This window comes from Pseudomonas sp. p21 (assembly GCF_001642705.1).
Lineage (GTDB): Bacteria > Pseudomonadota > Gammaproteobacteria > Pseudomonadales > Pseudomonadaceae > Aquipseudomonas.
Genome location: NZ_LWBV01000009.1, coordinates 1 through 55,990, shown reverse-complemented (window position 1 = coordinate 55,990; position 55,990 = coordinate 1). Strand labels below are relative to the sequence as shown.

Sequence of the window (55,990 nt, the reverse complement as noted above, 5' to 3'; positions counted from 1 at the left end):
ACACCCGAATGCCCTTCAGCATCTGGCGAACCTGGGGCGACTTGGTTGGGTCGGGAAACCCTTGGCTTGAATGCCAACTGGCAAGCGCGGCCAAACGCTGGCGCAAGGTGCTGATTGCCAGCTTCTCACCGTATTCCGCCAGGTAGCGGACGATACCTTCTGCAGTGGTCGGCAGGTATCCACCCCACGTGACTTCGAAGTGCTCGATCGCCGCGCGGTAGCTCTTACGTGTGTTTTCTCGCGTTCCTGCCGTCAGGTACCGCTGCGCCTTCTCCATCTCCCGTTCCTGCCATTCATACAGATCAGTGGGTGATTCTCACCGATTTTGCCCCCTAAGAACATATAATCCTCCATTATTTACTCTTAATATCTCACTATTTTAAGGAGACAAATCTTTGTAAAATGGCACGTAATTACATGACACGTAACACAGTACGAAATCGTAGGAGCGATCATGGCAAGAGGCGGCATCAACCTGGCGGTGGTGAAAAAGGCGCTGGAAGCATTGCTCGCTCGCGGCCAGAATCCGTCCATCGATGCGGTTCGAATAGAGCTTGGAAATACGGGTTCTAAGACGACCATTCAGCGCTATTTGAAGGAAATCGACGGATATGACTCTCGCCCCACGGCGTCACCCGCCCGCTTGAGTGATGAGTTGACGACCATTCTGGAATCGCTACTGGCACGCCTGATCGCTGAAGGTAATGAGGCACTTGCACACGAGCGGACATTGTTCGGGCAGGAGCGTCAGAAGCTGGAGGAGGGTGCTCGGGCACTTGAAGGAAAGCTCGAGCAGGCAGATCAAACAATTGCTAGGCTTGAGCTGGCGCTCAAAAGTCAGGTTGAGGAGCTCCAGACCTCGCAGTCTTCTTTGCAGGCGGAGGTGACGCGCAACGCTCGAATCAGCCAGAGCTGTACGGATCTCGAAGTACGCGTTCAGGAAAAGGATGAGCAGATCCGCTCCCTGGAGGAGAAACACAGACACGCACGGGACGCGCTTGAGCATTACCGCGCCGCTACCAAAGAGCAGCGAGAGCAGGATGAGCGCCGGCACGACGCACAGCTTCACCAGCAGCAACAGGAGGTAACCGCGCTGCAGCAGACCCTCATGATGAAGCAGGATGAAATTGCTCGACTGATTAGAGATAACGAGCGACTGATCGGCGACAATCGACAATCTTCTCGCGAGGTTGCGCAGCAGCGAGACTCCATCGAGCGATTGAGAGCGGATGTAGGCCTGGCCAACGCAGCCACCGCACGCGCAGAAGGTGCGAGGGAGTTGCTCCAGGAACAAATGGTTACGCTCAACTCAGCGTCTGATGCGCTGCGCACCACGATTGCGACCCTTGAGACCCGTGAAAAGCAGTCTTCAACAACACTGGAACAAGCCCTGGCTGAGGTCGAGGCCCTACGCGCGCGCAACTCAGAGATGGAATCGCCTCAGAAGGAGTGACGCAGACAGCTAACTCTTCTGGAGGGAGGTTCGGTTGCCCAGCCGGCAAGGCCAGATCCTGATCTGGAGCAATCTCCCGGATCCAGGCTCTGGGCGCTGATTCAAAGTTATGTGATAGTGCGAAATGGTGGCTCAAAGCCACTCCATCAGGACTGCATTATTAAGGAGTTTACATGGCGATATACGTTTCACCAGGATATCGGGTCGGGCGCGACGGTGGCTCGTTCCAGGAGGTGACAATGAACACCACGAACCACACTGTCACAGCGCGGCACGGACGTTACTGCACCATTCGTGACAACGAACAAGCTCCAGCGACCAGTCGAGCTGGTCGTCACTGGCTGCAGATCTACCGCACGCCGGACAACACTGAGTGATGCTATGGCGGCTGCGCCCCCCCCAAAAAGGCGCAGTCGTTCTCACTTTATGATTTCGTCTACAAGATGCTTAGTGGAAATGAATTCCACACCTCCCATGTACGGTTTAAGCACATCCGGCACCCGAATCGAACCGTCGGCTAGCTGATAATTCTCCAGCACTGCAGCTAAGGTACGATCCACAGACAGACTGGAGCCACTAATGGTGTGCACAAGCTCTGGTTTGCAGTTTTCGGGTTGCGCCAGCACGTCTTTGCCGGCCATGCTGTTGCCAGGGCACATAAAGCGAGACCTTTGGTTCGTCATGCCTTGGGCCGCTCGACTGAAGGCGTTTGATAGGGATGAAGCAATGAAGCGCACACTGCTCGGCATGGCCGAAGCTGGAGAGCCGCTCCTCAAACAAGCGCTTGCTGCTATCCGAGCCTTCAACGAAGCGGAGGCAGAGGGGCGTCCAGAGGAGGAGCTCAGTCGGCTTCGGCTTGAGGCCGACCACCTTTATGAAACCGTGATCAACTACCAGTTGTACAAGGCTGGCAACCTGGGAGAGTCGACCCACTGATCCCGCATCGCTGGAGATCGGGACGCTCCGTCCTCAGCACGCGGGGATTTGCAGCCAGTTAGATTACTCAGAGATAACAAATCCCGACGGAGTACAAATGTACTCTTGCGTATCGCCAGTGTGCATATCGCCGACTAGATGCGTTGAGTCGTCCAAGGAGACTGCGTGTTCAAGAACGTGAGCTATACAGCCCGTGACCTGTTCGATCGGGTCTGGTCGACACCGGTTTTACAGCTGGCGCGAGAGATCGGCGTCTCGGATGTCGCGCTGAGCAAGGCCTGCAGGAAGGCAGGCATCTCGTTACCCCGTCGCGGACATTGGGCAATGCCAATCAGTAAGCGTCCGCCGGCGCCGACTCCGCTGCCAAGCCGCCGCCTCCACCAGAGCCCAAATCCAAGCGTCGACCAACGCGAGAGCCGGTACTCTGGCTGGGGACACGTGAGGAGTACGTGTATAGCTCCACAGGCGAGTTTACCTTGATCGCCCAAGAGAAGCCGGATGCAGGGTCGCAAACAAGCTGGACGGACAGTAAAACCGGTCAGCTTGAAGACAAGCTCCATCTGTTCAGTACTGGTATCACGAAACTGATAGGCCGCATGAGGGCGTATCGGGCTGCCATGGTAGAAAGGCATCGGCGGTGGGAAGAAGAAGATAGGATTCGATGCCAGGCGATCATGGCCGCGGAGCACCAGCGAGCGTTGCAGATGCGCCTGGCTATCAGGTATCCTTGGGGAGCTTCGACTGACGGCTCAAAACTCTCTATGTAAGCGCGTACGCAAGCCATTGTGGGTTCGCACAAGCTGAAGTCTTGATCGATGAAGCTCTCGTAAGTTTCAAAGATCGGTTTTGGCAGGTTAGGCATTTGATGGCTTACCGATCGATTTAAGGCGGATCACAAACTTCCAGTATTGGGAGTAACTGGAAGTTGCGGGGTCAAATTTCGCATCCTTTCTCTCCTATTGTGTTTTTGACATGAATGAAGTTCGGATGGTAGCGACTGATTTTCATAAGCGCAACTGCAATCCGACAAACAATCGATCACGCCTCGCCATTGACAGGAATGTTAAAGTGAACTATCGCGCGCACCTGCGCGCAGTAACTAAGATCAAATAATACACATATATTGACAAGCTTTTCGGCATGGCCAAAGGCTCGACGAGAGCCTGTGAATGTCTCGGGATAAAACGATTTTCCACGAGCGAGCCTAATGTCTCGTAAATATTTAACATTTGTTCGAACCGTTTGTTTTCAAGGGCTTAGGCAACCCCATGGAAAGGCTGCACCAGGAATGACTCATCAAATAGCGTCGAAGCCTTTTAGGCTGCAACCGAAACGAGCGAAGCTGTTTTTCCGCCAAGACATACCTGTAACCAGGGTCTAAACCAGCAGTTGTGCGGGCTGCGTCAGTCCGGAACTAGGTTGGCGGCAGTGAAACAATGCCAATAAAAAGAAGGGCAAATCCGGGATTGTATCTCGAATTCCTTACATCTAAGGTTGCTCAGGAATGTCTCATAGATACGTTACAGAGCGCCCATTACCCCGAATTTGCTGGACGAAACGCGTAGAGACCGTGCTCCATGAGATGCAGCTAGTCTCATCATTGATTTACCTCAAGAACGCAATTCCCGGAAGCAGGGCTAATCCACTGCAGGCCTTGAATTTAGCGGGCTGCGTGTCATGAATCGACTCATTCTGGGTCTCATGATTAATTTACATCTCAGGGGCGCTATAGCGGCACTACACGCCTTGGAAGCCGCGCAGAGCAAGGGATTCGGCCAAAGCAGCGCACGTGTCTCATCAATTAGCGATTGGCGCATCTGGTTTTCGGGGGCTGGTGACAGGAGGACAGGCACTTACAGATACGTTATTTAACATAATACTCATTATGCGCATCCTTGGATTTTCCCCAAGGGGCGGTGTACTCTAGATTTCAGCACTGAAAATCATAACTCCAACCCTCGCCGCCTTCGGCGGCTCCATCCAATCCCATCAAGGAACCATCATGGAAGACGACCTGCGGGCCGTAATGGACGACGACGCGCCTGTGCGGCGCTATGCCTCGCATCAGCGCAACGGCAACTGGCTGGCCAAGCAAATTCCGCTCGCGACTCCGTTTATCGTGACGATGAGGCGGCTGTCACGATAAGCTGGGGTCGCGGCCCTTGATCATTCAAGACCGCGTCGGAGCAATTTGGCGAACAGCAAAGAACGGACCTGTGGAGTCATTGGCGACGGGGTCCGCGCTACGCTAAACCCCGCTGCCAAAGACTCCTCCTGACTGCCGGTGAACTGACAGCAAAATTATTGATGCACGTAGAACGTGAGCTGCCTTGATCTTGCTTGCGTCCAGGTCATAGCCAATTGCCGCATTTATTCGAGCAATTGCCATCATATCGTGACCAGTAAGCAGGTGCTTTGCAGCCTCGCAATAGCGGTACGCGCTCTCAACCATCCACGGTGTCGGATGCGGTTGAATCGAGAATTCTCCAAGAGCAGCGGCACAGGAATTGAGCTTTCCCTGGTTCAGCAGATGAGCTACCCTGCCCTTATAATATTCATTTTATGAATAACTACACTAAATATTCATTTTGTTTAGTTATATAAATTGCTCTTCCTATCTTCCTTTTAACAACTCTCAATGCCACCGCAGAATCGGCCACCCCGTCGCGTCAGCATGCGCCCGCAGCACGGGATCAGGATTGACTGTATGCGGTTTGGCGACCAGCGAAAGCAACGGCAGGTCATTGCGCGAATCCGAGTAGAAGTAGGCACCGTCCAACCCCTCGCCCTGCTCTTGCAGCCAGCTGTGAAGCCGCGTCACCTTGCCGTCCCGGTAGGTCAATATCCCACTGGTATTGCCGGTATAGGCGCCCTGCTGGTGTTCAAGGTCAATCGCCAGTACTTCTTCTACGCCAAGTTGTTTGGCGATGCGGCTCACCAGGAAGTGCGCAGACGCTGAAATGATCAGCAGGCGGTCCCCCTCTTCGCGATGTCGCGCCAGGCAGGCAATGGCATCCTCATGGATGCGCGGGGTGATGACATCTTCCACGAAGGGAGCCACCGCCTCGGCCACCTCCTCTATCGTGCGGCCCACCAGGGGTGAGAGGCTGAAGGTCATGTACGCCTCCATGGCCAACTTGCCTTGCGCATAGAGCGCCATGAGTTCGCGGTCGCGCTCGATGAAGCTCGGCCCATCGACCCAACCGAGCGCGGCCATATGGCTGCTCCACAGGCTGGCACAGTCGCCATCGATAAGGGTGTCGTCCAGATCAAACAGTGCGAGGGCCATTGGCCACCTCCAAGGTACGGAATCAAGGGGCGACGGCCTTTTCAGCCATCGCCGGGTGAAATGACAATGGGATCAGCGAGTGGTTTGCGCGGATGTCGCGACACTGCCAGACGTCGTCTTGAATTCACTGACAGTCGCCTGACTTGCTGGGCGGCTGTTCCAGAACGGCACCAGCAGCAAACTGGCGAGCAACGCAGCGCCGGTGAAGACGAAAAACACAGTGAGGGTGTCGAAGTAGCCAGGCAGCAGCCCACCGAGGATCGCACCCACCGAGCCGCACCCGTTGACGAAGCCTGTGGCGGTGCCCGCGGACTCGCTGGTGCCGAAATCAATGGCGGCGGCGCCGCTGATCATCGAGTCTGGGCCATACAGCGTGACACCCATCATGAACAGCAAGCCGACCACCAGGTAGATGTTGCCGCTTTGCATTGTCGGCACGAACAGTATCAGCCACAGGGTCAGCGCCAGCAGGCTGATCACGCAGGCCGGCATACGCCGAGCGCCGAACAGTCTGTCGGAGACGATGCCGATCAGAATCGGGCCGACCAGGCCCGCGACTTCGAACGCGGACGGCACAATGGCCGAAGCCACTTTGCCGATACTCGGCATGCGCTCGTAGACGATCACCGGCCCCCACATCAGGATTGCATAGCGAGCAGGCTTGAGCAGGAAATACGCTATTCCCAGCACCAGGACCGTACGATTGGCGAGCACCTTGCGCAGCGCCGTCCAGTAGTTCTCCCGTGGAACATCGGTGCGCCCGGCCGACTGCGCCTCGTCTTCGACGGCGGGCAACCCTACATCCTGCGGGCGGTTGCGTTGCAACAGGAAGAACAGCACGGCAACCACGAGCACGACGCCCGCCGAGGAGATGAACGCCATGCGCCAATCATGTGAGATCTGGTACGCCCACCACCCGGCGAACGGCGTTGCGACCAGGCCGCCGAACGCGTAGCAGGTGCTCCAGTAGCCCAGCACGCGGCCGCGTTCACGGGTAGCGAAGAAGCATCCGATGTTCTTGCACAGCCCGGACCAGCCCGTGGATTGCGCCAACCCCTGAATCACCATGCAGCTGGCGAAGATCGGTAACGTCGCGAAGGTGCCCATGGCCAGCGCGGCCAGGGCCGATACCACCAGCCCGCCAAGCACGACGACGCGGGTACCGTAACGGTCAGCGAAGACACCCCATGCGAACTGGCCTACGGCATAGGCGGCCAGATAAAGCGCGTCGAGGTTGGCCATGGCCGCTTTGTCGAGCATAAAGCTGGGGTCTTCGGCGATGCCCAGCTTGGCCACCGAAAAGGCCTTGCGGGTGAAATAGAACGCGGCATAGGCCAGCCACGTGATGATGAATATCTGAACGCGCCAGTGTCGAAGGGATTTCCAGTCATGGCGGGCGTTCTCAGGACTCTTGTACATGTTGTTGTCCTCTGTTGATTACCGCGACGTAGGCCTGGCACCCCTGCTCTGCTCGATCAAGGCGCCTGCCGGTAGGTATCCGGAACTTGCGAACCTGATCTTATATCCTGGTCTAGACCAAGACTTGACCCTGCACGGACGTGTTCAACGTGCAAAGTCAATTTTCAGTTCAGCAGTCTTCGCTACGCCACTGCCGCGGGCTTACGCCAAACCAGCGGCGAAAAGCCCGGGAGAACGCACTGGTCTCGGAGTATCCGAGCAAACCCGCCAGGTCAGACACCGGCCGTTTGGGCTGTCGCAGGTAGTGCACCGCCAGATCCCGGCGGACCCTTTCGACCAACTGGCTGAAGCTCAAGCCTGCCTCGCGCAAGTGGCGCTGCAGCCCAGCCGGACTGAGCTCCAGTGCCTGCGCGATCCTCTCCAGGCAAGGCTCTCCACAGCTCAGGGCAAGGCGCACCTGAGCGTCCGCCTCATCCAGCAGGTTGCGCCGCTGATCGTGCGCGCCCAGGCGCTGGAGCACGTCCTGGACCAGAAACAGCAAATTGGCATCGCGCTCTGGCATCAGCTGATCTTTCAGGTCAGCCTTGGGGACGAGCATCGAGTTGCAACCGCGACCAAAATAGACAGGCGCGCCGAACGCCTGCTGATGCACTTGCCAGTCCTGTGGGCGAGCGTGCTCGAAGCTGACCGCGAACGGCGCCCAGTCCTTGCCCAGCACGTGGCGTATCAGGTTAAGCGCCATGCCCATGGTCAGTTCGGCATCCTGCCGACGCACCAGAATGGCGCTGTGCCGCACCTGGTAATCGAAGCGATAACACTCGCCGCAGTCGACCAGCCGTACCAAGGTATCGTGCTGGTGGTAAGGAAACGCCGCCGCGAAATTGCGCAGGGCGTCCTCCAGCACATTGGATAACAACCCGACATAGCCCAGCAGCCCTAGGGCTTGGGGCTGAAACTGCAGACCGTAGTGCAAACCGAAGTTATCGCAGTGCGACTGGCGGGCCGCCTCTTCCAGCACCTGGCAGTAATTGGTGAGCGGCAGGCTCAGCGTGGGTTGGCGCAGGCTTTCGGGATTGACCCCGGCCCGTCCCAGTATCAGGTCAATATCGCCTCCGACGCCTGTGACGAACCCCTCCAGCCCACTGGCAGCAGCCGACAGGACGCCGAGGTTGCCCGCAACTGGCGGGACGGTGCAGCAGAGCAGTGGAGAATGCATGGTCTAGTCCAGTTGAGGTTCGGTGTCTGAGCAATGCAAACACCATGCCCTGCCTTCCCTCCTCAAAAAGGCGCCTTGCAGCCAGAACGCGGCAACGGAACTGGGGTATAGGGTAACATCGCGTAACAATCAGCCACGCGACTGCAGAGAACGCCAAGACAGTCCCGTATGGATGCATTCGATACGCCGCTGTGCCGCCGGCATTGGAAACTGGCCTTGCTTGAACACCTGCGTGGTACTGGTCTAGACCTGTTGGCGAGCTTTCATGTTTTTAGGGGCGTCATGGAAATACCCGCCTCTGCACCAACCCTCAAACAAGCCCGCCAAAACGCCGGTAGAAGCCCTCGTTCACATCCGGCAAAGGCCCATCAGCCGTTTCCAGCGCGCTATTCAGCCATTCTTCTGCCTTGGCAAACACCAGGCGATAGAGGTTACGGCACAACTGTCGCGCGGCCCTTCCCTCCCAATCCCCCGGCAGTAGCTCGTCTGGCAGTTGCGGATCGCGCAGCAGCAGCCGGCGGTATTCGTGAATCAACAGCGTACGTGCCAGGAAGCAATCCTGGGCATCGAGCTGTTGCTGCTCTTTCAAGCCTTGCCATAGCGGCCTGAACAGCTGGATGAACTCGCTGTACTGCTGCCCCAGTTCGTCGATACGCCAGCTTTCTCGCACCTGGGCGCGCATGGCCTTGGATGCGAGCACCTCCTGGGTGTGGGTTTCGAAGACGATGCTGTCGTCACTGGCCTCCAGGTCGCGCAAGGTGGCGGCCAGGTCGGCGCGGTCTGCCCGTGGGCAGCCCAGCAGGTTCGGCGCCATCGCACCAAACCCCTGCCACTCCAGCTCCTCACGCAAAGCCTTGCGCTTGCCGGCCTCCAGTTGCGAAAGCAACACCAGCGTCCAGGCACCGTCCCAGGCTGGCTGGCTAGGGCTATATACCCGTTTGAAGGCTTTCTCGAACCGCCGGCGGCCCGTACCGGTCAGGCTGTAGTAGCTGCGCCGGCCAACCTTTTCGGCGGTGAGCCAGCCCTCCTTGGTAAGGCGGAAGATCGACGTGCGGATCAGGCGCTCGTTGATGCCGATTGGCTCCAGCAGGTTGATCAGGCTACCCAGCCAGACGGTTCCGCCGTGGGGCTCGATGGCATCGCCGTACAAGGTGATGATCAGCGAACTGGCGCGGATCGGCGTCTGTTCCTGGAAGCGGGTGATCAGATTGTTCAGTGGGGCGAGATTGCTCATGGGCGAACTGTGCGCGGATAAAGCACCGACTATACCTGCGCGGCGGGCCGCCTGGCCATTGCGTGAGGTAGCCAGGCTCATGCCGATGCCTGGCCTTTGGGCCTGACGCCAGTGTCTACCATGCGTGGGCGCTCGGGCTCGACCTCGGCCAATGGCGGGCATTCGACCATGCTGTTCATGCAGCGTTGCGCCAGGTGCTGGTACTCCGCCGTGCCGCGCTGCTTCCAGGCCAGTTCCTGTTCGGTCAGCGGGCGCTTGACCTGGGCTGGCGAACCCATCACCAGGCTTTGCGCTGCACATTCGAAGCCCGCCTTGACGAATGCCGTGGCTGCGACGATGCAGCGTGGTGCCACATGGGCGCCATCCATCACCACTGCGTTCATGCCGATCAAGGCGTCTTCACCCACCCGGCAGCCGTGCAGCACGGCACCATGCCCGACATGCCCGTTGCGTTCGACCACCGTGTCGCCACCCGGGAAGCCATGCATCACGCAGGTGTCCTGCAGGTTGGCGCCCTCCTCCAGCACGATACGGCCGAAATCCCCCCGCAGCGATGCCAGTGGGCCGACGTAGCAACGAGGGCCGACGATGACATCACCGATCAGTACGGCACTGGGGTGCACGTAGGCTGTCGGGTGAACCACCGGCGTCAGGCCGTCCAGTCGATAGCAAGGCATGGCAAAGCTCCTGAAATGATTTGAGATGCACATTGATCTTGTATCACAAAGTAATTGAGCGTCAATTGCCAGGCTTGTGTATCGCTTTTGCTGGCGTGATTGTACTCGCGCAAATTCACCGAAATTCGCTGAAAAGCAGATGAATAAGCGATTCATCTGAAGTAAAAGCCAATCTGTCTAAACCGCAATCAACACAAAAAGGGATACATGAAACAATTTTCAATGTTGCATTGTTGTATCGCGTGATGCATATACTGGTTCCACCTGGACGTGATCCCGCATCACGCCCCTGCAAACAATTCCAAGAAATGCCGGCCCCACGATGTGCCGTGCGTGCAGCAAGAGGAACCCGACATGCCGCGATATCTCGATGTGCAGGCGCCTGAACACGGCGTCCAGCTCATTACCCTGCAACGGCCCGAGGCACTCAACGCCCTGTGCACCGAGTTACTGGCAGAGCTGGCCGCTGCACTGGAAGCGGCCGGGCAAGACGAGCAGACCCGCGCGGTGGTCATCACCGGCAGCCGCAAGGCATTCGCTGCAGGCGCCGATATCCGCGAGATGGCCGAGCGCGACCTGGTCGGCATCCTCAACGACCCCCGTGTGGCCCACTGGCAAAGCATCGCCGCTTTCGCCAAGCCGCTGATCGCCGCCGTCAATGGCTACGCCTTGGGTGGCGGCTGCGAACTGGTGATGTGCGCCGACATCGTCATCGCCGGCAGCGACGCTCGTTTCGGCCAGCCGGAAATCAACCTCGGCATTATCCCCGGCGCCGGTGGCACCCAGCGCCTGCTGCGGGCCGTAGGCAAGCCGCTGGCCATGCAAATGGTGCTGACCGGCGAGGCCATCAGCGCCCGGCATGCCTTGCAGGCCGGCCTGGTCAGCGAAATCACCCAGCCGGAACTCACCGTAGAACGCGCCCTGCACGTCGCCCGCAGCATTGCCGCCAAGGCCCCGCTGGCTGTGCGCCTGGCCAAGGAAGCGCTGCTCAAGGCCGGCGATACCGACCTGGCCAGCGGGCTGCGCTTCGAACGCCATGCCTTCACCTTGCTGGCCGGCACTGCCGACCGCGACGAGGGCATTCGTGCCTTCCAGGAAAAACGCCAGGCCCGCTTCCAAGGCCGCTGATCATCTTTCCCTCGACTGACGGAGCGAGTCTGTCATGACTTTCCAGCACATCCTGTTTTCCATCGAGGACGGCGTCGCCCTCCTTTCGTTGAATCGCCCCGAACAGCTGAACAGCTTCAATACCGCCATGCACCTGGAAGTGCGCGAAGCGCTCAAGCAAGTGCGCCAGAGCAGCGAAGCGCGGGTGTTGTTGCTGACTGCCGAAGGCCGTGGTTTCTGCGCCGGCCAGGACCTGTCCGATCGCAACGTCGCGCCAGGCGCCGAGATGCCGGACCTGGGCGAATCGATCGACACGTTCTACAACCCGCTGGTGCGCACCCTGCGCGACCTGCCGCTGCCGGTGATCTGCGCAGTCAACGGCGTGGCTGCCGGCGCCGGTGCCAACATCCCGTTGGCCTGCGACCTGGTGCTGGCCGCCCGCTCGGCCAGCTTCATCCAGGCCTTCTGCAAGATCGGCCTGGTACCGGACTCCGGCGGTACCTGGCTGCTGCCGCGCCTGGTCGGCATGGCGCGGGCCAAGGCCCTGGCCATGCTGGGCGAGCGCCTGGGCGCCGAACAGGCCCAGCAATGGGGGCTGATCCACCGCGTGGTGGACGATGCCGCACTACGCGACGAGGCCCTCGCCCTCGCCCGCCAGCTCGCCACCCAGCCCACTTACGGCCTGGCCCTGATCAAGCGCAGCCTCAACGCCAGTTTCGACAACGGTTTCGATGAGCAGCTGGAGCTGGAACGCGACCTGCAGCGCCTGGCCGGGCGCAGCGAGGACTACCGCGAAGGCGTGAGTGCCTTCATGAACAAGCGCACACCGGCATTCAAGGGGCGTTGATCATGAGCGCACTCGCAAGCAATGCGCAGGTGGCGGTGATCGGTGCGGGCGCCATGGGGGCAGGCATCGCCCAGGTTGCGGCACAGGCCGGCCACCCGGTAAAGCTCTACGACAACCGCCCGGGCGCTGCAGCCCAGGCGGTGGCCGGTATTGACCGGCAACTTGCCCGCCTGGTGGAAAAAGGCAAGTTGCAGGCCGCCGAGCGGGAAGCGATCAGCGCCCGGCTATGCCCGGTGGACGCTCTGGAAGCCTTGGCCGATGCCCGCCTGGTGATCGAGGCCATCATCGAGAAACTGCAGGTCAAGCAGGCGCTGTTCAGCCAGCTGGAAACCTTGTGCGCCGCCGGCTGCATCCTCGCCAGCAACACCTCGTCGCTGTCCATCACCAGCCTGGCTGCCGGGCTGCAACGCCCGCAGCAGGTGGTTGGCATGCACTTCTTCAACCCGGCACCGCTGATGGCCCTGGTCGAAGTGGTCTCAGGCCTGGCCACCGCCCCGGCCGTTGCCGCGTGCATTCACGCCACCGCCCAGGCCTGGGGCAAGCAGCCGGTGTACACGCGCTCCACGCCGGGTTTCATCGTCAACCGCGTGGCACGGCCGTTCTACGCTGAAAGCCTGCGCCTGCTGCAGGAGGGCGCAGCCGATTGCGCCAGCCTCGATGCGCTGCTGCGTGATGCCGGTGGTTTCCGCATGGGCGCGTTCGAGCTCACCGACCTGATCGGCCACGATGTCAATTACGCCGTCACCTGCTCGGTCTTCGATGCTTTCTATGGTGACTTCCGCTTCCAGCCTTCGCTGGTGCAAAAAGAGCTGGTGGACGCGGGCCGTCTCGGGCGCAAGACCGGCCAAGGTTTCTATAGCTATGCCGAAGGCGCCGAACGCCCGCAACCAGCCGAACTGCATGGCGCCGCCATCGTGGATGCCTGCGTCGTCGAAGGCGACCTGGGGGTGATGCAGCCGCTGGTCCAGCGCCTGCGCCAAAGCGGCGTCGCTGTCACCCAGCGCGCCGGCAGCGGCCTGATCCAGGTGGGCGATGCCACCCTGGCGCTGTCCGATGGCCGCCTGGCCAGCCAGCGCGCCCGGGAAGATGGCCTGCGCAACCTGGTGCTGCTCGACCTGGCCCTGGACTATAGCACCGCCACCCGCCTCGCCATCAGCTGGTCGGCCGACACCAGCGACAACGCCCGCGACCAGGCGGTGGCCTTGCTGCGGCGTGCCGGCCTGAAGGTAACCGCAGTCGCCGACCTGCCCGGCCTGGTGGTGCTGCGTACCGTGGCGATGCTCGCCAACGAGGCCGCCGATGCGGTGCTGCAAGGCGTCGGCAGCGCCGCCGACATCGACTTGGCCATGCGTGCCGGCGTCAATTACCCCTGCGGCCCGCTGGCCTGGGCCGCGAACATCGGCATCGCCCACACCCTGCGCGTGCTCGACAACCTGCAGCGCAGCTACGGCGAGAGCCGCTACCGCCCTTCCCTGCTGTTACGCCGCTGCGAAGCCAAAGGAGGCACCCTGCATGACTGAAGTCGAACTGGCACAAGCCTGTGCCGAGGCCATGTACGCCCGCGACCAGGCCACCCAGGGCCTGGGCATCCGCCTGCTGGAAGCCGGCCCGGGCCAGGCATGCCTGCGCATGCCGGTACGCGCCGACATGATCCAGGGCCATGGCACCTGCCATGGCGGCTTCCTGTTCGCCCTGGCCGACTCGGCGTTTGCCTTTGCCTGCAACAGTTACGACCAGGCCACCGTCGCCCTGGGCTGCAGCATCGACTACCTGTCCCCGGCGCTGCGCGATGACGTGCTTACCGCCCGTGCCAGCGAGGTCAGCCGCAAGGGCCGCACCGGCCTGTACGAGGTCCGCATCGAGAACCAGCGCGGTGAGCTGGTGGCGATGTTCCATGGCAAATCCTACAAAGTGCGCGGCACCGTGCTGGCGCAGGAGACGCAAGATGACTGAACACACCCTGGCCGATGCCTTGATCATCGACGCCGTGCGCACCCCCATCGGCCGTTATGCCGGGGCCTTGAGCGGCGTGCGCGCCGATGACCTGGCCGCCATCCCGCTCAAGGCACTGATCCAGCGTCACCCCGAACTGGACTGGAAAGCCATCGACGACGTCATCCTCGGCTGCGCCAACCAGGCGGGCGAGGACAACCGCAACGTGGCGCACATGGCCAGCTTGCTGGCCGGGCTGCCGATCGAAGTGCCGGGCACCACCATCAACCGCCTGTGCGGCTCCGGCCTGGATGCCATCGGCAATGCGGCCCGCGCCCTGCGCTGCGGCGAGGCCGGGCTGATGCTGGCCGGTGGCGTGGAGTCGATGTCACGCGCGCCGTTCGTCATGGGCAAGTCGGAGCAGGCATTCGGCCGCGCAGCCGAGCTGTTCGACACCACCATCGGCTGGCGTTTCGTCAACCCGCTGATGAAGGCGGCCTTCGGTACCGATTCGATGCCGGAAACGGCCGAGAACGTTGCCGAACAGTTCGGTATTTCCCGCGCCGACCAGGACGCCTTCGCCCTGCGCAGCCAGCACAAGGCCGCTGCCGCCCAGGCCCGCGGGCGCCTGGCACGGGAAATCGTGCCGGTCGAGATCCCGCAGCGCAAAGGCCCGGCCAAAGTGGTCGAGCACGACGAACATCCCCGCGGCGACACCACCCTGGAGCAACTGGCCAGGCTCGGCACCCCGTTCCGCGAGGGCGGCAGCGTCACCGCCGGCAATGCTTCCGGGGTCAACGACGGTGCCTGTGCCCTGCTGCTGGCCAGCAGCGCCGCTGCCCGCCGCCATGGCCTGAAGGCCCGCGGCCGCATCGTCGGCATGGCGGTGGCCGGGGTCGAACCACGGTTGATGGGTATCGGCCCGGTGCCGGCTACCCGCAAGGTGCTGGCGCTTACCGGGCTGTCGCTGGCCGACATGGACGTCATCGAACTCAACGAGGCCTTTGCCGCCCAGGGCCTCGCGGTATTGCGCGAGCTAGGCCTGGCCGACGACGACAAGCGGGTCAACCGCAACGGCGGTGCCATCGCCCTCGGCCACCCGCTGGGCATGAGCGGTGCACGCCTGGTCACCACCGCGTTGCACGAGCTGGAAGAAACCGCCGGACGCTACGCCCTGTGCACCATGTGCATCGGCGTTGGCCAGGGCATCGCGATGGTCATCGAACGCCTCTGAGCGGTTCAGACCATCGGCTTGTTACCGAACCGAACGCAGCCGTATATGCTGCGCTCATGACACTCACCACGCGGCCTGCAACCGGTACCGCGCGGCGTACAAGAACAATTCGAGTGAAGCCATGAACATGTACCATGATGCCGATCGTGCCCTGTTGGACCCGATGGAAACCGCCAGTGTCGACGCCCTGCGCCAGCACCAGCTGGAACGCCTGCGCTGGAGCCTGAAGCACGCCTATGACAACGTGCCGCTGTATCGCCAGCGCTTTGCCGAGTGCGGCGCCCACCCCGACGACCTCAAGTGCCTCGAAGACCTGGCGAAGTTCCCTTTCACCGGCAAGAACGACCTGCGCGACAACTACCCCTACGGCATGTTCGCCGTGCCCCAGCAGGAGGTGGTGCGCCTGCACGCCTCCAGCGGCACCACCGGCAAGCCGACGGTGGTCGGCTACACCCAGAACGACATAGACACCTGGGCCAATGTGGTCGCCCGCTCGATCCGCGCCGCGGGTGGGCGCAAGGGTGACAAGGTGCATGTTTCCTACGGCTACGGCCTGTTCACCGGCGGGCTTGGCGCGCATTACGGTGCCGAGCGCCTGGGCTGCACGGTGATCCCCATGTCCGGTGGCCAGACCGAGAAGCAGGTGCAGCTGATTCGCGACTTCCAGCCCGACATCATCATGGTCACCCCCTCCTACATGCTCAACCTGGCCGACGAGATCGAGCGCCAGGGCATCGACCCGCACGACCTCAAGCTGCGCCTGGGCATATTCGGCGCCGAGCCATGGACCGATGAGCTGCGCCGCTCGATCGAGCAACGGCTGGGTATCGATGCCCTCGACATTTATGGCCTGTCGGAAATCATGGGGCCTGGGGTGGCGATGGAGTGCATCGAAACCAAGGATGGCCCGACCATCTGGGAGGACCATTTCTACCCCGAGATCATCGACCCGGTCAGCGGCGAGGTGCTGCCGGACGGCCAGCTGGGCGAACTGGTGTTCACCTCGCTGAGCAAGGAAGCGCTGCCAATGGTGCGCTACCGCACCCGCGACCTGACCCGGCTGTTGCCCGGCACCGCCCGGCCGATGCGCCGGATCGGCAAGATCACCGGCCGCAGCGATGACATGCTGATCATTCGCGGGGTCAACGTGTTCCCGACCCAGATCGAGGAACAGGTGCTTAAAATAAAACAGCTTTCAGAGCTTTATGAGATTCATCTGTATCGTAATGGTAACCTGGACAGTGTCGAGGTGCATGTGGAGTTGCGTGCGGAGTGCCAGCACCTTGATGAGGGCCAGCGCAAGCTGTTGACCGCGGAGCTGACCAAGCAGATCAAGACCTATATCGGCATCAGCACCCAGGTACGCCTGCAGCCCTGCGGCACGCTCAAGCGCTCCGAGGGCAAGGCTTGCCACGTGTTCGACAAACGGTTGGCCAGCTGATTCATTCGGCTGCCTTTTCGGCCCCGGCATCGTCCGGGGCTTTTTTTTGCCTGTGAGCAGGCCTGCGCGGTCCCTGTGGGAGCGGGCAAGCCCGCGAATAGGCCGGAATGTGATACACAAATCTCATTTGATACACACAAATGTGTTTGACGTTATGTTTTGTATCGCTTACAAATGACTCATGCCTTAGCAGGAGTCGGAACACATGTACGCACAGCTAGTGGAAACCGGAGTAAAGCGCGTCAAGTCGCTGGAAGAGATGTCGCCCGAGGAGCGCAACTTCCAGGAAAAGATCGACGCCGAAATCAAGATCGAAGCCAAGAACTGGATGCCCGAGGCCTACCGCCAGACCCTGATCCGGCAGATCTCCCAGCACGCCCACTCGGAAATCGTCGGCATGCTGCCCGAAGGCAACTGGGTCACCCGCGCCCCTAGCCTCAAGCGCAAGCTGCAGCTGATGGCCAAGATCCAGGACGAAGCCGGCCACGGCCTGTACCTGTACAGCGCCATGGAAACCCTGGGCGCCGACCGTGACGAAGAGATCGCCAAGCTGCACAGCGGCAAGGCCAAGTACTCGAGCATCTTCAACTACCCCACCCTCAGCTGGGCCGACATGGGCGCAGTAGGCTGGCTGGTGGATGGCGCTGCCATCGTCAACCAGGTGGTGCTGCAGCGCACCTCCTACGGCCCGTACTCACGCGCGATGATCCGCATCTGCAAGGAAGAGAGCTTCCACCAGCGCCAGGGCTACGAAATCCTCCTGACCATGATGCGCCACGGCACCCAGGCCCAGCGGGACATGGTCCAGGACGCGATCAACCGCCTGTGGTGGCCGGCGCTGATGATGTTCGGCCCCAGCGACGAGCATTCCCCGAACAGCGCCCAGTCCATGGCCTGGAAGATCAAGCGCCAGACCAACGATGAACTGCGCCAGCGCTTCATCGACCAGACCGTGCCGCAGCTCGAACTGCTCGGCTGCACCGCCCCCGACCCCGAACTGAAGTGGAACGCCGAGCGCGGCCACTACGACTTCGGCGAAATCCAGTGGGACGAGTTCTACGAAGTGATCAAGGGCAATGGCCCGTGCAACCAGGAGCGTGTCGCCACCCGGCGCAAGGCCATCGAGGACGGCGCCTGGGTACGCGAGGCCGCCGTGGCCTACGCGCGCAAGCAACAGAACAAGAACGCCGCCTGAGCGGCGAATGATGCGGAGATCGAAAATGTCTGTCTGGACCCTCTACGAAGTGTTCGTGCGCAGCAAGCACGGCCTTAACCACAAGCATGTCGGCAGCGTGCACGCCGCCGATGCCGCCATGGCCATCGAAAACGCCCGCGAGCTGTACACCCGCCGCAGCGAAGGCGTGAGCCTGTGGGTGGTGCCCTCGGCACTGATCACCGCCTCTTCCCCCGACGAGAAAGACCCGCTGTTCGCCCCGGCGGACGACAAGGTCTACCGCCATGCCAGCTTCTACGCGCTGCCCGACGAAGTCGGACACATGTGAGGTTGACCATGCACAACGAAACCCTTATCCCCTACCTGCTGCTGCTCGGCGACAGTGCCCTGGTGCAGGGCCAGCGCCTTTGCGAATGGTGTGGCCGCGCACCGGCCATCGAAGAAGAGCTGGCCCTGATGAACGTCGGCCTCGACCTGGTCGGCCAGGCGCGCAACTGGCTGGAGTACGCCGCCGAGCTGCTCAATGACGGCCGTGACGCCGACGCCCTGGCCTTCCGCCGTGACGAGCGGGCCTATCGCAACCTGCTGCTGGTCGAGCAGCCCAACGGCGATTTCGCCGTGACCATGACCAAGCAGTTTTTCTATGACGCCTGGCATTTAGCCATGCTTCAGGGCCTGGTCGGCTCGAACGACGAGCGTATTGCCGGTATCGCCGCCAAGGCCCTGAAGGAAGTCACCTACCACCTGCGTCGCTCCAGCGAGTGGGTGCAACGCCTGGGCGGTGGCACCGAAGAAAGCCGCCAACGCATGCTCGCGGCCATCCCGACACTATGGCGCTTCACCGTCGAGTTGGCCGCCGGCAGCGACAATGAAGCGCACCTGGCGCAAGCGGGTGTCGCCGCCGACCCGGCTGCTATCGGCGCTGCCTGGCTCAAGCAGGTTGGCGAGACGTTCTCTTCGGTCGAACTGCCGCTGCCCAAGGCCGCCAGCCACTTTTACCTGGACGGTCGCAAAGGCCTGCACACCGAGCACCTCGGCCTGCTGCTGGCCGAGATGCAGTTCCTGCCGAGAGCGTACCCCGATGCAACCTGGTGAGCTGATTACCGGCAGCCGTGGCGCCCGCGCGCAACAAAGCGACGACCTGGCCCGGGCCTGGGCGGTACTGGCCCAGGTCATGGACCCGGAAGTGCCTGTGGTCAGCGTGGTCGACCTGGGGATCGTCCGTGACCTCGGCTGGCGCGCCGGCCACCTGCACCTGGTGGTCACGCCGACCTACTCAGGCTGCCCGGCCACCGAGGTGATCGAGGGTGATATCCGCCAGGCGCTGGAGCAGGCCGGTTTTCCCGCGCCAGCCCTTGAGCGCCGGCTGACCCCGGCCTGGAGCACTGACTGGATCAGCGAACTGGGCCGCGAGCGCCTGCGCGCCTATGGCATCGCCCCGCCACAGGGCAGCGCCAGCAAGCGCAGCCTGCTCGGCGAGGCGCCCCAGGTGTGCTGCCCGCAGTGCGGCAGCGCCCATACCGAATTGCTCAGCCAGTTCGGCTCCACCGCGTGCAAGGCGCTGTACCGCTGCCGCGAGTGCCTGGAGCCGTTCGACTATTTCAAATGCATTTGAGCCGTGGAGAACGCCATGAGCCAGTTTCACAGCCTGACCGTCAAGCAAGTGCGCAACGAGACCCGCGATGCGGTGTCGATTGCCTTCGACGTGCCCGAGCACCTGCAGGCGCAGTTCCGTTTTACCCAGGGCCAGTACCTGGTCATGCGTACCCGGCTGGACAACGAAGAGGTCCGCCGATCTTACTCCATCTGCAGCGCCGTGCAGGACGGCGAGCTGCGTGTGGCGGTAAAGCGGGTGCCCGGCGGGCGCTTCTCGGCATTTGCCAATGACGTGCTGAAGGCCGGCCAGCAGCTGGAAGTGATGCCGCCGTCGGGCAGCTTCTTCGTGCCGTTGGACCCGGCCCGCCAGGGCAACTATCTGGGCGTAGCTGCCGGCAGCGGCATTACCCCGATCCTGTCGATCATCACCACTACCTTGGCCAGCGAGCCACACAGCCGCTTCACCCTGCTGTACGGCAACCGCTCAAGCTCCGGCGCACTGTTCCGCGACAAGCTGGAAGACCTGAAGAACCGTTACCTCGACCGCCTGAACCTGATTTTCGTGTTCAGCCGCGAGCAGCAGGATGTCGACCTTTACAACGGCCGCATCGACGCCGACAAGTGCGGCCAGTTGTTCTCGCGCTGGATGGACGTTGCCAGCCTGGATGCTGCGTTCATCTGCGGCCCGCAGGCGATGACCGAGACGGTGCGCGACAGCCTGCGGGCCAATGGCCTGGCCAAGGAACGCATCCATTTCGAGCTGTTCGCCGCCGCCGGCAGCGAAGCCCGTCGTGAAGCCCGCGAGGCGGCGCGCCAGGTGGACTCGGCGCTCAGCCACATCACCGTGATCAGCGACGGCCGCGCCCTCACCTTCGACCTGCCACGCAACACCCGGAACGTGCTGGACGCCGGCAATGCCATCGGCGCCGAGCTGCCGTATTCGTGCAAGGCCGGCGTGTGCTCGACCTGCAAGTGCCGGGTCATCGAGGGTGAAGTGGAGATGGACAGCAACCATGCCCTGGAGGACTACGAAGTGGCGGCCGGGTATGTGCTGTCGTGCCAGACCTACCCGGTGAGCGACAAGGTAGTGCTCGATTTCGACCAGCTCTGAAACCGAGCCGACTGCTTCGCGGGCGCGCCCGCTCCTACAGGGATAGCACAAGTCTCAAGCACACCGCAGCACCTGTGGGAGCGGGCATGCCCGCGAAGAGGCCCTAAGCAACACCGCAACACCCGCGTGACCTCAACAAAACAATTACAACACCCAGAGATCGCAACCCATGACACCCGAACGCATCGAAAGCATCGTCAACCACCCCGACTTCCAGCACCTGGTGCAGCGCAAACGCCGCCTCAACGGCAGCCTGACCCTGGCCATGCTGGTGATCTACTACGGCTTCGTCCTGCTGGTGGCGTTTTCCCCCAGCACCCTCGGCCAGTCCCTCAGCGGTGGCGTGACCACCGTCGGCATGCTGGTGGGCGTGCTGATGGTGCTGCTGTCCTTCGCCCTGACCGGCATCTACGTGCACCGTGCCAACAACGTGCTCGACCCGCTCAACGACAAGGTCAAGCAGGAGTGCGCACAATGAACTGGACCGCCATCTCGATGTTCACGGTGTTCGTCTGCTTCACCCTGCTGGTCACCCGCTGGGCTGCCATGCGCACCCGCTCGGCCAGCGACTTCTACACCGCCGGTGGGGGCCTGACCGGCATGCAGAACGGCCTGGCGATCGCCGGCGACATGATCAGCGCCGCGTCGTTCCTGGGCATTTCGGCAATGATGTTCATGAACGGTTACGACGGCCTGCTGTATGCCCTTGGCGTACTGGCCGGCTGGCCGATCATCCTGTTCCTGATCGCCGAACGCCTGCGTAACCTGGGCAAGTACACCTTTGCCGACGTGGTCAGCTACCGCCTGGCGCAAACCCCGGTGCGGCTGACCTCGGCCTTCGGCACCCTGGTGGTGGCGCTGATGTACCTGGTGGCGCAGATGGTCGGTGCCGGCAAGCTGATCGAACTGCTGTTCGGCATCAGCTACCTGTACGCGGTGATGCTGGTCGGTGTTCTGATGGTCGCCTACGTCACCTTCGGCGGCATGCTTGCCACCACCTGGGTGCAGATCATCAAGGCGGTGATGCTGCTGTCGGGTACCAGCTTCATGGCCTTCATGGTGCTCAAGCATTTCGGCTTCAGCACCGAGGCGATGTTCGCCAGCGCCGTGGCCGTACATGCCAAGGGCCAGGCAATCATGGCCCCGGGCGGCTTGCTGTCCAACCCGGTGGACGCCATTTCCCTGGGCCTGGGCATGATGTTCGGTACCGCTGGCCTGCCGCATATCCTGATGCGCTTCTTTACCGTCAGCGATGCCAAGGAAGCACGCAAGAGCGTGTTCTATGCCACCGGGTTCATTGGCTACTTCTACCTGCTGCTGATCGTCATCGGCTTTGGTGCCATCGTCATGGTCGGCACCGAGCCGTCCTACCGTGACGCCACCGGCGCGATCATCGGCGGCGGCAACATGGTCGCCGTGCACCTGGCCCAGGCGGTAGGTGGCAATCTGTTCCTCGGCTTTATCTCCGCCGTGGCCTTCGCCACCATCCTGGCCGTGGTCGCCGGCCTGGCGCTGTCCGGCGCATCGGCCGTTTCCCACGACCTGTATGCCTGCGTGGTGCGCCAGGGCAAGGCCAGCGAACAGGAAGAAATGCGCGTGTCGCGTATCGCCACCCTGTTGATCGGCCTGCTGGCGGTCATCCTCGGCCTGATGTTCGAATCGCAGAACATCGCCTTCCTCTCCGGCCTGGTGCTGGCTGTGGCCGCCTCGGTCAACTTCCCGGTGCTGCTGCTCTCGATGTTCTGGAAAGGCCTGACCACCCGCGGCGCGGTGTGCGGCAGCATGGCTGGCCTGGTCTCGGCGGTGCTGCTGGTGGTTCTGGGTCCGGCGGTGTGGGTCAACGTGCTGCATAACGAAAAGGCGCTGTTCCCCTATAGCAACCCGGCGCTGTTCTCCATGAGCCTGGCCTTCCTCGGCGCCTGGGTGTTCTCCGTCACCGACAGCTCCGAACGCGCCAATCAGGAACGTGGCCGCTACCTGGCCCAGTTCATCCGCTCCATGACCGGAATCGGCGCTGCCGGCGCCAGCAAGCACTGACTATCAGGGAAGAACAACCATGTCGGGTAAAACAACAACAATGAACCGCACACACTTCATTTCGGCCGCCTGGCTGGCCACCCTCGCCCTGCCGATGCCGGTCATGGCGGATTTCATCGGCGACAGCCATGCCCGGCTGGAGCTGCGCAACCACTACCTCAACCGCGACTTCCGCCAGAGCAACGCACCGCAGGCCAAGGCCGAGGAATGGGGTCAGGGCTTTACCGCCAAGCTGGAGTCGGGCTTCACCGAAGGCCCGGTCGGTTTTGGTGTCGACGCCATGGGCCAACTGGGCATCAAGCTCGACTCCAGCCGCGACCGCCGCAATACCGGCCTGCTGCCCTTCGGCCCGAACAGCCATGAACCGGTCGATGACTACAGCGAACTGGGCCTGACCGGCAAGGTGCGGGTGTCCAAGAGCACCCTGCGCCTGGGCACCTTGCAACCGATCCTGCCGGTGGTGGTGTACAACGACACCCGCCTGCTGGCCTCGACCTTCCAGGGCGGGCTGCTCACCAGTCAGGACCTGGCCGGCCTCACCTTCAACGCCGGCCGCCTGACCAAGGCCAACCTGCGTGATTCCTCGGGCCGCGACGACATCGGCTACGGCGCCGCCAGCAGCGACCACCTGGACTTCGGCGGTGGCAGCTACGCCATCACCCCGCAAACCAGCGTCAGCTACTACTACGCCAAGCTCGAGGACATCTACCGCCAGCAGTTCGTCGGCCTGATCGATACCCGTCCGCTGGGCGAAGGCCTGAGCCTGCGCACCGACCTGCGCTACTTCGATAGCCGCAACGACGGCGCCGAACGTGCCGGCAACATCGACAACCGCAACTTCAACGCCATGTTCACCCTCGGCGTACGGGCCCACAAGTTCACCGCCACCTGGCAGCAGATGTCCGGCGACAGTGCCTTCCCGTTCGTGAACGGCGGCGACCCGTTCACCGTCAACCTGGTCACCTACAACACCTTCACCCGCGCCGGGCTGGATTCGTGGCAGGTGCGCTACGACTACGACTTCGTTGCCATGGGCATCCCCGGCCTGAGCTTCATGACCCGCTACACCGATGGCCGCCACGCCGAAACCGCCACCGTCAGCAATGGCCGTGAGCGTGAGCGCGACACCGACATCACCTATGTCATCCAGAGCGGCCCGTTCAAGGACGTCAGCCTGCGCTGGCGCAACGTCACCTTCCGTTCCGGCAATGGCCTGACCAACGCCGTGGACGAAAACCGCCTGATCATCGGCTATACCGTGGCGCTGTGGTAACAGCGCCCCTCTACATTGGAGAACAGCATGTCTGCCGCCCCTACCCTGCAAAGCTTCATCGCCGGCCGCTGGCTTGGCCAGCAAGGCGCCCAGGCCCTGCGCAGCGCCCTGGACGGCCAGGTCCTGGGCTACACCCACGAAGAACGCCCGGATTTCGCCGAGGCCGTGGACTTTGCCCGCGCCCGTGGCCTGGCCGCGCTGATGGCCATGGACTTCCAGCAACGCGCCGCCCGCCTGAAGGCGCTGGCCCTGTACCTGGCCGAGCGCAAGGAACAGCTCTACGCGCTGTCCCATCACAGCGGCGCTACCCGTGCCGACAGCTGGATCGACATCGAAGGCGGCAACGCCACGCTGTTCTCCTATGCGGGCATTGGCAGCCGTGAGTTGCCGTCGGGCAACCTGGTGCACGAAGGCCCGGCCATCCCGCTGGGCAAGCAAGGCCATTTCGCCGGCAGCCACATCCTGGTGCCGCGCGCCGGCGTGGCGGTGCACATCAACGCCTTCAACTTCCCCATCTGGGGCATGCTGGAGAAGTTCGCCCCGACCTTCCTGGCCGGCATGCCGTGCATCGTCAAGCCGGCGACCTCGACCAGCTACCTGACCGAGGCCGTGGTACGCCTGATGAATGCATCCGGCCTGTTGCCCGAAGGCAGCCTGCAACTGGTGATCGGCAGCACCGGCGACCTGCTCGACCGCCTGCAAGGCCAGGATGTGGTGACCTTCACCGGTTCCGCCGACACCGCCGCCAAGTTGCGCGTCACGCCGAACCTGGTACGCAACTCGGTGCCGTTCACCGCCGAAGCCGATTCGCTGAACTGCGCCATCCTCGGCCCGGACGTGACCCCGGACAGCGAAGAGTTCGACCTGTACATCAAGGAGGTGGTCCGCGAAATGACCACCAAGGCCGGGCAGAAATGCACCGCCATCCGCCGGGCCATCGTACCGGCCAGGCACATCGACGCCGTTGCCACGCGCCTGCGCGAGCGTCTGAGCAAGGTGGTGGTCGGCGACCCGTCACTAGAAGGTGTGCGCATGGGCGCCCTGGCTTCCCACGACCAGCAGCACGATGTGGCCGAGCGGGTGCGCAGCCTGCTGCAGAGCTGCGACCAGCTGTTTGGCGCCAGCGATGGTTTTGCACCGCGTGGCGAGGGTGTGGCCGAGGGTGCGTTCTTTGCTCCGACCCTGCTGCAGGCCCGTGACCCGCATGCCGAAGGCGGTGCCCACGATATCGAAGCGTTCGGCCCGGTCAGCACCCTGATGGCCTATGACGACCTCGATGAAGCCCTGGCGCTGGCCGCGCGTGGCAAAGGCAGCCTGGTGGCGACCCTGGTCACCGCCGACCGCAGCGTAGCGGCCAAGGCCATCCCGGTGGCCGCTGCCTGGCATGGCCGCCTGCTGGTACTCGACAGCGAGGCGGCCAAGGAATCCACGGGGCATGGCTCGCCATTGCCGCAACTCAAGCACGGCGGCCCGGGCCGCGCTGGTGGTGGTGAGGAGCTGGGTGGCCTGCGTGCGGTCAAGCATTACCTGCAACGCGCTGCGGTACAGGGGTCGCCGAGCATGCTCACGGCAGTAACCGGCGAATATGTGCGCGGTGGCGAAGTGATCGAAACCGAAGTACACCCGTTCCGCCGCTATTTCGAGCAACTGCGCATCGGCGAGTCTCTGCTCACCCACCGCCGTACCGTGACCGAAGCCGATCTGGTCAACTTCGGCTGCCTGTCGGGTGACCATTTCTACATGCACTTCGACGAGATCGCCGCCAAGCAATCGCAGTTCGGCAAGCGCATCGCCCACGGCTACTTCGTGTTGTCGGCCGCGGCCGGGCTGTTCGTCTCCCCAGGTGCAGGCCCGGTTCTGGCCAACTACGGCCTGGATACCCTGCGCTTCATCAACCCGGTGGGCATCGGCGACACCATCCAGGCGCGTCTGACCTGCAAGCGCAAGATCGACCAAGGCAAGACCAGCCCGTTGGGCCAGCCCCAGGGCGTGGTGGCGTGGGATGTGGAGGTGACCAACCAGCTGGGTGAGCTGGTCGCCAGCTACGACATCCTCACCCTGGTGCTGAAAATGCCCTGACGCGGCCGTTGGTCAGGGGCGGTCGGCATTCAACCGACCTCACCTGGCCGTTGCCACTCCCACAGGGGCCGCGCAAGGTCGTGCAGTTCGGGGAATCACATTGTCGCCGCTGGCCCCCCCGTCGACTGGTTCGGCTTGCTCCCCGACACACGCCAGCTCACTGCGGTAATCCCGTAGCGCTCTGCCATTGGCCTGCTGACTTTCCTGATCTTCTCCCGGCCGAACTTGGGAATGATGCCGATGCCCGCATCGCAACTTGCCCAATGCCAGGCCTCGGCATTGTCCAGCTGCTCCAGACGGATGATGAAACTGCGCGGCTGGCCATGCAGTTGGTAATCGATGATGTATAGCTGTGGGCTAGGCATCGCAGGGGCCTCCTCTTCTCCATGGATGACACCCTGATTGATCGGGGTATGCGCAGAAAATTCAAAAAATCACTGGTGGCGCCCTTTACCGTGGCTGTTCTGCCCACCCTTGCGGCCGGCGTCCGAAGCCCGCTGGCGGTCATTGGCAAAATTGCCGCCAGAAACCTGCCCACCCTTGTGCCCGGCGCGGGAAGCCCGTTCCCGGTCGTTGGCGAAGTTGCCTGGGTTGGTTTCCTTGTTGCCGCCACGGTGGCTGGTGCGTTCTTGGTCCTGCGCCATGTTGTTCTCCTTGCGATGGTTTGGCGGGACGCATGGATCTGCGCCTTACCTTGGTTCCGAACACTCGAGCGCTGGCTCTGCTCAATGGTTTTGCCATCAGCCGACATGTGGCACGAAACACACGCGGGCAAAATATTGGTGCCACTTCGCGGGCTTGCCCGCTCCTACAGGACTTCACCGCTCTTAGGCATGTGCTGAACCTGTGGGAGCGGGCAAGCCCGCGAAGAGGCCAGCACAGGCAACCGCTAGGCATGCACACTCCAATGGCATGCCTCCAGCTCAATCGGCATCTCGTCAATGGCATGGATCATCCCGTTCTCCAAGGCCTCCCGTGGCCCGAGTATGCGCGGGTAGGCCATCAGATACCGCGGCACATCCAGCACTTCGGCCGCCCCCTCGGTCCGCTCGGCGACGATCTGTGCATACAACCGCAGGTCATAGTCCAGGCTCATCGCATATTCGGCCATGCGTGAATGGTCCACCGAGCCATGCAAAGTCCAGTGGAACGGATGGAACAGGAACTTGCTGTAACTGCATGCCGTGCGCCGTTCCCCGGCCAGGAACAGGATGTTGCCCATGGATTCCACCGTGCCCAGGTTGTGGGTATGCACCTCGACCGGTAATGCCCGCAGAAAGTTGTACAAGGTAAACCCGTAACTGCACTCGCCGCCCATGGTGGCGATGTTCAATTGCAGAACCTCGGCGCCCTGCTGCAACGCCCGCGAACAGGTGTTGATCAGGTTGCCACAGGTGGATGAATTGATCGGCCCGGTGAAGTGGACGATATGTCTGGCCATGCTTGCCTCCAGGGTTGGCAGGTCATTCCTTGGTCTTCTGCGCATCCTCACCCTGCCCGGCCATCTGCCGGTACTGCTTGCGCAAGGCATGCAACTCGGACGGGTCCATGTCTTCAAGGTCCAGCAGCGCCTTGTGCGCCCGTTGCGTGGTGCGCAGCAGTTCGTCGATCTTGATGTGCAGTTCGTCGTTGTCGCGGTTCTGGGTGTTCTGGATCAGGAACACCATGAGGAAGGTGATGATGGTGGTCGAGGTGTTGATCACCAGCTGCCAGGTGTCGTTGAAGCCGAACAACGGCCCGGTTACTGCCCAGCTCAGGATCAGCAGGCAGGCGATGCCAAAGGTCAGCGGGCGGCCGGCCCGGTTGGCCAGCCACTGGGAGAAACGGTCGAATTTCATCCTGGCGCCCTTCCTCGTAGCAGGTATGCGGTGGAAACGTCGCGGGCTGCAAAGTTCAACGCGGTATGGCCTTTTCCGTTGGTCAACCGTGCTGAACCCTGGCCGCTGTTCACCAGTCGCACCTTCAGAGTGACCGAACAAGGACCCGGCTATGAGGAAGGCAGCGTGAGCGATATCCGCATCGGCATCTCCGGTTGGCGCTATGGCCCCTGGCGCAAGGATTTCTACCCGAAGGGCCTGCCCCAGGACGACGAACTGGCGTTCGCTTCGCGGGCAGTAAACAGCATCGAGATCAACGGCTCGTTCTACAGCCTGCAAATGCCCGAACGCTACCAGGGCTGGCATGACGAAACGCCGACCGGCTTCGTATTCGCGGTCAAAGCCCCGCGTTACATCACCCATGTGCGCCGGCTCAAGGACATCGAGGAACCCCTGGCCAACTTCTTCGCTTCCGGGCCGCTGCTGCTCGGCAAGAAGCTAGGGCCATTCCTGTGGCAGTTTCCACCGAACATGAAGTTCGAGGAGGCCCGCTTCGCCCGTTTTCTCGAGCTGCTGCCGCACAGCCGCAAGGCCGCCCGCGAATGCGCGCTAGGGTGTGCGCAACGCCTGAGGGACAACGGTAGCACCGATATCAAGGGCAACGCACGGCTACGCCATGCCGTGGAAATTCGTAATGAAAGTTTTTTGTGCGAAACCTTCATCAAGCTCCTGCGCAAGCACCGGGTAGCGCTGGTGGTGGCCGATAGCGCCGGGAAATGGCCTTATGTCGAGGACCTTACCGCCGACTTCGTGTACATGCGCCTGCATGGCGATGTCGAGCTGTACAGCAGTGGCTATACCGCGCAGGCGTTGCGGCGCTGGAAGCAGCGTATCCAGCACTGGAGCCAGGGCCGCCAGGCCGAGGATGCCCGGTTGGTCGTGCCGGGGCCGCCGCCACGGCGCGCCACCCGAGACGTCTACTGCTATTTCGACAACGACCAGAAGGTTCATGCGCCTTATGACGCCCGGCGCCTGTTGCAGAAGCTGTCGCTGGACCATGAGCTGATGACCGAGCCTGGCGTGGTACCGGAGGTGGCGCTGTGAACAGGACCCTGCCTGCCCCGCACTGCATCATCGACAAAGTCACCGCCGTGCGCCGGCTGAATGTACTGACGCTGAACGTGCACAAGGGCTTCACCTTCTTCAACCGGCGCTTCATCCTGCCTGAACTGCGCGACGCCGTGCGCGACACTGGTGCCGACCTGGTGTTCTTGCAGGAAGTGCACGGCAGCCACCAGCAACATGCCCTGCGCCACCCGGCCTGGCCGGAAACGCCGCAATACGAGTTCCTGGCAGACCGCATGTGGCCGCAGTTCGCCTACGGCCGCAATGCCGTGTACCCCCATGGTGACCACGGCAACGCTTTGCTGTCGAAATTTCCCATCAACCGCTTCGACAACCTGGACGTCTCGGTGCAGGGCAACGAGCAGCGCGGCCTGCTGCACTGCCAACTGGAGGTGCCAGGCCATGACCAGGTGCATGCGGTGTGCGTGCACCTGGGCCTGCGCGAGGCGCACCGGCAACGCCAGGTGAGGTTGCTGCTGGACCTGCTCGACAGCCTGCCGCCCAAGGCGCCGGTGATCGTTGCCGGCGATTTCAATGATTGGCGGCTGAAGGCCGATACGGTGCTGAGCGAACACCTGGTAGAAGCCTTCGGCGAGCATTTCGGCACCCCGGCGCGCAGTTTCCCGGCGCGCTTGCCGCTGTTGCGCCTGGACCGCATCTACCTGCGCAACGCCATGCCCGGCTCCGCCCGGGTGCTGTCGAAGTACCCGTGGTCGCACCTCTCCGACCACGCCCCTTTGGCTGCGGAGATCAACCTGTGAACCGACCCTGGGTAGACGGCAACAGCGTGCAGTTGCTGATCAATGGCGAGCAATACTACCCCCGTGTGTTCGAGGCCATGGCCCACGCCCGGGAGGAAATCCTGCTGGAGACCTTCATCATCTTCGATGACAAGGTCGGCCAGCAGTTGCAGCAGGTACTGATCGATGCCGCCCGGCGCGGCGTGCGTGTCGAAGTGGCCGTGGATGGCTACGGTACGGCCGACCTGCCTGCGCCGTTCATTGCCGCCATGACCGATGCCGGGGTCAGTTTCCACGCCTTCGACCCGCAGCCGCGACTGGTGGGCATGCGCACCAACCTGTTCCGGCGCCTGCACCGCAAGATCGTGGTAGTCGATGGTGAGCGGGCATTCATCGGCGGCATCAACTACAGCGCCGACCACCTGGGCGACTTTGGTGCCATGGCCAAGCAGGATTATGCCGTCGAAGTCACCGGCCCGGTGGTGGCGCAAGTGCATGCCGCCAGCAAGCGCCTGATGTCGCCGGTGCTACAGCCGCCCAGCGCGGTGCGGCCGCTGACCGAGCCTGCCGGTACCAGCAGCGCCGTGCTGATCGAGCGCGACAACGGGCTGCGCAGTACCGATATCGAAGCCCACTACCTGCAGGCGTTTCGCAGTGCCCGGGAGCGCATCGTGGTCGCCAACGCCTATTTCTTCCCGGGCTACCGACTGATGCGCGAACTGCGCAATGCGTCCCGGCGTGGCGTGGAGGTGCAACTGATCCTGCAGGGTCAGCCGGACATGCGCTGGGTGCGGGCGTTGTCGCGGCTGCTGTACAACTACCTGCTGCGCGACGGTGTGGCCATTCTCGAATATTGCCAGCGGCCTTTGCACGGCAAGGTGGCGCTGGTGGACGACCAGTGGGCCACCGTCGGCTCCAGCAACCTGGACCCGTTGAGCCTGTCGTTCAACCTGGAAGCCAACCTGTTCATCCGTGATCGTGCCTTCAACCATCAACTCAACCAGCACCTGCAGGCGCTGGCCCGCGATCAATGCAAGCCGGTCACCCTGGAGCGCATGGTCCGTGGCTACTGGTGGCGGGCGCCGCTGATCTTCGTGTGTTTCCACGTGATCCGCCATTTCCCGCGGATTGCCGGCTGGTTCCCGGCGCACCGCCAGCGCTTGCGCTCGGTGCAGCCGGAGGCCGAGGCACAGGGTGACTATCACGAGGGCAAGACCTGATGGCGCGAAAACACTGGCAAACCTGGGGCAAACGGCTGTTTACCCTGGCATTCCTGATCCTGATCCCTGCGCTGCTGTACCTGCTCGCGCGCAACCTGGACTGGAACGAGGTGCGCCAGTCGTTGCTGGCCTACAAGCCCGGCACCCTGGCCATCGGCCTGGTGCTGGCCGGGTGCAGCTACCTGACATTCGCCGGTTACGACCTGCTGGCGCGGGCCTACACCGGCCATCACCTGCCGGCTCGCCAGGTTTTGCCGGTGGCTTTCGTGTGCTACGCCTTCAACCTCAATTTCACCACCTGGGTGGGTGGCGTTGCCTTGCGCTACCGGCTATACAGCCGCTTGGGTCTGGACACACCGACCATCACCCGCATCCTCACCCTGGGCTTGCTGACCAACTGGATGGGTTACATGCTGCTGGCCGGCATGGTGTTCGCCTTGCGCCTGGTCGAGCTACCCGCCAACTGGGCGGTGGGCGCCACCGGCCTGCAACTGATCGGCCTGGTATTGCTGGCGATTTCCGCAGGCTACCTGCTGGCCTGTGGTTTCGCCAAAAAGCGCACGTGGCGCTGGCGCGACCATGAGGTAACGCTGCCGTCGCTGCGCCTGGCGCTGTGCCAGGTCGTGCTGGGTGCCAGCAACTGGGCGCTGATGGCACTGCTGATCTTCTGGCTGCTGCCTGGCGAAGCCTTCTACCCGTCGATACTTGGCATCCTGCTGATCAGCTGCGTGGCCGGTGTGGTCGCGCATATCCCGGCCGGGCTGGGTGTGCTGGAAACGGTATTCCTGGCCCTGCTGCACGGGCAGCTGGCCCAGGGAGCGCTGGTGGCGGCCCTGCTGGGCTACCGTACGCTGTACTACCTGGTGCCGCTGTTGCTGGCGGTGCTTGTCTACCTGGTCCTGGAGAAACGCGCCAAGGCCATGCGCCGGCGCGACAAGCCCGCCTGAACCTGACAAGGGCCTGTGGCCCCGGAGGTGGCAAATGCGTGTCGCTGTCCTGATATTGATGGGGGCCAGCCTGGTCAGTGGCCAGGCCCTGGCCGAAGCCTGCAACGTGCTGACGCGGTCCTCCAGCGAGGCGGTCAAACCGGTGGAGCGACACAGCTGTTACAGCTACAGCAACCTGCCCGCCGAAGCGATCAACTGGTCTTGCAGCAACGAGAGCAAGGACATGCTCAACAGCGAAAAGCACAAGGTCCCCCGTTGCGCGGATGGCAGCGTAGGCAGTTGCATCGCACCGTTGACCCGGGAGGCATTGGCCAACCCCAAGGCAGCTGGCGGTGACAAGCCGGCGTTGCCCAAGGATGCGCGGGTAATCACCTATTACTACGACACCCCAAGCCTGGGCCAGGCCCGCACCGATTGCGAGCGTAGCAACGGCATCTGGCAGACTCACTGATTCTGCAGGCCTGCGCGCTGCTTTGTGTGGGAGCGGCCTTGCGTCGCGAAAGGGCCGCAGCGCGGCCCCAGGATTTCAGCTTCGCACGGAAAATTGCCGAGGCCGCTTTGCGGCCCTTTCGCGACGCAAGGCCGCTCCCACAGGACCATCACCGCCCCATAAACCTATGCAGAAGCTATGGGACGGCGATGTTTCAGGGTGAAATCGGGTCACTTGCCGGGAAAGTCTCGTCCAGCGCATTGTCCACCGCGCTTTCCCCAGTTTTTTCGCCACAGTGGCAATCCGGCATGCGGCACGGCTCGCCATGGCGATGCCCGCTGGCACAGGCCTCGCAGCAATACACCTTGCCTTCGAGCTGCAAGGCGTTGGCATCCACGGTGCAGGAACAATGCGCACAGGCACAACGCAGTTCGTTCATGGCTTGCTCTCCTCGTCATCGATTACATCATCCGTCCACAGTTCGCCATCCAGCGGTGCGGAGCGGGCCAGTTCGGCTTCGTCCAGGCCTATGCCGCCGCCGATTGTGTGTTCTCCGTCAAGTGGCTTCATTCGGTCGACTGCACCTGATCGTTGAAGATTCAGAGTTTTTTTGAACTACCGCCCGGGCCGCTGGCTCCCACCATAGAGACTCAGAACTGCCGGAGCCGTCATGGCCAAGCCCCTAGAGGAATACGCACGCAAGCGCGACTTCACCGCCACGCCCGAGCCCAGCGGCAAGCGCAGCCGTGGCAAGCGGGCCCATGCGCTGCAGTTCTGCATCCAGAAGCATGACGCCAGCCACCTGCACTACGACTTCCGCCTGGAGCTCGATGGCACGCTGAAAAGCTGGGCAATCCCCAAAGGGCCCTCGCTGGACCCTAAGGTGCGCCGCCTGGCCGTACACGTAGAGGACCACCCGCTGGATTACGCCGATTTCGAAGGCCATATCCCCGAAGGCCATTACGGCGCGGGCGACGTGATCGTCTGGGACCGGGGCATCTGGGAGCCCGAAGGCGATGCGCACGAAGCCTATGCCAAGGGCAAGTTGCGCTTCCGCCTGCAAGGCGAAAAGCTTGGCGGCATGTGGAATTTGTTTCGCACCCACCTGGCCGGCAAGAAGGAACAGTGGATGCTGGTCAAGTCGCAAGACAGCCAGGCGCGTAGCGAAGCCGACTACAGCATCGTCGACGCCCAGCCCGACAGCGTCCTCAGCGACCGCACGCTGGTGCCGCGCAAGCCAGCAGCAAAAAAAGCCGCTGCACCACGTCGCAAACCGGCCAGCAAAGGCCGGAAGGTGCCGTTGCCGACGCAACTGCAGCCACAATTGGCGACCTTGGTCGACTCCCCGCCCGGCGGCGACTGGCGCTACGAAGTCAAGTTCGACGGTTATCGCATCCTTGCCCGCATCGACGGCGATGACGTCCGCCTGTTCACCCGCAATGGCCACGACTGGAGCAGCAAGCTGCCCAGGCAGGTTGCCGCCTTGCGTGCGCTGGGCATCGACGCGGCCTGGCTCGATGGCGAGGTGGTGGTGGCCGGCGAGAACGGCGCGGCGGACTTCCAGGCGCTGCAGAACGCCTTCGACACCGAACATGACGAGCACATCACCTATTACCTGTTCGACCTGCCCTTCCTCGGCGGCAAGGACCTGCGCCAGGTACCGCTGCAGGACCGGCGCCGCACCTTGCAGCACTTGCTGGAGCACAATGAATCGGACGTACTCCGGTACTCCGCCGACTTTGACCAGCCCGTCGAATCCCTGCTCGACAGCGCCTGCCAGCTGCAACTCGAAGGCCTGATCGGCAAGCGCGTCGACAGCCCCTACAGTGGCCGTCGCAGCCCCGACTGGATCAAGCTCAAGTGCAAGCAGCGCCAGGAGTTCGTGATCGTCGGCTACACCGACCCGAAAGGCAGCCGCAGCGGTTTCGGCGCACTGCTGCTGGCCTTGCACGACAACGACAGCGGCGAGTTGCGCTATGCCGGCAAGGTCGGTACCGGCTTCAGTGCCACCACCCTCGCAAGCATCCATGCCCGGCTGGAACCGTTGGAAATCGACACGCCGGCTCTGCCCAAGCCGCCCGCGGGAGCCGAAGCCCGCGGCGTGCACTGGCTGAAACCGCAGCTGCTGGCCGAAGTCGCCTATGCCCAGATGACCCGTGACGGCATCGTGCGCCATTCGGTGTTCCACGGCCTGCGTGATGACAAACCGGCTACCGCCATCGAACTGGAGCGCAGCATGCCCGCCAAGACCCTGCCCAAGCGCAGCTCACCCAAGGCCCCCGAGGCCTTGGGTGAGCTGCGCCTGACCCACCCCGAGCGGGTGATCGACGCCACCAGCGGCGTTACCAAGCGCGAGGTCGCCGAGTACTACGCCGCCGTCAGCCAGTGGATACTCCCCCAGCTCAAGCACCGCCCGGTGGCGCTGGTGCGCGCGCCAGAGGGCCTGGCCGGCGAGCTGTTCTTCCAGAAGAACGCCGGCCAACTGCATATACCCCACGTGCTCAGCTACGACAAGGCCGAGGCCGGCCAGGCAGCGATGGTCATCAACCGCGCCGACACCCTGCTGGGAGCGGTACAAATGAACATGCTCGAGCTGCACACCTGGAACGCCACCGACAAGGATTTCGACAAGCCCGACCGCTTCGTCCTCGACCTCGATCCGGACCCGGCACTGCCGTGGAAGGCCATGCTCGAAGCCACCCAACTGGCCCTGACGCTGTTGGATGAACTGGGCTTGAAGGTGTTCCTCAAGACCAGTGGCGGCAAAGGCATGCACCTGGTCGTGCCCCTGACCCGGCGGGCCAGTTGGGACGAGGTCAAGGCGTTCAGCCACGCCATCGTCGACTACCTGGCCAGGCTCTTCCCCGACAGGCTGAGTGCCGTTTCCGGGCCCAAGAACCGCGTCGGGCGCATCTTCATCGACTACCTGCGCAACGGCAAGGGCGCGACCACCGCCTGCGCCTACACCCTGCGCGCCCGTGAAGGCCTGCCGGTATCCGTGCCGATCTGGCGCGAGGAACTGCCGCAACTCAAGGGCGCCAACCAGTGGAATATCGACAATGTGCTTGAGCGTCTGGACGATGTGGACGACCCCTGGGCCGATTATGGCAAGACAAGGCAATCGATCACCGTGGGCATGCGCAAGCAGCTGGGGCTGGCCTGATGAGGGCTTGCCTGAAACGCTGCGCCCGCAGTGCCTGAACAAGGAGCCAAGCCCATGGTTCTGGCATGGCGGCGCTTGCATTGCGGCCTGCTGGTACGGCGCCGCCGAAGCCCTGGCCGATTATCTGGCGGGCCTGCGCACCCTGTGGGAGCGGGTTCACCCGCGAAACATCCAGCGCGGTGCATGGCACCGGCTTCGCCGGTGTTCGCGGGTAAACCCGCTCCCACAAGGTCCCTGCCAGCGCAACAAGTCCTGTGCAGCGCCCTGCGTTGCTGGCTTGCGTCAAGCGCCAGGGTTCACGACGCTTTGCGTGTCTTCTTCGCCGGCTTTTTGCCACCCAGGCTGCGCTTGAGCAGTTCGGTGAGGTCGAGGATATCTGCGCCTTTGCCCACTTCCGTCGCCTCGCCCTTCTCCACCGTCTCGATCTTGCCCTTGCTGGCCTTCTCCTCCACCAGGTCCAGGATGGTCTGGCGGAACACATCCTGGTAATCCGCCGGTTTCCACGGCCCGCTCATGTCTTCTACCAGTCGCTTGGCCATGTCCAGTTCGCGCTTGTCTACCTTGGCCTCGGCCACACTGCTGTCCAGCTCCAGCGTTTCCAGCCCGCGCACTTCCTCCGGCCAGCGCAGGGTAATCATCACCAGTGCGTCATCCAGCGGTCGCAGCAGCGCCAGGTGCTGGCGAGTGTGCAGCACCACCGTGGCCAGCGCCACCTTGCCGGTTTTGGCCAGGGTTTCGCGCAGCAAGGCATACACCTTGCCGCCACGACGGTCCGGGGTAAGGTAGTACGGCGTATCAAAGTACTGCAGCGGGATCTCGCCGGCCTCGACGAAGGAAAAGATATCGATCGTCTGGGTCGCCTCGGGCCGGGCCTTGCGGATTTCCTCCTCGCTGATCACCACGTAGCGGCCCTTCTCGAACTCAACGCCCTTGACGATGTTGTCCTTGTCGATCTCCTTGCCGGTGACCTTGTTCACCCGCTTGTAGCCCACCGGTTCCATGCTGCGCTTGTCGAGCCAGTCGAAATCGACCCGCTCGGTGCGCACTGCGGTATTGAGGGCCACGGGGATGTGCACGAGGCCGAAACTGATGGCGCCTTTCCAGATTGCCCGAGCCATTAGCGGTGCTCCCAAGGTTGCCTGCCAATACCTGAATCGACTGCACCGGGCGGCGAAGGTTTAGCTGCCCTGCCCTATGGCAGCGGGTTGCCACCCGTCACACCGAATACCTCGCCGGTGATATAGCTGGACTCCTGGCTGGCCAGCAACACATACACCGGCGCACATTCGGCGGGCTGCCCTGGGCGCTTCATGGGCGTGTGCGCACCAAAGTCGGGGATTTTCTCCGGTGGTTGGCCACCACTGGGTTGCAGCACTGTCCAGATAGGCCCCGGGGCCACGGCGTTGACCCGGATACCGCGCTCGATCACCTGTTTGGCCAAGGCCTTGGTGAAGGCGACGATCGCCGCCTTGGTGGTGGCATAGTCGAGCAAGGTGGCCGAAGGCTGGTAAGACTGGATCGAAGCGGTGTTGATGATGGTCGCCCCCGCCGGCATCAGCGGCACGGCCGCCTGGCACAACCAGAACAGCGCGTAGACATTGGTCTTCAGAGATCAGCTTGATGACTTTGCGCGCGTCGGGTTGTTCGATGGGCAGATAGTTGAGGGCTATGTCGGCACCCTCGCGGGCAAAGGCGATGGCCACGGCCCGGCCGATACCCGAGTCCGCGCCGGTGATCAGCGCCTTGCGCCCTGCCAGGCGGCCAAAGCCCTTGTAGGTGGTTTCGCCGTGGTCTGGCTCGGGCTGCATGTTAGCGTCCAGCCCCGGTGCTGGCTGGTGTTGGGCCGGGAACGGCGGGTGCGGGTACTGGGTCAGCGGGTTCTGCATGCTGAATTGGTCGTGGGGTTTACTGGGCATGGGGCCACTCCTCTGGTGAAACCGGTGTTGGCCCATTCGCGGGCTTGCCCGCTCCCACAGGTCTTGAAACCGGTGGTAATCCTGTGGGAGCGGGCAAGCCCGCGAAGGCCGCTCTACCGTTTTCGAGGTAAACCGCCATCGATGGTTTTTTCCGACTGGCCCATACTCCGACCAGCGGTCGACACGTCACTCAAAGTGGTTTTCGCACGATCCCTCAGAGCCAGTCACACTGGTCCCTACCCCGACCCGCAATCAGACCTGACTGAACAGCACCCGCCTGAATGCCTCGGCCGCCAGGTGTACCTGCACCGCCCAGTCCTGCGCCGCGTCACTCCCGGCATCATCGGAAATGTACTTCAGGCACACGAACGGGATGCCTTCGCTGCGCGCGATCAGCGCCAGCACGTAGGCTTCCATGTCGACCACGTCATAAGGTGCATCGCCATGGTTGATCTCGAAACTGTCCCCACTGCCGCAGGTTTCCAGGGCCAGGCCGGGGATCTGTGCCCCATGCTCCAACACCTCCGGGATATCCGACAAAGGCGTCTGGTAGCGGGCGAAGCCCAGCGGGGTCACGTCCATGTCGCGCTGCACGAAGCGGGTGCAGCACACAACCTCGCCCTTGCCGTGGCGCTGGCTGCCGGCCGAGCCGAGATTGACGATCAGCCTGGGCCGGCGTGCAGCAATGGCCTTGGTCAGGGCGATGGCGGCGTTGACCTTGCCGATGCCGGTGAACACGGTGTTGACGTCAGCGAATACCTCGCCGGCCTCGGCTTCGAGGGCGAAGACAAACAACGTGTCGTCCAGGGAAATGTCGGGGAATTGCTTGATCAGCATCATGGCGCAGGTGGTTCCGAGTGGCTGCGAAAGGCGCGGCCATTTTCGGCCAACCCCGGCTAATTGCAAGCCCCGGCGGCCACCACGGCCCGTAACGCCTGCGCCCTGCCCAGCCCAGCAGCGCGGGCCTGGGCCAGGCACTGCAGTTGCTGGTCGGCATGGGTGCCGTCGCGCAGCAGGTGGTGTGCATGGTGGAAGGCGCGTTCGGCGTCTGCGGTGTCGACCGGCAACTGCTCCTGCAACTGGGCCAGCCAGCCTTCGGCCGTAACCGGCTGTTGCTCGTGCAGGCCAATGAACTCACCCTGGCGCCCATGGCGCATGGCACGCCAGTAGTTTTCCTGGGTGATCCAGCGCTGCTCGCGGTTGCAGGCCGCGGGGTCATGCCGGTACACGATGCTGTGCTCGATCAGGTGGCGAAACAGTGCAGCGATGCACAGCGCGTCCTCCAGCCGCGGGCAGCCATCGCAGATACGCAGCTCGACCGTCGGGAAGCGTCGCGAAGGCCGGATCGCCCACCAGAAGTCGCCGTCCGCGGCCAGCGAACCGGTGCGTCGCAGCAAGGCACGGTAGCGCTCGTAGGCGGCCCAGTCCGGCAAAGGCTCGGGCAGCCCCATGTGTGGCCACTCCCCGCAAATCACTCGCCGGTAGCTCATGTAGCCGGTGCACTGGCCTGCCCACAGCGGGGATGACGTACTCAGTACCAGCAACAAGGGAAGCCAGCCCAGTACGCGGTTGATCAGTTGCATGCGGTCGCAGCCTGGCGGAACGCCCACGTGTACGTGCAGGCCGTTGAGCAGGCTGCGCCGCGCCACATGCCGGTAGTCCGCGAACAGTTGCCGGTAGTGCGCCGGGGTGGCGGGTTGCTGCCGCAGCCAGGCGGCATTTGGGTGGCTTGCCGCGCCGTACAGGCCCATGCCCTCTTCGGCCAGCGCGGTGCCCAGCCGCTGGCGGCTGTGCTGGAAGAACTCGCGTGCCTCGAACAAGTTGGCGAACACCGGCGAGGCCACTTCGATCTGGCTGCGGAACATTTCCTGGGCAAAATGCTGGCCCAGCGCCTCGCGACAACGCCCGACCACGGCTGGCGAAGGTGTGGCTGGCACCCGCCCCGAGTCCAGATTCACCAGCAGGTATTCTTCCTCGATGCCGAACGTGCAGGGTCGTGCCATGCTGCCTCAGCTGTTGCGGGTGACTGTAAGCACCACGGCGGCGATGCGTTCGACCTGCTCGTAACCGGGTTCGCTCAGTTGTTCGCCAAACACATCCGGGTCGATTTCCCGATACACCCAGGACCACGCCGGGCCCGCCAGGCGCAGGCGGACCGCGTCGAGCAAGGCGTCCCGGCCGTCGATGATCGCCACGCCGGTATACAACAGTAGCGAGCCACCTGAACCCAGCCGCTCGCAGGCGTGTTCGACGATCCGCAGCGACAGCTGCGCGCCGAGCGAACCACCGCCATGCCGATAGGTACGTTCGCTGGTATCCAGCATGTACGGCGGGTTGGCAACGATAAGGTCGAACAGCCCGGTAATGCCGTCGAGGATATCACTCGGTTCCACGGACACATTGCTCAGGCCCGCCAGTGCCGCGTTGATCGCGGTGTAACGCAGCGCGAGCGGGTTGATGTCCACGGCGCTGACTTGGGCATGGGGCGCCGCCCGGGCAATCAGCAAGGCGCCGACACCCGTGCCGCAACCAATATCCACTGCATGCTCGACGCGCTTCGGAGTGCGTTGCAGATGATCATGGATGACCTGGGCGAAACGGTAACTGTCCGGGCCGAAAAATACCGCGTCGGCTTCCTGGGTGGGGTACGCGGAGTGCACCAGCAGCAGGTCGTCGATTGTGGACCAGCGCACGGTGCTGAGCAGCAACTCCCCGTGCGCCTTCAGCACCTGGGCACGCCGCATCTGATCCAGCTCATCGGCAGAAACCAATGACGAACGGAATGGACGGCTCCAGCCGAACACATCGCGTACGGTCCTGGCCTGCTCGGCTTCCGGGCGCGCATTCACCCGAGCATGAGTTGCCGGGGTGACACTGGTGAAGCGGTAGCCGTCGGCACGCAGGCGCTTGCCCAATTGCAGCATTGCCTGGTCAGCCTGGATCTGTAGTGGATCGAGCAGCATCAGCGGGTTGCCTCCTGAATCAGGCCGGTAGCCTGCAGGTAGCGCCGGGTGGCCAGCAGTCCTTCCGGTGTCGCATGGCGGTTACCGGACATCGTGTCGATCAAGGTCTCGATATCGGCGTCCGGGGCAGGAATCGTAAGCGCATCATCCAATTGCACCTGCACCTGCACCTCCCAGCTGCCAGGCAGCACGCGGCGACCCCGGGCTTGCCAGCCTGCCGCGATCCAGTCGTGCCACAGTTGTTTTTCATAGGCGGTGAACACGCCATACATTGGTGCCGAGGGGCCGTCGATGAGCGCCCACCAGCGGCTGTTGGCAGGAGCCTCACCGCGGCGGATCCAGCCCTGCGCCTGCAGGGCCTGCAAAAACGCGGGCATGGCACCGGGCTCGGCCAGCCATTGGTTGACGGTGCGTTTTTGCAAGCGGCAATGGTCGGCGTGCATGAATTGGCCAAAGGAGCGCTTGTGCTCCAGTGCCGACAGCAGTTCGGTTTCAAGATCGAAGCTGCTGATCAGGCTGGGCGTATCAAGTCCCAGGCCATTCAAGCGGTAGCCACTGCGCACCCGCTGGTAGAACAGGCCAGCGTCGTCGACCGGGCATAGTTGGCGTAGCGCCTGGATGGACAGATGCGAATGCCCGCTGGCCGCATTGTCGATGGTCACGTGAAGCTGGAAGTAATGACCATCGATGCCCAGCTCCGCCAGTTCGTAGGTAGTGATCAACAGATGCAGCGGCGGTTGTTCGTAGCCCAGGTTGTAGCCGATCACCTCGGCAAGAAAATCATCGCCGTGGCGCCCTAGTGCCAGCTGCAAGGCGCCTTGCAGGTAACGCTGGTCGTCCAGCTCAGGCAGCACCAGGCAACCCAACCGGCTCAACAGCCGTTGGTAGATCAGCACGTGGTTGCAACGCGGATCGCCGCCGCCCAGCTCTTCCATATAGGTGCGGATAAGCCCGTGATAGCGCGGATCGCCCCAATGTCGCAAGGTGCTGTGCAGCCATGCCCCGTCCACTGCCTTGGTGGGCGCCACTTGTTGCAGGAACCACAGCGCCTGGGCGCGGTTGGCAAAATAGCGCCTTGGTGCACCTTGGCGGCGTTGCTCGAGGTAACACGCATAGGCTTCAGCCACCTGGCTGCCATGGCGAGCGCTCCAGGCGTCCAGTTGAGCAGGATCGGCAGGCAGGTCATCCGGCAAATGTTGCGCACGTGCCAACTGTTCGCTGAGCCACGCGGCGCTCGTGGTGTCGGGGCCTTCGAGCAACGTCTTGTAACGCTCGGTCAGGCTTGGCCCATTTGCCGAAGCCGGTACCACCGCGTCGGTCTTGCGGGTCATTGCCGTCATGCGGTAGTCCTTGTCCACGTTTTATTGGCTGGGTTTCTGACCGGGCATCGGTTCAGGGTCTGGAGCAGGTTGCGGAGCAGGTTTGTCGCCGGGTTGCTGCATCTGCAGCGAGGGTTTGCTTTGGTCGGCATCCTTTGCCGGGTGGTCGTTATCCCGGTCGAAACAGCCAGCCAGCAAGCCAAGGGTGCCCACCAGGGCTATCAGAGGGATCAATCGCATGGGGTTCTCCTTCTGTGCAAGATCGCAGCGCCCGGTCGCCCGGGCACTGCGTAGCCTCATTTACGAACGACCGCCCTTGCGGCCCGATTCGCTGGTACGGTCGCCACCGGATTGCTGGCCGCCCTTGCGCCCGGCTTCGGAGGCTTTTTCACGGTCATTGGCAAAGTTGCCCGGGTTCTTGTTGCCACCTTGGCTGCCCTGCTGGTTGCCGGTGCGGCTGTTCTCTTTGTTGGCCATGGTCTTAAACCTCGTATGACTTCGGAATGCACGGCATTACCTGCCGTACACCTGTTGGGAGTTCGGTCATTCCGGCGGATTCGGTTTAATGCGAAGCGTTCGGACCAGCGGCATTAAATAAGCGGCACCAGCATATTTGGCGCGCCTGTCAGTCGCGCGGCGTGCTATCCAGGCGCGCCTGGCGCCGTCCCAGCCAACCTCCGGTCGTCGCCCAACCCAAGGCAAGCAGCGTACCGATCAGCATTGCCAGTTGCGGATGCTCACCCATCACGTCCAGCGCCCGTTTGAGCCAGCCACTCAAGGCGTCGCCGCCACGATAGACCACGGTGTCGATGAAGTTCTTGGCCTTGTACTTGTCCTCGGCGGGCAGCACGGTGAACAGCATCTCCCGCCCCGGCCGCACCAACGCGTACTCACCGGCCCGGCGCACCACCATCACCACCGCGAAAACGGCGAACACCGGGGCCAGTGCCAGCCACAGGAAGCCCGCTGCCATCACCAGCGGCACCGCCACCAGCAGCACGCCCACCCCCATACGGCGAGCCAGGCGACCGGTAAGGAACACTTGAGTGAGGATCGCCAGGGCCTGAACCACCGTGTCGATCAGGCCGAACACCTGGGTTTGTCGGGTACGCTCGGTGAAGGTTTCGCTGACGATGCGCGCCTGTTCGAAATACAGGAAGGTGCTGACACTGGCGAGCAATACCACGAACAGCGCAATGCCCAGCAGGTAGGGCGAGCGCAGTACGGCAGTGGCACCGGCAAACGGGTTGCCGCCCAGTGGTCGGGAGTCCGGCCGCTCGGCTTGTACCGGCAGTGGATGGCGCGTTCGCCAGCGTTGCAGGAACAACGTCGCGCCGATGCTGCCCAGCAGAAGCGCCCCGGCCAGCACCAGCAAACCGGCATGGCCCAGCGGTACCACCAGCAGCGTACCCAGGATGGGACCACTGAGCCCGCCCAGGCTGGCCCCGGCCGCCAGCAGGCCGAACAGGCGCTTGCCCTGGGCGGTGGAAAACAGGTCGGCGAGTACGCTCCAGGCCAGCGAGATGCTCAGCAGATTGAACACCGACAACCAGATGTAGAAGGCCCGGGCCGTCCATGGCGCTTCCGGGTCGCGGGCGAACAGCACGGCAAAAAGCAACAGGTTGCTGGCGAAGAAGCCGTAGGTCCAGGGCAGGATGTGCCGGCGCTGCGCCCTGGAGGCCAGCCAGCCAAACAACGGCAGACACGCCAGGGTGGCGATGAAGGTGCCGGTAAACAGCCATTGCAGGTTGTCCACGCCACCGGCAACGCCCATGGTTTCACGCACCGGGCGCAGCATGAAATAGCCAGTGAACAACTGGTAGAACAGCAGCACACCGGCGATCACCGCCGGCCCCTCGCCGGGCTGGATGTTCAGCCCCTGGTCCAGGCGCCGCCGCCAGGCTGCCATGGTGTCAGGCAAACAGCTCGATCAGCGCCTGTTGCTGAGGCTGGGTCAGCAACGGCCCGTGTCCGGCCTTGAGCTGGTCAAGTTGGCGCTCGGGCCGGCTGGTCGCAGGGATGACCGTGGTCACCGCCGGGTGGCTGATGGCGAATTTGAGAAACAACTGTGCCCAGCTGCCGATACCCGCCTCTGCGGCCCAGCCGGGCAAGGCCTGGTCCTTGACCCGGGCAAACAGGCGGCCGTCGTCGAAAGCCCGGTTGATCAGCACGCCAACGCCCTTGTCCTGGCACAGGGGCAGCAGTTCGCGGGCGGCGCCGGGGGCATTGACCGAGTAATTGATCTGGATGAAATCCAGCGGTTCGCTGCGCACGATGCGGGCGACCTCGTCCTGGCCACTGTTCAGGTAATGGGTGATGCCGACATAGCGGACTTTGCCCTGCTGCTTCAATTCGCGGGCATAGGGCAGCTGGGTCTGCCAGTCGCGCAGGTTGTGGATTTGCAGCAAGTCGACCTTGTCGGTGCGCAGGCTCTTGAGGCTACCGGCCCATTGCGCTTCGGCGTCTGCCCGGCTGTCGGCGGCGATCTTGGTGGCGATGAAGCACTGCCGGTGCCAACCGCCCTCTTCCAGTAGCTGGCCGAGAATGCTGTCGGCGCCGCCGTAGTTGGGCGAGGTGTCGATGACCCGGGCACCGCCTTCGAAGAACGCCTTCAGTACGACTTTCAGCTGCTGGTACTGGGCCGAGCCGGCTTCCACTTCGAAACTGCCGGAGGTACCGGCACCGATCACCGGCAGCGCTTCACCGGTGGACGGCACCTTGCGGCTCAGCAAACCTGCCGGGGCGGCGGCGTGCAACCACGGGCTGGCGGCCAGCAAGCCCAGGGTTGCACCCGCGCGTAGGACATCGCGACGTGCGTACATGGAAAGCTCCGTCATGGCGCGGAAACTTTCAAGGCTAGCCGCTGTACCCCGCTGCAGCCGGTGTTTCTGTATCTGGATGTGTAGCGATCAGGCCTGCATCAGCAGGCTCAGGTCGACACCCGCCTCGCTCATGGGTGGGCACCAGTAGTAACCACCGGTCAGTGGCCGGCTGAAGCGGTACAGGCCGTCGATGATGCCGTCCTCCAGGCCGCTCATGCGCCGCAGCTGCACTTCGAATGCCTCGAAGCTGTGGCCCAGGGCCACGAAGGCCAGGCCAGCGCCACGTTGGTCAGCCCAGGCCACCGACCGACGGACGATAAATGCTTCTGGCTCGAAGCTTTCCTGGGCCGTGCGCTTGACATGGGCGGACTCGGGGGCGTCGTCGAGCTCTTCGTTGTCGCTCAGGCGGCGGCCGATAATGTTGTCCTGGTCGGCCTGGGGCAGCGACTTGAAGTACTCCAGGTCGTGCTTCCACAGCTGGAACGCGGCAAAGCTGGAGCCGTCGGCGGCAATGGCCGCCTGCACGGCCTCTTCGTCCACCGGGTTTTCGGTGCCGTCTTCATAGCCGGTCAGGTCATGGCCGCCACGGTGCAGGAAGCCGTCGACGCTGTCGGCCAGGCGCAGGGCTGGTGCCAACGCCAGCTCCAGGGCCTGGGCACGCAGCAGCAGGTCGCCGCGCTCGTTACCGCGCAGCCACAGCCACAGGGCGTGTTGGGTGCTGGGGTTCTCCACGGCGGCATCCAGCTGCGGGAAGGCGCGCAAACCAGGTACTTCACGGCCCAGGGCCTTGGCCAGCGGGGCGCCGACACCCAGGATCAGCTGTTCGCCATCAACCTGCGACAGCAGGGCATCCAAGGCGGCAGGCAGGGCTTCGGGCGACTGCAGGGTGAAGAACAGGTGACGGGCGTGAGCCGGCACCGGGGTGGCAAGCAGACCTTGCTGGAAAGGCATGACAGGCTAATCCTCGGCTAAAACAGGAATGCTACTGCGCCCGCAAGCCTACTGCAACGCGGCATGCAGCCTCACTGGCCGCTGCGCTTGGTAACAAACGGTTACCAAGCGCTGGCGCTTTGCAATTAGCTATCAATCACGGCCGACCTACACTCCTCGGGATCCTTCGCCCGAGAGACCGCCCATGACCGCCTCACCTTTGCTTACCGCGTTTCTGCCGCTGGCCTTGGGCATCATCATGCTCGGCCTCGGGTTATCGCTGACCTTGGCTGACTTCGCCCGCGTGGTGAAGTACCCCAAGCCGGTAGTGGTAGGCCTGGTTTGCCAGATCCTACTGCTGCCGCTGGTGTGTTTCCTGATCGCCAACGGCTTTGGCCTGGAGTCGGCCCTGGCGGTGGGGCTGATGCTGCTGGCCGCCTCGCCTGGCGGCACCACGGCCAACCTGTTCAGCCACCTGGCCCATGGCGATGTGGCGCTGAATATCACCCTGACGGCGGTAAACTCGTTGATCGCGATCCTGACCATGCCGCTGCTGGTGAACCTGTCGCTGAGCTGGTTCATGGCATCGGACCAGGCCATCCCGCTGCAGTTTGCCAAGGTGATGCAGGTGTTCGCCATCGTCCTGTTGCCGGTGGCGCTGGGCATGCTGATTCGCCGCTTCGCCCCCGCTTTCGCCGCACGCATGGAGAAGCCGATGAAACTGGTGGCCGCGTTGTTCCTGGCGTTCACCATCGTCCTGGCCCTGGCCAAGGACTGGCAGACCGTGGTTGCGTACGCGCCGGTGGTGGGCCTGGCCGCGCTGCTGTTCAACCTGCTGAGCCTGGGCGTGGGCTACTGGGTGCCGCGCCTGCTGAACATTCCCAAGCGCCAGGCGATTGCCATCGGCATGGAGATCGGCATTCACAACGGGACCTTGGCAATTGCCCTGGCGTTGAGCCCTTCGCTGCTGAACAACGCCACCATGGCGGTGCCGGCGGCGCTGTACAGCCTGATCATGTTCTTCACGGCGGCGGGGTTTGGCTGGTGGGTGAGCCGCGGGCATGTGGCGGTGCAAGCCAAGGGTGAAACAGTGAACTGAGGCGAGTTCCCTGTGGGAGCCCCTGTCACAACTGGCTGCGCTTACGCCGCAACTGCTGCTTCAGTACCTTCAACGGCGGTGCATAGAAGAACCCGAACGACACACTCCCCGTGCGCCCCTTCACCGCATGATGCAACCGGTGCGCGCGATGCAAACGCTTGAGGTAGCGGTTGACCGGCCGTGGCTTGCGCGGCCAGTGCCGGTGAAAGAACCCGTCGTGGGCCACGACATACAGCACGCCGTACCCCGCCACCCCGCCGCCCACCCACTGCAAGGGCGCATGACCACCTTTGCCCAGGGCTACCAGCACCGTGGCGATCAGCCCCAGGGCCACCAGGTACAGGTCATTGGTTTCGAGCATGCCCAGTTGCGGCTCATGGTGCGAACGGTGCAGCCACCAGCCCCAGCCATGCATGATGTACTTGTGAGCTAGCGTGCCAACGCCCTCCATGGCCACCAGGGTGCCGAACAGCACGGCGAGATTGAACAGCATGGAAGGGTCCGGGTGATGGCAAGGGAAGGCGCAAGGGTACCGATTGCCCGTGTTTTTTTCCATGCAGGCGTGACCGGTTGCAAACCCGGTGCGGATGAAGCCCGTTGTCATGTTTTCACCCTTGACCTGGCCTGCCACGGGGCGTAAGGTCCGCGGCGCAATTTTGCATCCCTGAACAGGAGACCTGCATTGGACAGTAGCCCCAGTCGCTTGCGACAGGTCCACGTGGCGCGCTAGTCCGGCAGTGTCCTGCACTGTCTGGCCGGCCAGGCAAGACGGTGGTTTCTTGTAACCCCCTCTTCTTCCTTCCCCTTCGTGGTCCTGCGCATTTTCTGGTTTTTCAACCGCGCCAGCTGATGGCGTTCATGCGGGCGTGTGCCCGTGGAAGAGGTTTGCTATGGATTGGAAAGTATTTTTGCTGCGTGTCAGCATCGCCCTGCTGCTGGGGGCGCTGATTGGCGCCGAACGTCAACTGCGCCAGCGCCTGACCGGGCTGCGCACCAATGCACTGGTCAGCACCGGTGCCTGCCTGTTCGTGCTGATGACCCAGGCGGTGCCAGGCATGGCACCCACCGATGCGTCGCGCATCGCCGCGTATGTGGTGTCGGGCATCGGCTTTCTTGGTGGCGGTGTGATAATGCGTGACGGGTTCAACGTTCGTGGCCTGAACACCGCAGCCACGCTGTGGTGCACAGCCGCGGTCGGCGTGCTGTGCAGCCTCGGGCTGCTGCTGGAGGCGACGCTGGGCAGCCTGGTGGTGTTGTGCGCCAATATCCTGCTGCGCGACATTGCCCAGCGCCTGGACCGCCAGGAAGTGGTGCCGGCCAGCGAGGTGGAGCAGCACTTCGAAGTGCGCATCGTCTGCCGCGCCGAGGACGAGATCCAGGTCCGCAGCCTGATGTTGCACAGCCTGGGCGACCCGCAGCTGCGCCTGCAGTCACTGCACAGCGAAGACCTGGCCAACCCCGCACGCCTGGAAGTGCGCGCCGAACTGCTGGGCACCGCGCAGGCGCCAGCGCAACTGGAACGGTTGGTCAGCCGGGTCAGCCTGGAGAAAGGTGTAAGCTCGGTGCGCTGGCAATTGCAGCCACAAGTGCTGGCGGCAGATTAGGATGTACAACTTGAAAAGGACTGGCTCATGCGCATCCGCCCTACCCTTGAGCGCGACATTCAATGGCTCCCTGAGGTCGAACGCTCGGCGGCCCAGGCCTTTGCCGCCTGGCCGGCGCTGGCATGGCTGGCACAGGGTGATGTGATGGACCGAGAGAGACACCGGGCATTCGTCGACGCAGGCGGTAGCTGGGTGGCCGAGGATCTGGAGGGGCACATCCTGGGTTTTGCCTGTGCCCGACTGGAGGATCAGGCGCTGCATCTTCACGAAGTTTCGGTGCGCCGGGAGGCCCAGGGGCAAGGTGTCGGACGCATGCTGCTGCAGCAGGTGGTCGATGCGGCACGTCAGATGGGCGCGCGGGAGCTGACCTTGACCACCTTTGCCGAGGTGCCGTGGAATGCGCCGTTCTATGCGCGGTTCGGGTTTGAGGTGGTTGATGAGGAGTCGCTGAATGCGCGGCTGCGGGGCATTCTGGCCAGGGAGCTAGCCCATGGACTCACGGGGCGCTGTGCGATGCGCCTTTATGTAGGGCCTTGAGCGCTTGGGGCTGCTCCGCAGCCCATCGCCGGCAAGCCAGCTCCGACCTCGACAGCGTTGACCTTAAGCCATGCGCAAACCCTGTGGGAGCGGCTTTAGCCGCGAAGAATCCAACGCGGTGCATGGCACCGGCTGCGCCGGTGTTCGCGGCTAAAGCCGCTCCCACAGGGCCCCTGCTAATTCAATGAGTTATGTGCAGTTCTATGAGAGCCGGCTTGCCGGTGCAGGCAATTGAAGGAATCATTATTCCCCTCTCACTACCACACGCCCCGCCACACAATACCCATCCCGCCCCTGGCGCTTGGCCTGGTACAGCGCCGCATCCGCCGCCGCCATCAGGTTCTCGGCCGTCACCCCCTCCCGTGCCAGGTCACCCACGGCAATCCCCGCACTGAACGATACCCGTCCCAGCGGGCTGCCCGCATGCTCCTGCAGCTGCCGACGCAACAGCTGTTGCACTTCCTGCACCAGCAGCTCCGCGCCGCGTGCATCGGTATCGGGCAGCAGCAGTGTGAACTCCTCGCCCCCATAGCGCACAGCCAGGTCGGCCGGCCGCTTCAGCGCCTGTTGCAGCAACTCGGCAAAGCGCTGCAGGCACTGGTCGCCCGCTGGGTGCCCGTAACGGTCGTTGTAGGCCTTGAAGTAATCTAGGTCGAGCATCACCAGCGCCAGTGGATAGCCCTGGCGCCTCGCCCGGCGCAGCTCCGGCTCGAACACCGCATCCAGCCGCCGGCGGTTACCCAGGCCGGTCAGGCTGTCGGTCAGGGCCAGGGCCTTCAGGGTCTGGTGTGCCTGGTGCAGGGCCCGTTCGATGACAATACGCTCGCGCAACTGGCGCAGCACCACACCCCCAAAGGCCGCCAGCCCCACCAGTAACAGCAGCAGTACCGACACCGACTTGATTGCGTCGTGCCGCCAGGGCGCGACGATCGACTCCCGCGACAAGCCCGCCTCCACCACCAATGGGTAGCTGGACAGCGCGCGAAAGCCATACAGCCGTGGCGTGCCGTCGACCACGGCGACCGCCTCGGCTACCCCTTCCGTTGCATACGGCAAGTGGTTGCGGAAGATCTCGCTGTTGCTCAGGCTACGGCCCACTACCTGCTCCACGAACGGCCGCCGTACCAGGATGGTGCCGTCGCGCTTGGCCAGTACCAGCGCGCCACGTTCGTCGATCTTGAAGTCGCCGTAGTAACGCACGAACCACGCCACCTTGATGGTGCCCAGCAACACCCCGGCGAAGCTGCCATCGGCATATTCCAGGCGCCGTGAAATGGGGATGATCAGGTCGCCAGTCGAACGGCTGCGCACCACCGAACCGATGTGTACCCCACGGTCGGTATGGTCGCGGAGGTAGATGAAGTAGTCGCGGTCGGCATTGTTGGCATTGGGCGGGACTACCGCCTGGTCGGTCACGATCCAGCTGCCATCGGGGCCATACACGAACAGCCCGTGCAACTGCGGCATGATGCTTTTCTGCTGGACCAGCAAGGTATGCAGGCGTGGCCGGTCGATGTGCTCGAAACCGTCGCCTTCCAGGCGCTCGGCCAGCGCCGCGGTGATGGCGTCGACCTGGCGGATGGCGTCTTCGGCATGCTGCGCTGTGGCCCGGGCCAGGTTGGTAACCATGTTCTCGGCATTGTTAAAGGCGTGCCGGTAGTCGCGCCAGATACGCCAGCCTTCCACCACGACGAAGACCAGCATCACTACCAGCATGAACGCCAGTACCAGGCGGAACAACGCCACGGCGCGGCCTTCGCCGGCTATCGCGAAGAGTCCGTCCTCATCCTGTTTCCTGGCCGCACACATTGAAATCCCTAGCCATACCGCGTTTGCCGCCTTTCACTATAGTTCAGCGCCACCTGGGCGCAGCCGGCCAGGAAAACGATTTAACCTTGACCGCCCGTGCCCCCTCAACCGTACGCGGCAAGGACCGCGCTCACTACTGCGCAGCGGTTGCGGCAGACAACCGCGTCTGACACTGGTGCAACGCGTCGTCTCGTGCCTTGAGCTGCTCTTCAAGCTGCTGCAACTGGCGCGCCTGTTCCGCGCACAAGTCGCGCCTGGCCTCCAGGCTTTGTGCCTGCACATCCAGCTGCCGGCGCATTTCCTCACTGGCGCCCTGCGCCTGGGCCAGGATCGTGCGCAAGCCCTGGATCTGCGCATCACGCTGTTCCAGCAATTCATCCTGCGACCTGCAGGCGCTGGCGGCCTGACGATGCTCACCCAGCAAACGCTCGTTGTCGCGGTGCAGGCGGGTCAGCTCGTCCTGCTTGACGATCATGCCCTGCTGCAGTTGGCGCACTTCCACCTGCAACTGTTGCAGTTGCGCTTCGTGGCGGCGTTGTTCCTGTTCACGCTGTTCGCGGCTGGCGTTGCGGTAGTGCTCCAGCGCGTCGCGAGCATGGCGGTGCTTGTCTTCCAGTGATTTTACCTGCTCGTTCTTGTCGGCCAGGCGCACCTGCAACTCGCCCAGCGACTGATTGAGGCTGGCACTGCGCAACTGCTCGGCTTGCAGGGTACTTTGGGTCGAAAGCAATTTTTCCGATTCGGCGGCCAGTGCAGCCACATCGATCTGATGCTGCTGATGCGCCGCAGCCAGTGCCTGCTGGGCGATCGCCAGCTGCGCTTCCAGCTGCTCGCGCTGTTGAGTGAAGGTGCTCTCGGCCTGCTCGATCTTCAGGTCGGCCTCGTCCTGCAACTGGGTTGCCAGTTGCCCGACCATTCGGCTCAGCACGTCGCTTAGCGCCATGCCGCCCTCGGCGGCCACGGGCTGCTGGCCGGTCAACTCTTTCAGGTAGCGGTGAATCGTGGTCTTGGAGCCGGTGTTGCCCAGCTCGATACGTATGGCATCGATGCTGGGATTTTCGCCCCGGGCAATCAGCGCCTGACGCGCCTGCTGCACTACAACCTTGTTTATACCGCCCCGGGCCATGCTTGCTCCTACGATTTTGTACCGTGTTATGTACCATGTAATTACATACCAATTATGAAGACAAGCAATCGCCCCTGCAAACATTTACTAAGGTTGAATAATCACGGCTTATCGCATGTGAAATGAGAAATTGGCCTGTTTTCGAGCTGGGCAAACGTACCGGTCCTGCCTGTAGCTGCCTTGTGTCAGTTGCGCTTTGCCGCCACCATGGGCATCCAGCACCCGATCACCGACAGAAAATGACCCTGGAAAACTACAAGGCAATCGCCGACAGCATCGCACTGCTGCTGTACCCGCACGCAGAAGCCATCCTTCATGACCTGCGTAGCCAGACCGTCGTGCACATCGCCAACAATTTCTCCCAGCGCAAACTGGGCGATGACTCGGCGATCGATCACGAGCTGGGGGACCTGCTCAACGGTGCCAACCTGGGGCCCTACGAGAAGCTCAACTGGAACGGCCAGAAGATCCGCTCCATCAGCACCGTGCTGCGCAACCAGGACGGTGAAGCCGAGCACCTGCTGTGCATCAATCTGAATGTGTCGGTACTGGAGCAGGCCCGCGCGGCGCTGGATGCGTTCTTCCAGATGAGCCGGCTGGTGCCGCAGCCAGATTCGCTGTTCCGCAACGACTGGCAGGAACGCATCAACACCTTCCTGCATGCCTGGCTGCAGGAGCGCAACCTGTCACTGCAAACGCTGCAGATAAAAGACAAGCGCAGCCTTGTGCAGGCATTGCATGCCGAAGGCGCGTTCGAAGGGCGCAGTGGCGCCGACTACATCGCCAGCGTGCTCAACATGGGCCGGGCCACGGTGTACAAGTACCTGAAGGAATTCCGGACCTAACCCCCCGCTTTACTTCACAACGCTGGCGGCCAGATGGGGCGCCGACGGTTTCGCTCGCCCTATCGCCTTGTGTGGACTATTAGTCTACGGTGGACATATATTCCATATATAGGCAGGAGTGCAGTCATGTCAGCCGCCACAGGTTCCCCCACCGTTGTCGATACCCATTACCTCGATGCGCTATACGAAGCGATCAAGGATGCCCATGTGGCGCTGCGCCCGGCCGTCAGCATCACCCCGCTGACCTACAGTGCCCGATTGTCGGCAACGAGCGGCTGCACGGTGCTGCTCAAATGCGAACACTTGCAGCACACCGGCTCGTTCAAGTTTCGTGGGGCCAGCAACAAGATCCGTCTGTTGCCGGTCGATCAACACCAGCAGGGGGTGATTGCCGCCTCTTCCGGTAACCACGGGCAAGCGCTGGCACTGGCGGGTAAGCGCGCTGGCGTACCCGTCACCGTTTACACCACCACTTCCGCCTCTGCGTACAAGGTGGAAGCCATGCGTGCACTGGGCGCCGAAGTGGTCTGCCTTCCCACCGACCCGCTGAGTACGGAACTGGAGGCGGCCAGGCAGGCCAAGGCCCAGGGTAAACCGTTCGTATCGCCTTACAACGACCCGCAAGTCATCGCTGGCCAAGGCACCATCGGCATCGAGCTGTTCGAGCAGGCGCCAGAGCTTGACGCCGTGTTCGTTGCCGTGGGCGGTGGCGGAATGATTGCCGGCATCGCTGCCGCCCTGCGGGTACTCAAACCTGGCACCGACATCATCGGTTGCTGGCCAGAAAATGATCCGGCTCTGCAACAGTCGCTCAAGGCCGGCGAAATCATCGACGTGGACGCTACTGACACGCTGTCCGATGGCACGGCCGGCGGTGTCGAGCCCGGTAGCATCACCTTCCCGCTGTGCCAGGCGCTGCTGACCGATACCGTGCTGGTCAGCGAGGCCGAGATCAGGGCGGCCATGCGCGATATCGCCAGCAGTGAACGCTGGATCATCGAAGGTGCCGCCGGCGTTGCTGTCGCCGGCATGCAAAAGCTTGCCGAGCGCTACCGTGGCAAACGCGTCGCGGTCATCCTGTGTGGCCGCAACATCCTGCTGGACAAGTTCCTCGAGGCCGTCCAATGAAGGTCTTCAGCAAAGCGCAGATCATCGCCAGCCTGGACCGGGAAGCTGCGGTACGCTGCCTGGAGCAAGGTTTCATCGCCTACTCCGAGGGCAAAGCGCAGGTCCCGCCAGTCCAGGGCTTTGCCTTCCCCGGGGCCAACGGTGACTGCTGCGTCAAATCGGCCTATATAGAGGGCAGCGCCACCTTCACGGTCAAACTCTCGACCGGCTTCTATGACAACCCGTCCAAGGGCTTACCGAGCAACGATGGCCTGATGCTGGTGCTGTCTGCACACACCGGGCAGCCGCTGGCCCTGCTGCAGGACGAGGGCTGGCTGACCGGTATGCGCACAGCCCTGGCCGGGCGTATCGCTGCGCGCTTGCTGGCGCCGGCACAGGTCACCGCCATTGGCATCCTGGGTACCGGCATGCAGGCGCGGATGCAGCTTGAGCAGCTGGGTGCGGTGACCGACTGCCGCCGGGTCGTTGTCTGGGGTCGCCACGACAGCGGGCTGGTCGCCTATAGCGCTTTTGCCCGCGAGCTGGGTTACGAGGTGCGAACCACGCGTGACCCTGCAGAGGTCGCCGCGGCGGCAAACCTGATCGTCTGCACGACCCCGTCCCGCCAGCCGTTGTTGCGCAGCGAGTGGGTCCGGCCCGGCACGCACATCACCGCTGTCGGGGCCGATGCGCCAGGCAAGCAGGAGCTGGACCCGGCGCTGGTGGCCAGGGCAGATCGCATCATCGTCGACTCGATGGCCCAGTGCAGCCAGTACGGCGAGGTTGCCCACGCCTTGAACAGCGGCCGGATCGACGCCAGCCAGTTGATCGAACTGGGTACGCTGCTGGCTGGCCGCGCCAAAGGGCGTGAGCATGATCGCCAAATCACCCTGGCGGACCTGACCGGTGTAGCCGTGCAGGATGCGCAGATCTCAAGCTGCGCCCTGGCTGCGATGGCCGCCTGAGTCCACGCCGGCGTCAGACAAAGCGCTGCACCTGCGCCGGCGTCCGCTGCATCAGCACCTTACCGTTGCGTACCGACACCAGCGCATGCCCCTGGCTGCGCACCATCTCGTAATCGTCCGGCGCAGACAGCAGCAACAGGTTCGCCGGCCGCCCCACCTCGATGCCGTAGCGCTCGCCCAGGTTCAGGGTGCGGGCGCTGTTGTCGGTGATCAGGTCCAGGCAGCGCTGCAGGTCTTCGTAACCAAGCATATGGCAGATGTGCAGGCCGGCCTCGAGAATACGCAGGATGTTGCCGTTGCCCAGCGGGTACCAAGGGTCGACGATGGAATCCTGGCCAAAGCATACGTTCATCCCGGCGCGGTCGAGTTCGGCCACGCGGGTGACACCGCGGCGTTTCGGAAAGTTGTCGAAACGCCCTTGCAGGTGAATGCTCTCGGTCGGGCAGGAGACGAAGTTGATACCCGACTGTTTGAGCAAGCGAAACAGCTTGTAGCAGTAGGCATTGTCGTACGAGCCCATGGCCACGGTATGGCTGGCTGTCACCCGGGCACCCATGTCGCGCACCCGGGCCTCTTCGGCCAGCACTTCGAGGAAGCGCGACTGCGGGTCGTCGGTCTCGTCGCAATGCACGTCCACCAGGCAGCCGGTGCGCTCGGCCAGGTCCATCAGGAACTTCACCGACGACACGCCCTGGTCGCGGGTGTTTTCGAAATGCGGGATGCCGCCGACCACATCGGCGCCAATGGCCACCGCTTCGCTCATCAGCGCCCGGCCGTTGGCGTACGACTCGATACCCTCCTGGGGGAAGGCGACGATCTGCAGGTCGAGCAGGTCGCGCACTTCGTCACGCACTTCGACCATGGCCTTGAGCGCGGTCAGGGTGGGGTCGGTGACATCGACATGGGTACGCACATGCTGGATGCCATGGTCCACCAGCATGCCGATGGTCTTTTTCGCGCGGCTCTTGATGTCGTCGTGGGTGGTGATTGCCTTGCGCTCGGCCCAGCGCTCGATGCCTTCGAACAGGGTGCCGCTCATGTTCCATTGCGGCTCGCCAGCGGTTAGCGTGGCGTCCAGGTGGATGTGCGGTTCGATAAAGGGTGCCACCACCAGGTTCTGCCCGGCATCCAGGTCGTCGCCAGCGCGCGGCGCCACCCCGTCGGCCTGGGGCTTGATGGCGGCTATGCGTTCGCCGCTCAGTTCGATGCGGAACAGGCCAGGCTTGCCGCGCAGGCGTGCGTTGATGATGTTCATGATGCTTCTCCCTGGGCTTGGCTGGTGGCCCTACCAGCATAGTGACCCAAGCCTTGTGATATTTGCTACTGGCCCTATCGCCGGCAAGCCAGCTCCCACAGGTAAACCACAGCCCTGAAGCCCGCGCAGTACCTGTGGGAGCAACTGTCTTGATCAATTTCTAAAAGCTGGCGCGCCCCCTGTGGGAGCGGGCGTG

The 55,990-nt window shown here is 63.1% G+C and carries 53 protein-coding genes and 5 pseudogenes (1 of these 58 cut by a window edge); 30 read left to right on the top strand and 28 right to left on the bottom strand.

Going from position 1 to position 55,990, the window contains the following annotated elements:
- Window positions 1-277: the 5' end (the start) of a site-specific integrase gene (locus A4C63_RS22550; protein WP_063914660.1), read on the bottom strand. The gene continues 683 nt to the left of window position 1, outside the view; 277 of the gene's 960 nt are visible here — the first part of the coding sequence; its start codon is at window positions 275-277; its stop codon lies beyond the left edge, outside the window.
- Window positions 278-454: 177 nt separating this feature from the next.
- Here A4C63_RS22550 and A4C63_RS22545 point away from each other — a divergent pair, with 177 nt between their 5' ends.
- On the top strand, window positions 455-1,453 hold the full coding sequence (locus A4C63_RS22545; RefSeq protein WP_063914659.1) for a DNA-binding protein: 999 nt from the start codon (window positions 455-457) through the stop codon (window positions 1,451-1,453).
- A gap of 419 nt (window positions 1,454-1,872) precedes the next feature.
- Here the strand turns inward: A4C63_RS22545 and A4C63_RS26060 are convergent.
- A pseudogene (locus tag A4C63_RS26060) lies at window positions 1,873-2,067 on the bottom strand (hypothetical protein); the annotation flags it as partial.
- Between the two features lie 112 nt (window positions 2,068-2,179).
- Here A4C63_RS26060 and A4C63_RS22540 point away from each other — a divergent pair.
- Window positions 2,180-2,389, top strand: coding sequence for a hypothetical protein (locus tag A4C63_RS22540; RefSeq protein ID WP_063914880.1), 210 nt, complete (start codon window positions 2,180-2,182; stop codon window positions 2,387-2,389).
- A gap of 2,002 nt (window positions 2,390-4,391) precedes the next feature.
- On the top strand, window positions 4,392-4,535 hold the full coding sequence (locus tag A4C63_RS26410; RefSeq protein WP_156510906.1) for a hypothetical protein: 144 nt from the start codon (window positions 4,392-4,394) through the stop codon (window positions 4,533-4,535).
- 489 nt (window positions 4,536-5,024) lie between these two features.
- Here A4C63_RS26410 and A4C63_RS22530 read toward each other — a convergent pair whose 3' ends face one another.
- The 5 genes from A4C63_RS22530 to paaY all read right to left on the bottom strand — a co-directional run bounded on the left by A4C63_RS22530 (window position 5,025) and on the right by paaY (window position 10,224).
- Window positions 5,025-5,678, bottom strand: coding sequence for an HAD family phosphatase (locus A4C63_RS22530; protein WP_063914657.1), 654 nt, complete (start codon window positions 5,676-5,678; stop codon window positions 5,025-5,027).
- 72 nt (window positions 5,679-5,750) lie between these two features.
- Window positions 5,751-7,097 carry an MFS transporter gene (locus A4C63_RS22525; RefSeq protein WP_063914656.1) on the bottom strand — a complete coding sequence of 449 codons (1,347 nt, stop codon included), beginning with the start codon at window positions 7,095-7,097 and terminating at the stop codon, window positions 5,751-5,753.
- Between the two features lie 169 nt (window positions 7,098-7,266).
- Entirely contained in the window at window positions 7,267-8,313 is a 1,047-nt protein-coding gene (locus A4C63_RS22520; RefSeq protein WP_063914655.1) for an AraC family transcriptional regulator, read from the bottom strand.
- 310 nt (window positions 8,314-8,623) lie between these two features.
- Window positions 8,624-9,547 (bottom strand): phenylacetic acid degradation operon negative regulatory protein PaaX, encoded by a 924-nt coding sequence (gene paaX / locus A4C63_RS22515; RefSeq protein ID WP_177340738.1) that lies wholly within the window; start codon window positions 9,545-9,547, stop codon window positions 8,624-8,626.
- Window positions 9,548-9,624: 77 nt separating this feature from the next.
- Window positions 9,625-10,224: a phenylacetic acid degradation protein PaaY gene (gene paaY, locus A4C63_RS22510; protein WP_063914653.1), complete on the bottom strand. Its 600-nt coding sequence runs from the start codon at window positions 10,222-10,224 to the stop codon at window positions 9,625-9,627.
- 354 nt (window positions 10,225-10,578) lie between these two features.
- On the opposite strand from paaY, the gene paaF reads away from it, so the two are divergent.
- From paaF to paaZ, 15 genes and pseudogenes are all read left to right on the top strand, one after another.
- A complete protein-coding gene (gene paaF, locus A4C63_RS22505; protein WP_063914652.1) occupies window positions 10,579-11,352 on the top strand; it encodes a 2,3-dehydroadipyl-CoA hydratase PaaF in 774 nt (257 codons plus the stop codon).
- A 34-nt stretch (window positions 11,353-11,386) separates the two neighbouring features.
- Complete coding sequence (gene paaG, locus A4C63_RS22500; protein ID WP_063914651.1) at window positions 11,387-12,178, top strand: 2-(1,2-epoxy-1,2-dihydrophenyl)acetyl-CoA isomerase PaaG; 792 nt, start codon at window positions 11,387-11,389, stop codon at window positions 12,176-12,178.
- Window positions 12,179-12,180: 2 nt separating this feature from the next.
- A complete protein-coding gene (gene paaH, locus A4C63_RS22495) occupies window positions 12,181-13,698 on the top strand; it encodes a 3-hydroxyacyl-CoA dehydrogenase PaaH (RefSeq protein WP_063914650.1) in 1,518 nt (505 codons plus the stop codon).
- The gene (gene paaI / locus A4C63_RS22490; protein WP_063914649.1) at window positions 13,691-14,131 is read left to right on the top strand and encodes a hydroxyphenylacetyl-CoA thioesterase PaaI; all 441 of its coding nucleotides are present in this window, start codon (window positions 13,691-13,693) and stop codon (window positions 14,129-14,131) included. The genes paaH and paaI overlap by 8 nt, the downstream gene beginning before the upstream one ends.
- Window positions 14,124-15,344: a 3-oxoadipyl-CoA thiolase gene (gene pcaF, locus A4C63_RS22485; RefSeq protein ID WP_063914648.1), complete on the top strand. Its 1,221-nt coding sequence runs from the start codon at window positions 14,124-14,126 to the stop codon at window positions 15,342-15,344. Before paaI ends, pcaF begins: the two co-directional genes overlap by 8 nt.
- Before the next feature lie 121 nt (window positions 15,345-15,465).
- Entirely contained in the window at window positions 15,466-16,785 is a 1,320-nt protein-coding gene (gene paaK / locus A4C63_RS22480; RefSeq protein WP_063914647.1) for a phenylacetate--CoA ligase PaaK, read from the top strand.
- Between the two features lie 205 nt (window positions 16,786-16,990).
- A complete protein-coding gene (gene paaA, locus A4C63_RS22475; protein ID WP_015270325.1) occupies window positions 16,991-17,980 on the top strand; it encodes a 1,2-phenylacetyl-CoA epoxidase subunit PaaA in 990 nt (329 codons plus the stop codon).
- A gap of 25 nt (window positions 17,981-18,005) precedes the next feature.
- The gene (gene paaB / locus A4C63_RS22470; protein ID WP_063914646.1) at window positions 18,006-18,287 is read left to right on the top strand and encodes a 1,2-phenylacetyl-CoA epoxidase subunit PaaB; all 282 of its coding nucleotides are present in this window, start codon (window positions 18,006-18,008) and stop codon (window positions 18,285-18,287) included.
- A gap of 8 nt (window positions 18,288-18,295) precedes the next feature.
- Window positions 18,296-19,054, top strand: coding sequence for a 1,2-phenylacetyl-CoA epoxidase subunit PaaC (paaC, locus tag A4C63_RS22465; RefSeq protein WP_063914645.1), 759 nt, complete (start codon window positions 18,296-18,298; stop codon window positions 19,052-19,054).
- A complete protein-coding gene (gene paaD, locus A4C63_RS22460; protein ID WP_063914644.1) occupies window positions 19,041-19,574 on the top strand; it encodes a 1,2-phenylacetyl-CoA epoxidase subunit PaaD in 534 nt (177 codons plus the stop codon). Before paaC ends, paaD begins: the two co-directional genes overlap by 14 nt.
- Before the next feature lie 15 nt (window positions 19,575-19,589).
- Entirely contained in the window at window positions 19,590-20,666 is a 1,077-nt protein-coding gene (gene paaE, locus A4C63_RS22455; protein ID WP_063914643.1) for a 1,2-phenylacetyl-CoA epoxidase subunit PaaE, read from the top strand.
- A gap of 169 nt (window positions 20,667-20,835) precedes the next feature.
- Entirely contained in the window at window positions 20,836-21,144 is a 309-nt protein-coding gene (locus A4C63_RS22450; protein WP_046614155.1) for a DUF485 domain-containing protein, read from the top strand.
- Window positions 21,135-22,703: pseudogene (locus A4C63_RS22445) on the top strand (cation acetate symporter); the annotation flags it as partial. The gene A4C63_RS22450 and the pseudogene A4C63_RS22445, both read left to right, overlap by 10 nt.
- A gap of 40 nt (window positions 22,704-22,743) precedes the next feature.
- Window positions 22,744-23,976 carry an OprD family porin gene (locus tag A4C63_RS22440; protein WP_063914641.1) on the top strand — a complete coding sequence of 411 codons (1,233 nt, stop codon included), beginning with the start codon at window positions 22,744-22,746 and terminating at the stop codon, window positions 23,974-23,976.
- Between the two features lie 27 nt (window positions 23,977-24,003).
- Window positions 24,004-26,055: a phenylacetic acid degradation bifunctional protein PaaZ gene (paaZ, locus tag A4C63_RS22435; RefSeq protein WP_063914640.1), complete on the top strand. Its 2,052-nt coding sequence runs from the start codon at window positions 24,004-24,006 to the stop codon at window positions 26,053-26,055.
- Window positions 26,056-26,150: 95 nt separating this feature from the next.
- On the opposite strand, the gene A4C63_RS22430 is transcribed toward paaZ, so the two are convergent.
- The 4 genes and pseudogenes from A4C63_RS22430 to A4C63_RS22415 all read right to left on the bottom strand — a co-directional run bounded on the left by A4C63_RS22430 (window position 26,151) and on the right by A4C63_RS22415 (window position 27,893).
- Window positions 26,151-26,420 carry a DUF6555 family protein gene (locus A4C63_RS22430; protein WP_063914639.1) on the bottom strand — a complete coding sequence of 90 codons (270 nt, stop codon included), beginning with the start codon at window positions 26,418-26,420 and terminating at the stop codon, window positions 26,151-26,153.
- Window positions 26,421-26,489: 69 nt separating this feature from the next.
- Window positions 26,490-26,642 (bottom strand): annotated as a pseudogene (locus A4C63_RS22425) (general stress protein); the annotation flags it as partial.
- A 302-nt stretch (window positions 26,643-26,944) separates the two neighbouring features.
- Entirely contained in the window at window positions 26,945-27,496 is a 552-nt protein-coding gene (locus tag A4C63_RS22420; RefSeq protein WP_063914637.1) for an ATP-dependent Clp protease proteolytic subunit, read from the bottom strand.
- 22 nt (window positions 27,497-27,518) lie between these two features.
- Window positions 27,519-27,893 carry a low affinity iron permease family protein gene (locus tag A4C63_RS22415; RefSeq protein WP_063914636.1) on the bottom strand — a complete coding sequence of 125 codons (375 nt, stop codon included), beginning with the start codon at window positions 27,891-27,893 and terminating at the stop codon, window positions 27,519-27,521.
- A gap of 30 nt (window positions 27,894-27,923) precedes the next feature.
- Between A4C63_RS22415 and A4C63_RS22410 the strand changes: the two genes are divergently transcribed.
- From A4C63_RS22410 to A4C63_RS22390, 5 genes are read left to right on the top strand one after another with little or no spacing between them, the layout of a single operon-like run.
- Window positions 27,924-28,976 (top strand): DUF72 domain-containing protein, encoded by a 1,053-nt coding sequence (locus A4C63_RS22410; protein WP_063914635.1) that lies wholly within the window; start codon window positions 27,924-27,926, stop codon window positions 28,974-28,976.
- Window positions 28,973-29,758 carry an endonuclease/exonuclease/phosphatase family protein gene (locus A4C63_RS22405; protein WP_063914634.1) on the top strand — a complete coding sequence of 262 codons (786 nt, stop codon included), beginning with the start codon at window positions 28,973-28,975 and terminating at the stop codon, window positions 29,756-29,758. Before A4C63_RS22410 ends, A4C63_RS22405 begins: the two co-directional genes overlap by 4 nt.
- Window positions 29,755-30,957: a cardiolipin synthase ClsB gene (gene clsB / locus A4C63_RS22400; RefSeq protein WP_063914633.1), complete on the top strand. Its 1,203-nt coding sequence runs from the start codon at window positions 29,755-29,757 to the stop codon at window positions 30,955-30,957. The genes A4C63_RS22405 and clsB overlap by 4 nt, the downstream gene beginning before the upstream one ends.
- On the top strand, window positions 30,957-31,904 hold the full coding sequence (locus A4C63_RS22395) for a lysylphosphatidylglycerol synthase domain-containing protein (RefSeq protein WP_063914632.1): 948 nt from the start codon (window positions 30,957-30,959) through the stop codon (window positions 31,902-31,904). The genes clsB and A4C63_RS22395 overlap by 1 nt, the downstream gene beginning before the upstream one ends.
- A 34-nt stretch (window positions 31,905-31,938) precedes the next feature.
- A complete protein-coding gene (locus A4C63_RS22390) occupies window positions 31,939-32,355 on the top strand; it encodes a hypothetical protein (RefSeq protein WP_063914631.1) in 417 nt (138 codons plus the stop codon).
- Window positions 32,356-32,548: 193 nt separating this feature from the next.
- Here A4C63_RS22390 and A4C63_RS22385 read toward each other — a convergent pair whose 3' ends face one another.
- Both A4C63_RS22385 and A4C63_RS26045 read right to left on the bottom strand, forming a co-directional pair.
- A complete protein-coding gene (locus A4C63_RS22385; protein WP_063914630.1) occupies window positions 32,549-32,773 on the bottom strand; it encodes a metallothionein in 225 nt (74 codons plus the stop codon).
- Window positions 32,770-32,877 (bottom strand): annotated as a pseudogene (locus A4C63_RS26045) (phosphotransferase system, HPr-related protein); the annotation flags it as partial. The gene A4C63_RS22385 and the pseudogene A4C63_RS26045, both read right to left, overlap by 4 nt.
- A 127-nt stretch (window positions 32,878-33,004) precedes the next feature.
- Between A4C63_RS26045 and ligD the strand changes: the two are divergent.
- Entirely contained in the window at window positions 33,005-35,497 is a 2,493-nt protein-coding gene (gene ligD, locus A4C63_RS22380; RefSeq protein ID WP_063914629.1) for a DNA ligase D, read from the top strand.
- Window positions 35,498-35,793: 296 nt separating this feature from the next.
- On the opposite strand, the gene A4C63_RS22375 is transcribed toward ligD, so the two are convergent.
- From A4C63_RS22375 to A4C63_RS22325, 11 genes and pseudogenes are all read right to left on the bottom strand, one after another.
- On the bottom strand, window positions 35,794-36,615 hold the full coding sequence (locus A4C63_RS22375; protein WP_063914628.1) for a Ku protein: 822 nt from the start codon (window positions 36,613-36,615) through the stop codon (window positions 35,794-35,796).
- A gap of 74 nt (window positions 36,616-36,689) precedes the next feature.
- Window positions 36,690-37,413: pseudogene (locus tag A4C63_RS22370) on the bottom strand (SDR family oxidoreductase).
- Window positions 37,414-37,665: 252 nt separating this feature from the next.
- Window positions 37,666-38,253: a nucleosidase gene (locus A4C63_RS22365; protein WP_063914627.1), complete on the bottom strand. Its 588-nt coding sequence runs from the start codon at window positions 38,251-38,253 to the stop codon at window positions 37,666-37,668.
- A gap of 56 nt (window positions 38,254-38,309) precedes the next feature.
- Window positions 38,310-39,416, bottom strand: a complete 1,107-nt coding sequence (locus A4C63_RS22360) for a carboxylate-amine ligase (protein WP_063914626.1) — start codon at window positions 39,414-39,416, stop codon at window positions 38,310-38,312.
- 6 nt (window positions 39,417-39,422) lie between these two features.
- A complete protein-coding gene (locus tag A4C63_RS22355) occupies window positions 39,423-40,376 on the bottom strand; it encodes a class I SAM-dependent methyltransferase (protein WP_063914625.1) in 954 nt (317 codons plus the stop codon).
- Window positions 40,376-41,716 carry an iron-containing redox enzyme family protein gene (locus A4C63_RS22350; RefSeq protein WP_063914624.1) on the bottom strand — a complete coding sequence of 447 codons (1,341 nt, stop codon included), beginning with the start codon at window positions 41,714-41,716 and terminating at the stop codon, window positions 40,376-40,378. Before A4C63_RS22350 ends, A4C63_RS22355 begins: the two co-directional genes overlap by 1 nt.
- Before the next feature lie 21 nt (window positions 41,717-41,737).
- Entirely contained in the window at window positions 41,738-41,935 is a 198-nt protein-coding gene (locus A4C63_RS22345) for a hypothetical protein (RefSeq protein ID WP_063914623.1), read from the bottom strand.
- A 60-nt stretch (window positions 41,936-41,995) separates the two neighbouring features.
- Window positions 41,996-42,172, bottom strand: coding sequence for a general stress protein (locus A4C63_RS22340; protein ID WP_063914622.1), 177 nt, complete (start codon window positions 42,170-42,172; stop codon window positions 41,996-41,998).
- Window positions 42,173-42,320: 148 nt separating this feature from the next.
- On the bottom strand, window positions 42,321-43,604 hold the full coding sequence (locus tag A4C63_RS22335; protein ID WP_063914621.1) for an NTP/NDP exchange transporter: 1,284 nt from the start codon (window positions 43,602-43,604) through the stop codon (window positions 42,321-42,323).
- Window positions 43,605-43,608: 4 nt separating this feature from the next.
- Complete coding sequence (locus tag A4C63_RS22330) at window positions 43,609-44,517, bottom strand: aldo/keto reductase (protein ID WP_063914620.1); 909 nt, start codon at window positions 44,515-44,517, stop codon at window positions 43,609-43,611.
- An 87-nt stretch (window positions 44,518-44,604) separates the two neighbouring features.
- Entirely contained in the window at window positions 44,605-45,468 is an 864-nt protein-coding gene (locus A4C63_RS22325; protein WP_063914619.1) for a Dyp-type peroxidase, read from the bottom strand.
- Between the two features lie 184 nt (window positions 45,469-45,652).
- On the opposite strand from A4C63_RS22325, the gene A4C63_RS22320 reads away from it, so the two are divergent.
- Window positions 45,653-46,546 (top strand): bile acid:sodium symporter family protein, encoded by an 894-nt coding sequence (locus A4C63_RS22320; RefSeq protein ID WP_063914618.1) that lies wholly within the window; start codon window positions 45,653-45,655, stop codon window positions 46,544-46,546.
- Between the two features lie 25 nt (window positions 46,547-46,571).
- On the opposite strand, the gene A4C63_RS22315 is transcribed toward A4C63_RS22320, so the two are convergent.
- Window positions 46,572-47,039 carry a sterol desaturase family protein gene (locus A4C63_RS22315; protein WP_063914617.1) on the bottom strand — a complete coding sequence of 156 codons (468 nt, stop codon included), beginning with the start codon at window positions 47,037-47,039 and terminating at the stop codon, window positions 46,572-46,574.
- Between the two features lie 397 nt (window positions 47,040-47,436).
- Between A4C63_RS22315 and A4C63_RS22310 the strand changes: the two genes are divergently transcribed.
- Both A4C63_RS22310 and A4C63_RS22305 read left to right on the top strand, forming a co-directional pair.
- A complete protein-coding gene (locus A4C63_RS22310; protein ID WP_013972648.1) occupies window positions 47,437-48,150 on the top strand; it encodes an MgtC/SapB family protein in 714 nt (237 codons plus the stop codon).
- A gap of 27 nt (window positions 48,151-48,177) precedes the next feature.
- A complete protein-coding gene (locus A4C63_RS22305; RefSeq protein WP_063914616.1) occupies window positions 48,178-48,687 on the top strand; it encodes a GNAT family N-acetyltransferase in 510 nt (169 codons plus the stop codon).
- Between the two features lie 243 nt (window positions 48,688-48,930).
- Here the strand turns inward: A4C63_RS22305 and A4C63_RS22300 are convergent, their stop codons facing one another.
- A complete protein-coding gene (locus A4C63_RS22300; protein ID WP_063914615.1) occupies window positions 48,931-50,496 on the bottom strand; it encodes a sensor domain-containing diguanylate cyclase in 1,566 nt (521 codons plus the stop codon).
- Between the two features lie 133 nt (window positions 50,497-50,629).
- The gene (locus A4C63_RS22295) at window positions 50,630-51,622 is read right to left on the bottom strand and encodes a DNA-binding protein (protein WP_063914614.1); all 993 of its coding nucleotides are present in this window, start codon (window positions 51,620-51,622) and stop codon (window positions 50,630-50,632) included.
- Window positions 51,623-51,861: 239 nt separating this feature from the next.
- Here A4C63_RS22295 and A4C63_RS22290 point away from each other — a divergent pair, with 239 nt between their 5' ends.
- The 3 genes from A4C63_RS22290 to A4C63_RS22280 all read left to right on the top strand — a co-directional run bounded on the left by A4C63_RS22290 (window position 51,862) and on the right by A4C63_RS22280 (window position 54,539).
- Entirely contained in the window at window positions 51,862-52,467 is a 606-nt protein-coding gene (locus A4C63_RS22290) for a transcriptional regulator (protein ID WP_063914613.1), read from the top strand.
- A gap of 126 nt (window positions 52,468-52,593) precedes the next feature.
- Window positions 52,594-53,595 carry a threonine/serine dehydratase gene (locus A4C63_RS22285; RefSeq protein ID WP_063914612.1) on the top strand — a complete coding sequence of 334 codons (1,002 nt, stop codon included), beginning with the start codon at window positions 52,594-52,596 and terminating at the stop codon, window positions 53,593-53,595.
- Window positions 53,592-54,539 (top strand): ornithine cyclodeaminase family protein, encoded by a 948-nt coding sequence (locus tag A4C63_RS22280; protein ID WP_063914611.1) that lies wholly within the window; start codon window positions 53,592-53,594, stop codon window positions 54,537-54,539. Before A4C63_RS22285 ends, A4C63_RS22280 begins: the two co-directional genes overlap by 4 nt.
- Window positions 54,540-54,552: 13 nt before the next feature.
- On the opposite strand, the gene codA is transcribed toward A4C63_RS22280, so the two are convergent.
- Window positions 54,553-55,794, bottom strand: coding sequence for a cytosine deaminase (gene codA / locus A4C63_RS22275; protein WP_063914610.1), 1,242 nt, complete (start codon window positions 55,792-55,794; stop codon window positions 54,553-54,555).
- Window positions 55,795-55,990 lie beyond the last annotated feature (196 nt).

Excerpts from the sequence above, each read along its gene's own strand:
- A4C63_RS22430 (WP_063914639.1), bottom strand. The coding sequence starts at position 26,420 with ATGCCTAGCCCACAGCTATACATCATCGATTACCAACTGCATGGCCAG.
- A4C63_RS22335 (WP_063914621.1), bottom strand. The coding sequence starts at position 43,604 with ATGGCAGCCTGGCGGCGGCGCCTGGACCAGGGGCTGAACATCCAGCCC.
- A4C63_RS22325 (WP_063914619.1), bottom strand. The coding sequence starts at position 45,468 with ATGCCTTTCCAGCAAGGTCTGCTTGCCACCCCGGTGCCGGCTCACGCC.
- A4C63_RS22295 (WP_063914614.1), bottom strand. The coding sequence starts at position 51,622 with ATGGCCCGGGGCGGTATAAACAAGGTTGTAGTGCAGCAGGCGCGTCAG.
- A4C63_RS22395 (WP_063914632.1), top strand. The coding sequence starts at position 30,957 with ATGGCGCGAAAACACTGGCAAACCTGGGGCAAACGGCTGTTTACCCTG.
- A4C63_RS22355 (WP_063914625.1), bottom strand. The coding sequence starts at position 40,376 with ATGCTGCTCGATCCACTACAGATCCAGGCTGACCAGGCAATGCTGCAA.
- A4C63_RS22540 (WP_063914880.1), top strand. The coding sequence starts at position 2,180 with ATGAAGCGCACACTGCTCGGCATGGCCGAAGCTGGAGAGCCGCTCCTC.
- A4C63_RS22340 (WP_063914622.1), bottom strand. The coding sequence starts at position 42,172 with ATGGCCAACAAAGAGAACAGCCGCACCGGCAACCAGCAGGGCAGCCAA.
- A4C63_RS22290 (WP_063914613.1), top strand. The coding sequence starts at position 51,862 with ATGACCCTGGAAAACTACAAGGCAATCGCCGACAGCATCGCACTGCTG.
- paaH (WP_063914650.1), top strand. The coding sequence starts at position 12,181 with ATGAGCGCACTCGCAAGCAATGCGCAGGTGGCGGTGATCGGTGCGGGC.
- paaE (WP_063914643.1), top strand. The coding sequence starts at position 19,590 with ATGAGCCAGTTTCACAGCCTGACCGTCAAGCAAGTGCGCAACGAGACC.
- paaZ (WP_063914640.1), top strand. The coding sequence starts at position 24,004 with ATGTCTGCCGCCCCTACCCTGCAAAGCTTCATCGCCGGCCGCTGGCTT.
- paaI (WP_063914649.1), top strand. The coding sequence starts at position 13,691 with ATGACTGAAGTCGAACTGGCACAAGCCTGTGCCGAGGCCATGTACGCC.
- paaG (WP_063914651.1), top strand. The coding sequence starts at position 11,387 with ATGACTTTCCAGCACATCCTGTTTTCCATCGAGGACGGCGTCGCCCTC.
- A4C63_RS22305 (WP_063914616.1), top strand. The coding sequence starts at position 48,178 with ATGCGCATCCGCCCTACCCTTGAGCGCGACATTCAATGGCTCCCTGAG.
- A4C63_RS22420 (WP_063914637.1), bottom strand. The coding sequence starts at position 27,496 with ATGGCCAGACATATCGTCCACTTCACCGGGCCGATCAATTCATCCACC.
- A4C63_RS22440 (WP_063914641.1), top strand. The coding sequence starts at position 22,744 with ATGAACCGCACACACTTCATTTCGGCCGCCTGGCTGGCCACCCTCGCC.
- A4C63_RS22450 (WP_046614155.1), top strand. The coding sequence starts at position 20,836 with ATGACACCCGAACGCATCGAAAGCATCGTCAACCACCCCGACTTCCAG.
- A4C63_RS22300 (WP_063914615.1), bottom strand. The coding sequence starts at position 50,496 with ATGTGTGCGGCCAGGAAACAGGATGAGGACGGACTCTTCGCGATAGCC.
- ligD (WP_063914629.1), top strand. The coding sequence starts at position 33,005 with ATGGCCAAGCCCCTAGAGGAATACGCACGCAAGCGCGACTTCACCGCC.
- A4C63_RS22415 (WP_063914636.1), bottom strand. The coding sequence starts at position 27,893 with ATGAAATTCGACCGTTTCTCCCAGTGGCTGGCCAACCGGGCCGGCCGC.
- A4C63_RS22280 (WP_063914611.1), top strand. The coding sequence starts at position 53,592 with ATGAAGGTCTTCAGCAAAGCGCAGATCATCGCCAGCCTGGACCGGGAA.
- A4C63_RS22350 (WP_063914624.1), bottom strand. The coding sequence starts at position 41,716 with ATGACGGCAATGACCCGCAAGACCGACGCGGTGGTACCGGCTTCGGCA.
- A4C63_RS22365 (WP_063914627.1), bottom strand. The coding sequence starts at position 38,253 with ATGATGCTGATCAAGCAATTCCCCGACATTTCCCTGGACGACACGTTG.
- A4C63_RS22345 (WP_063914623.1), bottom strand. The coding sequence starts at position 41,935 with ATGCGATTGATCCCTCTGATAGCCCTGGTGGGCACCCTTGGCTTGCTG.
- codA (WP_063914610.1), bottom strand. The coding sequence starts at position 55,794 with ATGAACATCATCAACGCACGCCTGCGCGGCAAGCCTGGCCTGTTCCGC.
- A4C63_RS22330 (WP_063914620.1), bottom strand. The coding sequence starts at position 44,517 with ATGTACGCACGTCGCGATGTCCTACGCGCGGGTGCAACCCTGGGCTTG.
- A4C63_RS22385 (WP_063914630.1), bottom strand. The coding sequence starts at position 32,773 with ATGAACGAACTGCGTTGTGCCTGTGCGCATTGTTCCTGCACCGTGGAT.
- A4C63_RS22360 (WP_063914626.1), bottom strand. The coding sequence starts at position 39,416 with ATGGCACGACCCTGCACGTTCGGCATCGAGGAAGAATACCTGCTGGTG.
- A4C63_RS22390 (WP_063914631.1), top strand. The coding sequence starts at position 31,939 with ATGCGTGTCGCTGTCCTGATATTGATGGGGGCCAGCCTGGTCAGTGGC.
- A4C63_RS22525 (WP_063914656.1), bottom strand. The coding sequence starts at position 7,097 with ATGTACAAGAGTCCTGAGAACGCCCGCCATGACTGGAAATCCCTTCGA.
- paaX (WP_177340738.1), bottom strand. The coding sequence starts at position 9,547 with ATGAGCAATCTCGCCCCACTGAACAATCTGATCACCCGCTTCCAGGAA.
- A4C63_RS22320 (WP_063914618.1), top strand. The coding sequence starts at position 45,653 with ATGACCGCCTCACCTTTGCTTACCGCGTTTCTGCCGCTGGCCTTGGGC.
- paaF (WP_063914652.1), top strand. The coding sequence starts at position 10,579 with ATGCCGCGATATCTCGATGTGCAGGCGCCTGAACACGGCGTCCAGCTC.
- A4C63_RS22520 (WP_063914655.1), bottom strand. The coding sequence starts at position 8,313 with ATGCATTCTCCACTGCTCTGCTGCACCGTCCCGCCAGTTGCGGGCAAC.
- paaK (WP_063914647.1), top strand. The coding sequence starts at position 15,466 with ATGAACATGTACCATGATGCCGATCGTGCCCTGTTGGACCCGATGGAA.
- pcaF (WP_063914648.1), top strand. The coding sequence starts at position 14,124 with ATGACTGAACACACCCTGGCCGATGCCTTGATCATCGACGCCGTGCGC.
- A4C63_RS22545 (WP_063914659.1), top strand. The coding sequence starts at position 455 with ATGGCAAGAGGCGGCATCAACCTGGCGGTGGTGAAAAAGGCGCTGGAA.
- paaY (WP_063914653.1), bottom strand. The coding sequence starts at position 10,224 with ATGCCTTGCTATCGACTGGACGGCCTGACGCCGGTGGTTCACCCGACA.
- paaC (WP_063914645.1), top strand. The coding sequence starts at position 18,296 with ATGCACAACGAAACCCTTATCCCCTACCTGCTGCTGCTCGGCGACAGT.
- A4C63_RS22375 (WP_063914628.1), bottom strand. The coding sequence starts at position 36,615 with ATGGCTCGGGCAATCTGGAAAGGCGCCATCAGTTTCGGCCTCGTGCAC.
- A4C63_RS22310 (WP_013972648.1), top strand. The coding sequence starts at position 47,437 with ATGGATTGGAAAGTATTTTTGCTGCGTGTCAGCATCGCCCTGCTGCTG.
- paaD (WP_063914644.1), top strand. The coding sequence starts at position 19,041 with ATGCAACCTGGTGAGCTGATTACCGGCAGCCGTGGCGCCCGCGCGCAA.
- A4C63_RS22285 (WP_063914612.1), top strand. The coding sequence starts at position 52,594 with ATGTCAGCCGCCACAGGTTCCCCCACCGTTGTCGATACCCATTACCTC.
- paaB (WP_063914646.1), top strand. The coding sequence starts at position 18,006 with ATGTCTGTCTGGACCCTCTACGAAGTGTTCGTGCGCAGCAAGCACGGC.
- paaA (WP_015270325.1), top strand. The coding sequence starts at position 16,991 with ATGTACGCACAGCTAGTGGAAACCGGAGTAAAGCGCGTCAAGTCGCTG.
- A4C63_RS22530 (WP_063914657.1), bottom strand. The coding sequence starts at position 5,678 with ATGGCCCTCGCACTGTTTGATCTGGACGACACCCTTATCGATGGCGAC.
- A4C63_RS26410 (WP_156510906.1), top strand. The coding sequence starts at position 4,392 with ATGGAAGACGACCTGCGGGCCGTAATGGACGACGACGCGCCTGTGCGG.
- A4C63_RS22315 (WP_063914617.1), bottom strand. The coding sequence starts at position 47,039 with ATGCTGTTCAATCTCGCCGTGCTGTTCGGCACCCTGGTGGCCATGGAG.